The organism is Pseudomonas sp. URIL14HWK12:I12, from assembly GCF_003097135.1.
GTDB lineage: Bacteria > Pseudomonadota > Gammaproteobacteria > Pseudomonadales > Pseudomonadaceae > Aquipseudomonas.
Window position 1 is genome coordinate 450,441 of record NZ_QEQL01000004.1, and the last position, 57,671, is coordinate 508,111.

Genomic DNA, 57,671 nt, shown 5'->3' on the forward strand with positions numbered 1-57,671 from the left:
TAATGTTGGGCCTGGCGCTGTGGCTACTGTTCTGGGCTATCGGCAGTGGCCAGTACGATGACCTCGAGAGCCCGGGTAAACGCCTGCTGTTCGATGAACACGACCCGGCTCATCACGCTGCTCAGCCAACCCGGCAGCCGACCGATGAGCCTTGAGCTGCTGCCGATGCTGGCCAGCGCCGCCTTGCTGGGCCTGCTCGGCGGGGGGCACTGCATCGGCATGTGCGGCGGCTTGATGGGCGCACTCAACCTGGGCCTGGCCCCGCGCTCACCCCGCCACCGCCTGCTGCTGTTGCTCGCCAGCCAACTGGGCCGGGTGCTGAGCTATGCCCTGGCCGGCCTACTGATCGGCCTGTTGGGCATGGCCGCGGCCCATAGCCAGGCACAGGCCCTGAGCGGCATGCGCACGCTGGCAGCGCTGCTGCTGATCGCCATGGGCCTGTACCTGGCCGATTGGTGGCGCGGGCTCGTGCATCTGGAGCGGCTGGGCCAGGGGCTGTGGCGCCGGTTGCAGCCCTTGGTTCGTCGGCTGCTGCCAGTGCGTAGCGCCTGGGCGGCGCTGGCCCTGGGCGCCGTGTGGGGGTGGCTGCCGTGCGGGCTGGTCTACAGCAGCCTGATGTGGGCAGCCAGCCAGGGCGATGCGCTGACCAGCGCCGGCTTGATGATGGCGTTCGGCGTAGGTACCTGGCCTGCGTTGCTCATGGCGGCACTGGCAGGTCACGGTGCTCTTGGCTGGCTGCGCAGGCGCAAGGTACGCATGGGCGCCGGTATCTGGGTCATAGCTTTCGGGGTCTGGAGCCTGCCGTGGTGGCACGGCGCGGGGCATGCACTGGCGCACTAGCCAAGGCGGCCGGGTTCATAATTCGATACAAAATAGTAAATATTTATTTGGCGCCATTTAAATGGCATGCACGCTGCCGGCTAGAGCCTCTGCTCTATTTTCAGGCTTGGCCTGATTGCTTCTTGCTGACGCCCCCCCTGCTTGCACGCGGCGCCTACCGATCCAAAACTGATGCAGGCCTGTTCCCCACCCAGCAGGTTCGGCCAAGGCCCGAACCGCGACCGTGAAGCAAGGAGCCCGTCATGATCGATTGGAAGCACGCTGACGATTTCTATGCCAACGCTCACCGTGCCAGCGGCAAGCCAGTTCTGCTGCTGGTACACAACCCTGAGTTGCCCAGCAGCCAGGCGCTTGCCCAAACACTGGAGTCGCTGGCCCAGGAGGGCAACCTCATGAGCCAGTTCTTCGCCTTGAAAGTGTGTGCTCTGGACCCTTCTGCCAACGAGCGCCGCCTGATCGACCGTCACATCTTCGTCGCCTCCCCTGTGCTGCAGGTGCTCAACCCCGACGGCAGCCGTAGCCATGAATGCCGCTACGTGCCGCGCCATACCCGCCACAGCAAGGGCTACCGCTATACCCATGCAGAAAACGGCGGCAGCTTCGACTTGCAGCGGCTCGAAAGCCAGCTACGCATTGGCCTGGCCAAATATCACCATTTCAATGGCGCCACCGACCGTGCCCTGCACATCGCCCAGGCGCTGCTTCGCGAGAAGGGCGATGATCGCAATGCGCTGGAGCAGGCCTGGGTCATCGCGAACTGGGCGCCCGAGAGCCGCGCCAGCTTCCTCGACGCCCGCCTGAACTACAACGAACTGACAGAGGCCGTTACCCACCTGTTGGCTAGCCTGTGCCGCATCGAGGACTGCCGGGTGATGGCGCCGTGGCCGTTCTCCGACGGCGAAGGTGACTGGCGCTGGTACACCGACTGCGTGCGCGAGCTAGCATTCCAGGTGTACCAAGAGCTCGTCAGCGCGGCCCAGGCAATCGAGCTTGCGGTAGCGCCGCGCAGAGCCAACCCCCGCACCCACGCGATCCTCGCCAACTGGCATGCCAGCTACCGTAAGCTGCAGGCTGACTTCATCGGCGTACCGGATGCGATGCTCGATGCCACCCCACTCGAGCACGAGCGCAGCCTGCGGGAAAACCTGGTGCATTGCCTGTTGTGCGAAGGCAGTGCCCACGGTTTGCAGATTCTCAACACGCTGCAACCCGAGGCGGCAAAAAGCTTCGAGGCGCATCAGGCCGAGGTCGGCGAAGCCACCGCCGACATCGGCCCGGGCTCTGCCTTGTTCTCGCAATACGAACAGGTGCACCAACGGCTGCTGGCGCAACTGACCGGCATCACCGACGCTCAACTGGCCCTGCGCTCGCGTTGGTGGGAACCGGAGCCTGTCACCCTGAAGTTTCGCCTCGACCGGCTCGGCTGGCATCTGCAAGATCACCTCTGCACCCACCGCAAGCTGCTCGCCGAATTGGGTTTCAAACCCCGGCAGGTGCATACCTTCGCCCAGGTGATCTTCGAAGGCATGGCCCAGGTGGAATGCGCGGCACTGGGGTTCGAGCAATACCTGCAGCCGCAGCTCGCGGCCCTGGTGGCGATGCTCAACAAGCGCGCCACCGAATGCGTGGCGTTCGCCGGATGAACGAGCCACTTTTCTGGCAACGGTTGAGGCAGTACCGCGATGTCGAGCGTTCGGCGTTCCTGTGCGAGCGCTGGCAATTGCGCAATAGCCTGCGAAGCGCCGAGCGGCTTTACGACTTCATTCGCATGGAGGCGTCCCAGGCGCTGGCCGATGATTTTGCTGCCTCGCTTGCGCATAACCCGATGCAGGTCAGGTTGACGCCGTATGTGCTCGCACTGATCGATTGGCAGAACGCAGCCAGCGACCCCCTTCGCCGGCAGTTCATACCGTTAGCCAGCGAATACGTGCCCGATCACCCGGCGTTGGCCCTCGATAGCCTGAGCGAGCACCGGGACTCCCCTGTGCCTGGCGTGGTTCACCGCTACCCGGGCAAAGCACTGTTGCTGGCCACCCGCAGCTGCCCGGTGTATTGCCGGTTCTGTACCCGCAGCTACCTGGTGGGCGGCGACACCGCGGCGGTCACCAAGGCACATGAAGTGGCCACGCCGAACCGCTGGCAGCAGGCACTGACCTACATCCGCGACACCCCGGCCATAGAGGACGTGGTAGTCAGCGGTGGCGACGCCTACAACTTGCCGGCCCGGCACTTGTGGCCGTTGCTTGAGGCGTTGCTTAACATCAAGCACGTGCGCCGGGTGCGTGTGGCAAGCAAGGCGCTGGCGGTGCTGCCCTGCGCCTTGCTCGACGAGTGCGGCTGGAGCAGTGCGCTGATCGCGGCGCAACAACTGGCACGCGAGCAGCGCAAGCAGTTTTCACTGCAGACCCATTTCAATCATGCACGGGAGATCACCTGGATCACCCGCCTGGCCGCCGACGCCCTGTTCGACCGGGGCATCAGGGTACGCAACCAGACGGTGCTGCTGCGCGGCGTGAACGATGAGCCGCAGGGCCTCGGCGCGCTGCTGGAAGCGCTGGTGGCCATCAACGTCGAGCCTTATTACGTTTATCTGCACGACCTGGTGCCCGGCAGCGAAACCCTGCGCACGCCCTTGAGTACCGCCATCAGGCTGGAAGAGGCCCTGCGCGGGCGCACGTCAGGGTATGAGTTTCCCCGGTTCGTGGTTGACCTGCCCGGTGGCGGCGGCAAACGCCATGTGTGCTCGTTTCGGCATTACGACCCAGGCCTGGGGGTTTCACTGTTTCGCGCTCCGGCTATCGACCCCGAGCGGCGCTATTACCACTTCGATCCGCTGCCAGCGCAAGCCTCGCACCCTGCCGCCCTGAGCCGCCTGATCGAGGCCTTCGACAACGCCCACCCACAGGCACTGGCACGATGAAAAGTTACTTGCTGGTCGGCGCCATGCCGACCCCCAATGGCGGGCTGCACCTGGGGCACCTGGCGGCGCAGTTCCTGCCACTGGACATCTTCGCCCGCTACCAGCGCCGCCAGGGCCACCGCGTAGGGTTTTATGGCGGCTTCGATGTTTACGACAACGCCATCAGTGTGATCGCCCGTGCCCACGGGGTAACGCCCCAGGCCATGGCGCTTCGAATGCAGGCGCAGATCCAGCGCGAACTGGGCTATTTCCACATCGAGCTGGATGCGCTGATCAATTACCTGGCGCCGGAGCAGCGCCAGCAGAGCCTGCGTGCCCTCGGCCAAGCCACACAGCAGCTGGCACCCTGGCTGCAAACCCGGCAGGTCCGCTATCCGTTCACCGCCGGCGGCGCGCCCATCGCCGGTAACTGGATCGGCGGGCGTTGCAAGTACTGTGGCGAGCCGGCCAAGGGTTACAGCTGCGACACCTGCGGCATCTCTATCACGCCGGAGGACTTCGACGACATTCACATCACCGCGGCCCGCCAAGGCGAGCCCATCCAGTGGCAAGCCCGCGAGGTGCTTTACGTGGCGGTGCCCGAGGTGGACCTCAACGACTACCTGGCGGCCCAGCCGCTGCCAGCCGGGGTGAGGCAGCAGTGCCGCGTGCTGGCCGGCACGCGCCCTGGCAGGTATCAGTGGACCGGCATCGACGACTGGGGCTTGTTCCTGCCTGGGCAGGGGCCAGGCCAGGTATTTTTCAACCGCAACTTCACCCTGATCGAGCAGTTGTTGATCGGTGAGCGGTTCGAGCGCCAGCACGGCCAGGCGCCTTTCAGGCCGCACAGCCCGGTTCACAGTATTCTGGCCTACGGCAAAGACAACGCCGGGCTGCTGCTGATGGACCTGCCGCATATTGCACTGGCCACCGGGCTGGTGGCGCCCTATCGGCGGCACTGGGTGAGCCCGTTCTACCAGTTGGCCGGGCGCAAGATGTCGACCGGGCAGCAGCACGCGCTATGGCTGGCCGAGCTGATGGCCGAAAGTGCGCCGGCGGATGCCACGCGCCTTTACCTGAGCAGCCAGCACAGCGCCGAGCACGATGTCGAACTGAGCCTGAAGGGCCTGCACAGGCAAGCGCGGCTGTACCGCGACCTGCTAGGGCTGATTGCTCGCTTGCGTGCGATCGGGCCGGCGAGCGATGCCACCAGGCCGCTGTGCGCCCCCCTCGCAGCGCTGGCCGAACAGGTTCATGCCCTGTTCGAGCAACCTCTGCCTGCCTGGCAGCAGTACCACGCGCTGCTCGCCGACTGCTGCCGCCTGGGCGCCGGCATCGATGGCGCCCACGCGGCGCAGCAATGGCTGGCCACCTTCGCCCGCTGCTTCGGCGCCCTGGTGCCCGATGCCGCCACGCTGGCAGAGGCTCGCTGAACCATGGCGAACCGGCAACAACGCAGCTTCGTGATCAGCGCCGCTCTGGACAACCTCGGCGATGGGCTGATGACGGTGCTGTTTCCGTTGATGATGCTGGCCGTTACCCAGGACCCCCGGCTGTTCTCTTTGATCTATCTGACCAAGAGCGCCGCCTCGGCGGTGTTTTCCCTGCTGGCCGGGCACCTGCTGGATGTGGCGCCGCCACTGCGGGTTACACGGGCGGTGCGCTGGGTGAGGTTGATCGGCGTGGGCATGTTGATGATGGCCGAGCCGGCCCTGCCTGGGTTGCTGCTGTGCGCGTTCATCGTCGGCGCCAGCGAAGTGTTTCTTGAAAACGCCACGCAAACGCTCACCCTGGGGCTCTACCCCGCCCACGCCCTGGCCGGCATCAATCGCACATTGCAGTCGCTGGAGTATTTTCTGGTGTTCTTTGCCGGCCCCTTGGCCGGTGCGGCGCTGTATGACCAGCGCCCAGCCTGGGTGCTGTACCTGGCGGTGCTGGCCTATGGGTTGTCGATGTGGATGTTCCGCAACGTGGCCAGCCCACCGCCGTGCACTCACCGTGCAGCCGGCGGGCACCACTGGAGCGAGGGCGCTCGCTACCTGGCCGGCCACAGGCCGCTGCGCCTGCTGTGCACCTACGCTGCCGGCTTCTGCACCCTGCTCGCCAGCCTGATGGCGGTGCTGCCTTTGATCATTGCCAGCCAGGTCGAGCAACCTGCACTGCCAACGGGGCTGGTCTACGCAGCCAATGCGGCGGGCTTCGTGCTTGCGTCTTGCCTGGCGCCGGGGCTGGCTCGGCGATTGGCGGTGGGCGACCTGTTGCTCGGTTCACTGCTGATGGCCACAGCCGGCAGCGCGGTGATGGTTGCCAGCAGCAAGGTACCCGGCCTGCTGCTGGGCATGTTCCTGCTCGGCGCCGGCATGGGTGCCTGGGCCTGCATTGCGGTGACCTGGCGGCAACGGCTGATTCCCCGGCCGATTTTTTCGCGGGTCAATGCGCTTTACCGGCTCAGCTCATGGCTGGGCCTGTGCCTGGGCGGCTACCTGGGCGGGGCGGTGTATCGCCACCTCGGCTACCCGGCTTTGCTGATGGGGACACTGGCTGTGGGGGCGACCCTGGCGCTGGCGTTTTACCGGGTGCGGGCTGCCATGGTCGATCCTGAGCACGGAACCGCAGGCTGAATCCCGCCTCTGAGCTTGTGCCCGCGTGCACTTGCAAGGAATCCGCGCCCAATGATCAAACCGCTGCTGGCGACTGCTTGCCTGATACTGGCCACGCTGCTGGCCCTCGCACTGTGGCCGACCCGCACACCGCCGTTGCAAGCGCCCGCTGAGCTGTCGAGCAGCCACTGGCGCGCGCAGGGGCAGTATCTGGCTGTCGCCGGCAACTGCGGTGGCTGCCACACCGCGCACGGTGGCCAGCCCTTCGCCGGGGGCCTGGGGCTGCCCACCCCGATCGGTACGGTGTACAGCACCAACATCACCCCAAACCGGCAGCATGGGATCGGTGCCTACAGCCTGGAAGATTTCAACCGCGCGCTACGCCATGGCATCGCAGCCGACGGCCACAGCCTGTACCCGGCCATGCCCTACCCGTCTTATGCACACCTGAGCGATGAAGATGTGATCGCGCTGTATGCGTACTTCATGCAAGGGGTGGCGCCGGTGGAACAGGCGAACAGGGCCAATGACGTGCCGTGGCCGCTGTCGATGCGCTGGCCACTGGCAGTGTGGAGAAAGTGGTTCATGACGGCCGATTGAGCGCAGCAGCGCAGGTTGATGCATCGCGCGGCGTGGCCGCGCGCCTGCAGCTGCCCCTACCTAGCGTTTGCGCAGCGGGGCCATTCCATCAGCACTGGCCAGCGGCTTGCTGGCCGGCTTGCGCTTGGCTGCCGGCTTGGCTGCAGCGCCTTTTTTGTCGGTCTTTTTCTTCTTGGTGCTTGCCGCCTTGCCTGACGCCTTGACCTTCTTGGGGCCGGTGTAGCTGCCGGCCACTTCCTTGATCACCCGGCGCTCGAACTGCTGCTTGAGGTAGCGTTCGATGCTGGACATGCGGTTCCAGTCGGTGTGGCAGATCAGCGAGATCGCCAGGCCCTGCTCCCCGGCACGGCCCGTGCGGCCGACCCGGTGCACGTATTCGTCGCCGCTGTGGGGCAGGTCGAAGTTGATGACCAGGTCCAGCCCGTCGACGTCCAGGCCCCGTGCAGCCACGTCAGTGGCCACCAGCACCTTGGCACCGCCCTGCTTGAGGCGCTCGATGGCGTGCTTGCGATCTTTCTGGTCCTTGTCGCCGTGCAGCACGAAGACCTTGTAGTCCATCGCCACCAGGTGCCCGTAGATGCGGTCGGCCATGGCACGGGTGTTGGTGAACACGATCGCCTTGCGGTAGGTTTCGTTGCTCAGCAGCCACTGCACGATCTGCTCTTTGTGCGCCGGGTGGTCGGCGGTGATGATCTGCTGGCGGGTGTTTTCGCTGAGGTCGGCGACGCTATTGACCATCAGGTGCAGCGGGTCCTTGAGCACCTTGCCGATGATCTCGCGCAGCGCAGCGCCACCGGTGGTGGCAGAGAACAGCAGCGTCTGCTGGCGGCTAGCGCACTCGTTGCAGAGGCGCTCGACATCTTCGGCAAAGCCCATGTCGAGCATGCGGTCGGCTTCGTCGAGCGCCAGCACTTCGACCCGTTCCAATTCCAGGTTGCCGGCGTTGAGCTGCTCGAGCAGCCGGCCCGGGGTGCCGATCAGGATGTCGGGCACCTTGCGCAGCATGGCAGCCTGCACCTTGAAGTCTTCACCGCCGGTGACCAGCCCAGCCTTGACGTAGGTGTAGCGCGCGAAACGCTCCACTTCCTTGAGCGTTTGCTGGGCGAGCTCGCGGGTGGGCAGCAGGATGACGGCGCGGATATGGGTGCGGCGCTCGGTCAGGTCGACCAGGCGATTGAGGATCGGCAGGACGAACGCGGCGGTCTTGCCGCTGCCGGTTTGCGCGGTCACGCGCAGGTCGCGGCCCTTCAGTGCTGGCGGCAACGCCTCGACCTGCACGGGGGTGGGCTCGACAAAGTTGAGCTCGGCCACGGCTTTGAGCAGGCGTTCATGCAGGTCGAATTGGGCAAACACGGAAAAGCTACCTCGGTGCGGGGAGAAACGACCGCCAAGAATACCGTGTTTGCCCGCGCGCCGCGAAAGCTTTTACAGCGCCTTCACGCCGCCCGGCACAAAGGCCTCGGTGCTGTTACCCAAGGGGTTGCGCAGGGGCTCACCGAACTCGGCCAGGCTCACCTCGAAACTGTCGCCCTGCTCTACCTTGATGCCGTCTGCGAACGACAAGGTGGCGGTGCCGAAAAAGTGCACATGCACATCCCCCGGCCTAAGGAACTGGGCGTATTTGAAATGATGGAACTCCAGGTTCTCGAAGCTGTGGCACATGTTGGCCGCGCCACTGAGAAACGGCTTTTCCCAGATGACCTGGCCACCGCGCAGGATACGGCTGGTCCCTTCGAGGTGCTCGGGCAGTGCGCCCACCCGCAGCTCCGGCCCATAGGCGCAGGCGCGCAGTTTGGAGTGGGCCAGATACAGGTAATTGCGCCGCTCCATCACATGGTCGGAGAATTCGTTGCCCAGTGCGTAGCCGAGCCGGTAAGGCTTGCGGTCCGGGCCGATCAGGTAGAGGCCAGCCAGCTCCGGCTCCTCACCGCCGTCTTCGGCAAAAGGTGGCAGCGGCAGCGGCGCACCCGGGGCCACCACGATGCCGCCATCCCCCTTGTAGAACCATTCGGGCTGCACACCCGCCACGCCGGCTGCGGGCTTGCCGCCCTCCACGCCCCACTTGAAGATCTTCATGCTGTCGGTGAGGCCGCCTTCGTCGGCGCCCTGGTGCATCTTGTCGCGGGTGGCGGCACTGCCCAAATGAGTGAGCCCAGTGCCGGTCACCAGCAGGTGAGCCGGATCTGGGTGGTCCAGCGGCGGCAGCACGCGCTGCTGCTCCAGCAACCCGGCGTAGTCGCAGGCTTCGCCCAGGCCCAGGCGCTGCACCTGCTCCTGCAGGCCGGTGCCGCGCTCGATCGCCTGCAGCGCCAGCTCGCGGGTGCTCTGCACCCCTTCGACAGACCGTACCTGGCCGCCTTCGACCACACCCACGCGGCGCTCGCCAGCGGGGTTTGTAAACTGAATCAAACGCATCGAACTGCCTCCTTCAACTCAAACGGGAACGGGCGCTGGCGGCGAAACGCTCAGGCGGCAACGCATGGCGGCGCTCCAGCACACGGTAGACGAACACGGTCAGCAGCAGCCCCAGCAACATCACCCCGGCCAGCAGGAACAGGCCGCTGGCCAACGACCCGGTCCAGGCCTTGAGCGCACCGATCAGGAATGGGCCCAGGTAGCCACCGAGGTTGCCGACCGAGTTGATTAGCGCAATCCCGGCCGCGGCACTGGCCCCGGCGAAAAACCGCCCTGGCAGTGTCCAGAACACCGCCGTGCAGGAAAACAGCGCAAAGGCTGCGGCGCACAGGGCCGCCAGCTGTGCTACGGGGGCTGAGAACCAGGCCGCGCCCGCCAGGCCGATTGCCCCCAGCAGGTAGAGGCCGCCCAGGTGCCCGTAGCGGTCATTCAGGCGGTCGGAGCTGCGCGGCACGATCAGCAGGCCAAGGATGCCGAACACATAGGGCACCGAAGAAACGAAACCGGTGGTCAGGTCGGAGCCGCCAAATTGCTGGATCAAGGTCGGCAACCACAGCCCAAGGCCGTAGATGCTCAGGGTCACCGGCAGGTAGTAGAGCGCCAGCAGGAGCACTCGGCGGTCTTTCAGGGCATGCAGCGGGTTGCCATGGCGGGTCTGGCCGAAGGCGGCGAGGTCCTTGCGCAGTTCCTCGGCCAGCCAGTTTTTCTCCGCCTCGCTGAGCCAGGCCACCTGGCGCGGGCCGTCAGGCAGCCAGCGCAGGGTGGGCCAAGTCAGCAGCATCGCCGGCAGGCCAATGGCAATGAACAGCCATTGCCAGCCGTGCAGCCCGCCCAGCCCCTCAAGCCCAAGCAACGCACCGGCCACCGGCCCGGTGATCATCATCGCGATAGGCTGGGAAAGAATGAACAGGCCCATGATCTTGCCGCGGTGGCGCACTGGGTACCACTGGGTGATGTAGTAGAGCACGCCAGGGAAGAACCCGGCTTCGGCTGCGCCCAGCAGAAAGCGCAGGGTATAGAAGCTCCAGGGCCCCTGGATCAGGGCCATGGCGCAGGTGATTGCGCCCCAGGTGATGAGGATGCGGGCGAACCAGCGCCGCGCGCCGAAGTGCTCCAGCCACAGGTTGCTGGGCACCTCCAGCAGGAAGTAACCGATGAAGAACAGGCCGGCGCCCAGCCCGTAGGCGGCGTCGCCGATGCCCACGTCCGCGCTCATGTGCAGCTTGGCAAAACCCACCGCCGACCGGTCGACGTAAGCCACCAGGTACAGCAGCACCAGAAAGGGAATCAATTTAAGGGTGATACGGCGTATCAGCGCCAGTTCCTGGCTCATGGGGCGTCTCCGTGTTGTTGTTCTTGTGGGCACGGTTGCAAACGGTACGGCCTGTCGAGAGGCCGTTTTGAAAGACTATATAGTCTTACTATTTAAACCACAACAGCTTCCAAATTGGTTTTTCAGCGCCTATATTGGGCGTAGTTCGAATAATTAAGTCTTACAATAAGAGAGCCCGCCATGCCTGACAACAAACCCACCCTGCGCTCGGCCCAATGGTTCGGTACCAACGACAAGAACGGCTTCATGTACCGCAGTTGGATGAAGAACCAGGGCATCGCCGACCACCAGTTCCATGGCAAGCCGATCATCGGCATCTGCAACACGTGGTCCGAGCTCACCCCCTGTAATGCGCACTTTCGCCAGATCGCCGAGCACGTCAAACGGGGCGTGCTAGAAGCCGGCGGCTTCCCAGTGGAATTTCCGGTGTTCTCCAACGGTGAGTCGAACCTGCGCCCCACCGCCATGCTGACCCGCAACCTGGCCAGCATGGACGTTGAAGAGGCGATCCGCGGTAACCCCGTGGACGGCGTGGTATTGCTGACCGGCTGCGACAAGACCACCCCTGCCCTGTTGATGGGTGCCGCCAGCTGCGACGTGCCGGCCATCGTGGTCACCGGCGGGCCGATGCTCAACGGCAAGCACAAGGGCCGCGACATCGGGGCGGGCACTATCGTCTGGCAGATGCACGAGGCTTATAAGGCCGGGCAGATCAACCTCGATGAATTCCTCTCCGCCGAGGCCGGCATGTCGCGCTCGGCTGGCACCTGCAACACCATGGGCACCGCTTCGACCATGGCGTGCATGGCCGAAAGCCTTGGCGTTTCTTTGCCCCACAACGCCGCCATCCCGGCAGTGGACTCGCGCCGCTATGTGCTGGCGCACCTCTCTGGCATGCGCGCGGTAGAAATGGTCAACGAAGGCCTCACCCTCTCCAAGGTGCTCACCCGCGAAGCCTTCGAGAATGCCATCCGTGTGAACGCTGCCATCGGTGGCTCGACCAACGCAGTCATCCACCTCAAGGCCATCGCCGGCCGCATCGGCGTGCCGCTGGAGCTGGACGACTGGACCCGCGTCGGCCGCGGCACGCCGACGCTGGTGGACCTGCAGCCTTCCGGGCGTTTCCTGATGGAAGAGTTCTACTATTCAGGGGGCCTGCCCGCAGTGCTGCGCCGCCTGGGCGAGCACAACCTGCTGCCGCACCCTGAGGCGCTCACGGTCAATGGCAAGACACTGTGGGAAAACGTGCGCGAAGCGCCCATCTACGGCGACGACCAAGTGATCCGCGCCATCGACAACCCCTTGGTCGCCGACGGCGGGATCTGTGTGCTGCGCGGCAACCTCGCCCCCGGCGGCGCCGTGCTCAAGCCCTCGGCCGCTACACGTGCGTTGATGAAACACCGCGGCCAGGCGGTGGTGTTCGAGCACTTCGAAGACTACAAGGCCCGCATCAATGACCCGGACCTGGCTGTCACCGCCGATTCGATCCTGGTCATGAAGAACTGCGGCCCCAAAGGTTACCCCGGCATGGCTGAAGTCGGCAACATGGGCCTGCCGGCCAAGCTGCTGGCCCAGGGGGTAACCGACATGGTGCGCATCTCCGATGCCCGCATGAGCGGCACGGCCTACGGCACCGTAGTGCTGCACGTCGCCCCCGAAGCGGCGGCCGGCGGCCCGCTGGCTGCCGTGCGCGAAGGCGACTGGATCGAGCTCGATTGCAGCACCGGCCGGCTGCACCTGGACATCACCGACGAGGAGCTGGCCGCACGCCTGGCCGACTGGCAGGCGCCTCAGGGCGACGGAATGATCGGCGGGTACCGGCAGCTGTACATCGACCATGTGCTTCAGGCCGACCAAGGTTGCGACTTCGATTTTCTGGTGGGCTGCCGGGGGTCGAAGGTGGCGCGGCATTCCCATTGAGGGGTGGGCAGGCAGTTTTCATACAAAGCCTGGGCTATGATGGTCGCCCGTCCGCTGCCACAAGCCCCAGTCTCATGGATTACCGCAAGCCCCCCAAACGCAAAAGCCTGCACAGCCAGATCGTCCACGACATCGGCATGGGCATCGTCGCCGGGCGTTGGGAACCGGGGCAGAAGCTACCTGCCGAGGCGCTGCTGTGCGAGGAGTATGCCGTCAGCCGCCCCGTGCTGCGCGAAGCGACGCGGGTGTTGGTTGCCAAGGGGTTGGTGTATTCCAAGCCGCGGGTCGGTTCAGTGGTGCGCCCACGTGGCGAGTGGCACCTGCTCGACCCTGACGTGCTGCACTGGCTGATGCAGAGCAGCCCGCAGAACGACTTTTTCGCCATGCTGACCAATGTGCGCGCGGTGATCGAGCCAGCCGCGGCGGCAATGGCGGCGCAGTACGCCACCCCTGAGGAAGTGGCGGCGATCGCCGAGGCATACCAGCGCATGGAGGCGTCGGGCTCGGCCGACTCGCTGCTGCAACCGGACCTCGATTTTCACGCGCGCATTGCCGACGCCACCCACAACGACCTGCTCACCCACCTCTGCAACATGTTGTCGTCGGCGTTGCGAGAGGCACTGCGCTATTCGAACCAGCGGCCGAACCTGCACGAGTTGGCACTGCCCCGGCACAAGGCGATTCTCACCGCCATCGAGCATGGTGACGCCCTCGGCGCGCGGCAGGCGGCGCTGGTGCAACTGGACGACGCGCGCGATGCCTTGGGCGTGGTGCTGGGTGTTTGAACGTTACAGGCAGGTGGCCAGGGTCGCCTGGCGCTTCTGTGCCGCTTCGCCACGGCGGGTTTCGCCGTAGAAGCGCACCAGGCTGCCGCGGCCGTTGGGCTCGATGTCGGCAAAATAGGTAGAGGCGTGATTCGAGACCGTGAACCGGCCTTTGCCGTCGCGGTCGGTGAAGGCGTCGGCGTCGGTGCCGAACAGCGACTCCAATTGCCAGGTGGTTTCGACGCATTGGGCCATGTCGACCGGCAGGCGCGCTGATTCGAGGGTGGCGATCGGGCCGGCATCCCGGGCCTGGCCCATGCGGTAGGTGGCACAGCCGGCCAGGGCGAGGATGGCGAGGGCGACGACGCAGCGCTTCATGGGAGCTTCCCGTGCAAAAGGGCCGACTATAACGCAGTCATCAGCGGCCTTGATAGTTACCATCGCCACAGGCCACCTTCTGCTTTTTCGGGCGGGGCGTAACATGCTGCTCACTCACCCCCTACCCTCTTCAAGATGGAGCCCATTGCCATGGACCTGCCTACTCTGAGCCTGTTGGTCGCTGCCTTCGCAGCCATTGCCGCGTGCCCTTTCGCTTTGCCAGCGTTGAGCCTGTTCGATCAGCAAGACGACCAATAGCGCCAAAAGGCATAAGGCCCGAACCTTCGGAACTTTCGAAGGCGGCAAAGGGGCGGTTATAGTCGCCCGCACTGCCCTCCTGCCACATACAAGGACCTTCTGCACGTGAAACGACTGTTAAGTGCCTCCCTGCTCGCGGCAGGCCTGGCCTATGGTGCCCATGCCCTGGCTGCCGATGCCAAGCCGACCTTGCTGAACGTTTCATACGACGTGATGCGCGACTTCTACAAGGATTACAACGCCGCCTTCACCCAGCACCTGAAGGATGAAGCCAAGCCAGAGGCGAACCTGCAGTTGTCGTTCGGGGGTTCGAGCAAACAGGCACGCTCGGTGATCGACGGCCTGCAGGCCGACGTCATCACCATGAACATGGCCACCGACATCAATGCTTTGGCCGACAATGGAGGCCTGGTGCCGCAAGACTGGGCGGCCCGCTTGCCGAACAACAGCGCCCCGTTCACCTCGGCGACGGTGTTCATCGTGCGCAAGGGCAACCCCAAGGCACTCAAAGATTGGCCCGACCTGCTCAAGGAGGGCGTGGAAGTGGTGGTGCCCAACCCCAAGACCAGCGGCAACGGCCGCTACACCTATCTCTCGGCCTGGGCTTATGCCCAACGCCACGGTGCCGATGACGCCAAAGCCCGCGAGTTCGTCGGCAAGCTGTTCAAGCAGGTGCCGGTGCTCGACACCGGTGGCCGCGCCGCCACTACGACCTTCATGAAGAACCAGATCGGTGATGTACTGGTGACGTTCGAAAATGAGGCCGAGATGATTGCCCGCGAATTCGGCCGCGACCAGTTCGAGGTGGTGTACCCCAGTGTGTCGGCCGAAGCTGAACCGCCGGTGGCCGTGGTCGACAAGGTCGTGGACAAGAAAGGCACTCGCGCCCTGGCCGAGGATTACCTGAAGTACCTGTGGTCGCCCCAAGGCCAGGAAATCGCCGCTAAGAACTACCTGCGCCCTCGCGACCCCGCCGTGGCGGCCAAGTACACCGACCGCTTCCCCACAGTCGAGCTGATTTCCGTGGAAAAGACCTTCGGCGACTGGCGCACGGTGCAGAAAACTCACTTCGCCGACGGTGGCGTGTTCGACCAGATCTACCAGCAGTGACCTTCAAGGTGCCCGCCGAGCGCGGGCACCTCGACAAATACCGCGCGCCAAGGTAAAACGGCAACCTGTACTCCCCTCTCCCTGTCGCACCCCTGCCCGCCGCTGGCAGTGCGGTAGCGTGCCCGCTGACTTTTCCAGGTTCCTGACCCATGAAGAATGCCCCTCATTCTTCCGTGCCCTATCGCGCGGAAGTCGATGGCTTGCGCGCCATTGCCGTGCTCCCGGTGATTCTCTACCACGCAGGCATCAGCCTGTTCGGCGGAGGTTTCGTCGGGGTGGACGTGTTTTTCGTGATCTCCGGCTACCTGATCACCTCTATCTTGCTCAGCGAACATGAACGCGGCAGCTTCAGCGTGCTGCGCTTCTACGAGCGCCGTGCTCGGCGCATTCTGCCGCCGCTGTTCGTGATGATGGCGGTGTGCCTGCCACTGGCCTGGCTATGGCTGGACCCTATCGCCCTGCGCAGCTTCGCCAAAAGCCTGGTCACGGTGCCCCTGTTTTCGTCCAATGCGCTGTTCTGGATGGAAACCGGCTATTTCGGCGGTGATGTCGAGCTCAAGCCGCTGATCCACACCTGGACCCTGGCGGTTGAAGAGCAGTACTACCTGATTTTCCCGCTGCTATTGTGGCTGGGCTGGCGCATGCCGCGCCGGCTACTGGTAGCCGGCCTGGCGCTGCTGGGCTTGGCCAGCCTGACATGGGCTGAATATGGCGCCCAGCAGGCTTCCACCGCAGCTTTCTACCTGTTGCCTGCCCGGGGCTGGGAGTTGCTGCTCGGTTCACTGCTGGCATTCGCGCTGCAGCGCCGGCCACAGCCGGCCCACGGTGCCATGGCCGAAGTGGGCGGGTTGCTCGGGCTTGGGCTGATCGGCTATGCGGTGTTCGCCTTCGGGGTGGGCACGCCCTTTCCTGGCCTGCACGCGCTGTTCCCGACCCTCGGCGCAGCGCTGGTGATCGCCAGTTGCAGCCCCCGTACTTTCGCCGGGCGGCTACTGGCCAGCCGGCCACTGGTGGGCATAGGCTTGATTAGCTACAGCGCCTATCTGTGGCACCAGCCGCTGTTTGCCTTCGCTCGCAACGCCGACCTGATGCCACCCTCCACGGCAGCCCTGCTCGGCCTGGCGGCGCTGTCACTGGTGCTGGCGTGGTTGAGCTGGCGCTTTATCGAAGGGCCATTTCGCGACAAGCAGCGCATCAGTCGCCGGCAGATTTTCAACGCCAGTGCCCTGGCCTCCGTGGCGTTCATGGCCATCGGCCTGCTGGGCTACCAGCAGCAGGGCTTCCCAGGCCGCTACAACCTCGACCCTGCATTGGTCAACGCTTTCGTCGACCCGACCATCCGCCATGCTTGCGACCAAGGCTACAACGGCGACGGCAAAAGTATTTCGCTGTGCTACTTCGGCGCCGCCAGCCAGGCGAACGGCGCGAGCCTGGCGGTGTTTGGCGACAGCCATTCCGAAGCGCTCCTGCCGGCCTTCGCGCAGCTCGCCGACGGCCTGCCCCACGGCATCGCGCACCTGGGTGTTGGAGGCTGCCCGCCCTTGCTGGGGGTAGATGTGGCCGCGGGCAACTATGCCCCCACGGCCTGCGAGGCGCTGGCCCAGCGGCAACTGGCCTTCGTGCGCGAGCACAAGGTCCGCCATGTGGTGCTGATCGCACGCTGGTCGTTGTATACCGACGGGGGCTATCAAGGCGCGCGCAAGGTGCGCTATTTCCTCACCGATGCGCAGCACAGCCATCAGGACCAAGCCACCTCACGGCAGGTATTCGAAGCCGGCCTGGCGCGCACCGTGGCGCAGTACCGCGCGCTGGGTGCACAAGTGGATGTGGTGGCCCAAGCCCCGCAGCAATTGGCCAGCCCGCGCAACCTGTATTACCGCCTGGCGCATCAGCAACAGGACAGCCAGGCGAGCAAGCTCGCCGCCGTGCAGGCGCTGTCGGTGCCTTATCAGGAGCACAAGGCACTGCAGGCCTACACCCGCGGCTACCTGCAGCAATTAGCCGATGCTGGGCAGATACGGCTATTTAGCCTGGATGCAGCCTTCTGCGATGCCCAACGCTGCCTGATCGGCGACCTGCGCCCCTGGTACAAGGACAGCGACCACCTCAACGAACAAGGTGCCGAGCGCAGCCTGTCGGTGGTGCGCCAGATCGTCGAGCCGGCAACGGTTGCCGCCGTTCAGTAGCCGCGGTCGAAATCAACCGCGCCTTTGATCGGCTGGCCGGCCTGGAACGCCTTGAAATTCTTCATGAACAGCTCGGCCATCAGCTCAGGAGAGGTGGGCGCTGCACTGTGACCCGTCAGCAGCAGGCCCCAGGCCGTCCAGAATGGATGCTGCTGCGGCAGCGGCTCCTGCCGGCAGACGTCGATGACCGCGCCCGCCAAATGGCCCTGCTTGAGCGCGCTCACCAGGTCGGCGTCTACCACCGAGGTGCCGCGCCCTGCGTTGATGAACAAGGCATCAGGGTTGAAGCGGGAGAACAGCTCGGCATTGTAGATATCTTCAGTAGCCGGCGTGTTGGGCAACAGGTTGATCACGTAATCGGCCTCGGCCACCCGCTGGGGCAGTGCCTCCAGCCCGCTGACGCTGCTGAACGGCGCTTGTTTGCGTGGGCGGCTGGCAATGCCATGCAGCTTGACCCCGAACGGCTTGAGAAAGCGCGCCACGGCCACACCGATGTCGCCGATGCCGACGATCAGCACGCGTTTGCCCTGCAGGCTCGGCACAAGGCGGTTGTCCCAGCGGCGCTCGACCTGGCTGACCAGCCGCGAGAGCACCAGCCGTTCATGGCCGAGCAGGTAGGTAAGCACGTATTCGGCCATCACCTGGCCAAAGATGCCCACTGCCCGTGAAAGGGTGTAGTCGCGTGGCAACCCCTCTGCCAGCAACGGCGTAATGCCCGCCCAGGTCGACTGCACCCAGCGCGGGCGATGGCCTTGGCGCAGCAGGCTGGCCAGCAGGTCGGGCTGGCCTAGCCAGATATCGCACCGTGCCGCGTACTCTGCGAGCACGGCAGAATCGTCACTGGTGAGCACTTCGAGGTGGGGCGCTTGTTCGCCCAGCAGGCGAGCGTAGGTGGCGAAGCTGTGCTCCGCGATCAGGACGGGCATGTAGAAACCTTGCAGAAAAAGCGGGCACGCGCCGGCACCTGCGGTGCCGATCGGTTTTCGGGTACGCGTCGCCCGGCTGGCCGGCCCCCCATGGTTCACTGCAGAGCTGTGTGGGGGTCGGCTGGCCGCGCGAGGCGACTTGATGTTCGAAACAGGGCGCCACAGTAACGAAAAATCCGAAGCCTGACAGTGAAATCGTCAGACCGGGTCGTTACGCCGCAGCAGCTCTTCAGGCAGGTGTTCGATGTACTCTTCTTCTGGCGGCGGCATCTGCAGGTGGTAACCCTGGGTGTCGAGGTTTTCCAGCACTTTGGTGATGTCTTCGCGGGCCAGGGTGCGCTCCGGGGTGAGCACCAGGTCGAAGGCGTGTACCGGTGTGCCGAACAGCGGCAGCAAGCCCTCCGGCACCTTGGCAATGCCATCGGCCTTGAGGGTGTAGAGGTACATTTCTCGCTTACGCGGGCTCTTGTAGATCGAACAGATGCGTTTCATGCGGTTTCCTTTGGCCCAGCCGAGTGCGGCCCAGCCGGATGCGGCCCAGCCGGATGCGGCCCAGCCAGAGCGTCGAGCAGTTTTTGGCCCAGGCGCTCACGGCGCCAGCCGCGCAGAGACTCGGGCAGTTGATAGGGGCCATCTGGAAAGCCCGAGCGCAGCAGCGCTTCGAGGGTTTTCTTGCGGGTGGCCAGCTCCGGGGCGATGCCCAGCTCGGCGGCCTCGGCCTGGCCAACCGCGCGCAGGCGCTTGAGGATCCCGGAGGCTTCGATCGGCAATGGCTCGGGCAGCACCTGCGGCCACTGCTCACGAGGCAGGCTGGCGGCCGTGCGGATCAGCTCGATCAAGGCTTCACCGTCTTGGCGCAGGGTACGCGGGTGCATGTCCTCGATCTTGGCCATGGCAGTGAGGTTGTCGGGCTGATAGCGCGCCAGCGGCCACAGGCTGCTCTCCTTGAGAATCCGGTTGCGTGGCACATCGCGCAGCCTGGCCTGGGTTTCGCGCCAGGCGCACAGTTCGCGCAGCACCGCCAGTTGGGCCGGGGCCAGCTTCCAGGCAAGCTTGGCATCACGGTACAGCTCATGCGGGTCGGCTTCACGGGTGAGCTGGGTAACCAGCTCCTGGCCGTCGTCGAGCACCCAGGCGGTTTTTTCATCGGACAACCGCGGCTTGAGCGCGCTGTACAGCTCGGCCAGGTGCAAGGCGTCTTCGGCCGCATAGCGCACCTGGCTGTCGGCCAGCGGCCGTTGCAACCAGTCGGAGCGCGTTTCACCCTTGGGCAGCTCCAGGCCCAACACTTCCTGCACCAGGCGTGAGTAGCCCATGGAGAAGCCCAGGTTCAGGTAAGCAGCGGCCAATTGCGTGTCGAACAGCGGCAAGGGCGAGGCGCCGGTGAGCCGCAACAGCACCTCAAGATCTTCGCCGCAGGCGTGCAGCACCTTGAGCACGCCAGGGGCCTCGAGCACCTGGGCAAGGGGCGCCCATTGATCGATGCACAGCGGGTCGATCAGCCAGGCTGTATGGCCATCGCTGACCTGCACCAGCCCGGCTTGCGGGTAGAACGTGTCGACCCGCATGAACTCGGTATCGACCGCGATGAATGAAAGCGTGCGCCATTGCTGGCAACAGGCAGCAAGGCTTGCGTCGTCAAGAACCCATTCGATGTTGATTGGCACGCGGCACTCCTCAGGCAATGCCGCGCAGTATATCGCGCTTGGCGCCTGGCTGCAGGTCAGCCACGGCAGGCGGCGAACAGGTCAAGTGCCGGGTCGTAGGTTTGGGTCTGCACCTGCAGCAGGCCGAGCATCGAATGAAACAGGTTGTCCTGGCTCAGCGGCCGCTCGCGGCTGGCCTGCAGGCAAGTGGTGTTGACCTTCAACGCCTGCTGGTAGCCGTCGGAAAACCACGCCAGCATCGGCACATGCTTTTGCTGCTCTGGGGCCAGCATGTAGGGCGTGCCGTGCAGGAACAGGTTGTACTCGCCCAGCGACTCGCCGTGGTCGGAAAGGTAGAGCATGGCGCTGTCGACGCTGCCCTGGTGCGCGCGCAGCGTGTCGATCAGGCTTGCCAGCACCTGGTCGGTGTAGCGCAGGGTGTTGTCATAGGCGTTGACGATCTGCGCCTGGCTGCAGTTGTTCAACGCATTGCTCTGGCACACCGGGCTGAAGGGTTCGAAGCCTGCGGGCACGCGCTTGTAGTACTCCGGCCCATGGCTGCCCATCTGGTGCAGCACCAGCACGGTGTCGCGGGTCAGGTTGCCCAGCAGCCCCGGCAGGTCGCGCAGCAGGATGGCGTCATGGCATTCCCCGCCTGCGCAGTAGGCTGGGTCGGTTTCATTGCTCAGGTTGCGGTAGCTCACCCGCGAGCAGGTGCCTTTGCAGCCTGACTGGTTGTCCAGCCAGATCACATCGAGCCCGGCATGCTTGAGGACGTCCAGCAGGCCCTCCTGGTTGGCCGCGACGCCGGCCGAGTAATTCTTGCGGGTGAGGTTGGAGAACATGCACGGCACAGACACTGCCGTTTCGGTACCGCAGGAATGCACATCGGGAAAAGCGATCAGGCCCTGCTCGGCGGCCAGCTTCGGGTTGGTGTCGCGGCTGTAGCCCAGCAGGCTGAAGTTTTCCGCACGGGCGCTCTCCCCTACCACCAGTACGGTCAGGGTCTTGCGGGTGTGCTGCTGCCAGGCCGGGCCCAGGTGCGCGTCTTCACCGATCGCGCGAAACGGATGGCGGGCGCTGTCGACCTGCTCGCCGAGATAGCCCAGGGTGGCACCGATCAGGTTGCTCGGCACCACCAGCAGGCGCAGCTCGTGGTGGTTGCGAAACAGCGAGGCCAGGCCCTGGTAGTTGCTCAACGCCAGGGCGCTGATCAGGCAGGCGCTGCCCACCGCCACCAGCAACTTGCTCAGCAGCGCCCGCGACCAACGCCGATATTTGACCGGCCACAACCACAGCACCAGCGAAGGCAGCACGCCCAACAGCGTGAGGTAACCGAGCAGCTTGAGCGACAGCAGGCCGCCCACTTCGTTGACGTCAGTCTCGGCGACGTTTCGGAACATCCCGGCGTCGATCAGCACGCCGTATTCGTTCATGAAATACGCCACCCCGGCGCTGGCCATGAACAATACCGTCAGCAGGGGCTTGAGGGTCCAGCGCCCGGCCAGCAGGCTCAGCACCAGGTTGAACGCCAGCCCCACCATGGCGATGAACGCGGCGCGCAACACCCAGCCGCCGCTCTGTTGGGTCACTTCCAGCAATCGCTGCCACAACGGCACGTTGAACAGCGCCAACAGCAGCGCGCTGGCGGCCAGGGTCACGGCTTCGGGCCGCACGGCTTGGGGTTTGTACATAGGCGGTCGGGCTTCTTTTCTCGAACCAACGGGGCGGCGCTTGCCGGCGCCATGCTCATGGCGGCGGAATCTAGGCGCCGGCCGGGCAATTTTTCGTGAAAAAGACCGTGATGAATAGTCGCCCCCGCAGATCGTTCAGGGGCGATTCAGGCACAGCCGGTGGGTCACTTGCACACGAAAAAGCCTAGCAGCCGCCAAGCGGTCGAGAAGGCGCTCTTGATCTGGCTTCAGTGAATCTGGAGCCCGACGTTTTTCAACCGTTACAGCGCGGGGTCGGCGCGGTAGGAGACCGGCCAGAACATCAAGGGGTAGCCTACGCATTCGCCCATGCTGGCACTGAACAACGGCTGGAAGCGCTCGCCGTCGAAGCGCCAGCGGCCAATGCTGCCGCAGTCGCCCAGCCCCCGCGCCTTGCTGAAGGCCTCCAACACGCCGGTGGCCGGGTCGTAGCTCAGCGCCCCCCAGGTCCAGGCGTTCTGCTCGTCGGTGTTGGTGATGGGCTCGGCGGCCGGGAAGGGGGGAAGGTCCAGCGCCTGAAGTTGTGCGGGGGCCGCACGGGGCACAAGGTAGACGAGGTGGTCACAGTTGTAGGCCGCGCAGCCATAGCGGGCGATCACCAGCGCGGTGTCGGCGTTCAGCGCCCAAGCCTGAAGCTCTGCGGCAGGCTCATCGGCATCGGCGTCACCCTGCAGGTCACTCGCGGCAGCCTGGCGCACGGCGTCGAGCACACGTTGTGCCTCATCGGCAGGCAGTGCTGGCACCGCTGCGAAAGGCTGCAGTGCCAGCAACGGCGGCGCCGGCGCGGTCAGTGACGCGCCGTCCCCGGGCCGGATCAGTGCGCTGCGCGTGCCCAGCCGATGCTGCTGCTCATCCATGAACAGCAAGGTGGCGGTCAGGCCTTCGAGCGAGGCACTGGCGGCGCCGTCCGGCCCCGGCTGGCTGAGCACACGGCCGTTGCGCAGGGCCGAGAGAAACGCATTGGCGGTTTCGCCCTCCCCGTGCCAGCCAGCGGCCTGGCCATCGTTGACGGGCGCCAGGGCCGTCGCCAACGGCTTGCCGTCGAGCAATAACGGCCGGGGGCCTGCGCTGGTCCAGGCCATCGCATCGACCACCGGTGCGGCATCGAAAGGCGCCTGGCGGCTGATACGCAACAGCAGGTTGGCGCCCCCCTCCATCTCGTGCACGGCCACCGCCGTGCAGCGCAAGGTGTTGTCGCAGGCCACATACCAATCCTTGAAGGTCTTCTCCACGGGGATCGGTGCGGGCGCCGCACAGGCAGCGCCAACGAAGCAAAGCGGGAGTAACTGCAGATAACGCATGGAAAGCTTCCTTAGCGACGGTGCGCTTGGCCGGCAGTGAGCGACTGCAGTTCAGCTTGAGCCTGGGCAGCGTCGCAATAGGCCAAAAGCATACCCATCAGTTGCTCGGCATCAAGCACCTGCCCATCGAACTCGAAACCGTACGCCACCAGGCGCAGCTCGGTCGCACCGCTGCGCCGCTTGAGGGTGGCGCCCGGCATGATCGCACCTTTGCGATTGGTGATGCGTGGTAGCCCGGCACCTTCGCGCAAGGTCAGATGGATACGCATCATCTTGCCGTCGCGAATGTGGGCCTGAGTGATGTCGCGCAGCGCTACGGGTGCTTCAAGGCCGCAGAACCACAAGTGGGTGCGCGTCAGGCGCAGCAGCACCCGCTTGCCGGCATCGCGGTGCTGCCAGTAGCTCAACACGAAGGCCAGGCTCACCAACCACATCACCGGGCCCATGAACCGCGCCTTCTCGCCGGCCAATGACATCAGGCCGAAGGCAAAGAACATCACCGCCATCACCACCGCCAGCCTTCGCACGCGGGGGGTGAGCACAAGCTCGGTGACTTCAGGCACATGGGCAATACGTTGCTGGCAATGGGCGATGCCCGCCTGGTGTTGGTCATAGGCGTATTGGTTGTAATCCCCGGTCAAGGATTGCGCCAACTGCGCCAGCGGATCATTGGACGATGTCATGCGGGTAGTCCTTCAGGGCTGGAGGCAGGCCGGCTGATCAGGTCGTTGAACCAGCGCCGATCATGCTCGGTTGGTGGGCGAGTGGCCTGGGCCAACAGTTCGGCGTCCAGCGACACTTTCAGGTGGGCCAGGCGCTGCTCAGTAGGCGGATGCGTGTCAAAGGGGTGCGCCACGGCGCGGGCGAAGGCCTGCTTGTCCAGATCAAGGCGATGGGCACGCAAGTGCTCGCCCAGGGCGCGGATCAGGTCATCACCGCGGCTGGCCTGAAGCAACTGCTCGATCACCCCAGCCAGGGCAATCACTCGCAGCAGCGCCTGGCCGAATATCGCCTCGCCAGCCACAGCGGCGCCGGCGCGGTCGGCGACCAGCTCCTGCGCCCGGCTCCAATGATGCACCGCCACCTGGAAGTAATGCAGAAAGCGGCCCGCCATCCACAGCACGGGGCGTTCGATCCAGGTCGGTTGCTCGCCCTCATCGGTCAACGCCCAATAGTGCTCGCACATCAGTTGGAAACGCGCTGCCGTCTCGCTGCCCAATTCAGTGTCACGAGTACTGAAATGGCCCAATTCATGGCCGATCACCGCGGCCGCCTCTTCCTGGCTCATTGCAGAGAGATAGGTAAGCGGCAAATACAAAGTGCGGCCGCTCAGCACCTGGCCTGAGGGCTGCAACGTGACCTCTACGCTGGTGACGAAAAACGATTGGTCCACGCCCACTACCAGGTGGTCGGGTACCGGCGCTGCGGTACGGCGCGCCAGGTGCTCGACCCAGGCCCAGAGTGCAGGCGCAGTGTCACGGGCCAGTGGCATCCCAAGGAAAGCCGAGCCCGGTGCCTGTAGCGCGCGCCAGCGCGGCCCCAGTTGCACGGCCATCTTGCCGCCCAGGTAAAGCGTGCCCACCAGGGGCAGGCAAAGCATCAAGGCCAGCCAGTTGCCGTCATGCCGGTGGCTCCAGCCCCAGCTCAGTTCCGACAGCAACGCCAGCGACAGCGCTGCCAGCACCAGTGCCAGCCAGCCCCGCAGCCATTGACCGAGTACCTGCCAGCTATGGCTGAGGTGTTCATAGAGAAACACCCGAGACGCGCGGGCGCGCCAGGCATCGACACGCACGCGCAGCCAGATCGCTGGGCCGCCCAGCAGAGCGGCCAGTGCCAGCCACCAGGCAACGTGGGCCAGTACCGCACGCAGATGCAGTGGCCCGCTATCGGCCTCGATCGCTGCAATGCGCCGGTTGAAGAAGTCGCGGCGCGAGCTGTACTCCATCCTGACCTGTTTGCCCTCGTTGCCCTGCAGCCGCTCAAGCAGAGCGTCATCGGGGTGCTCGGTCCACTGGCGCATGATGCGCGCGTCGGCCAAGAGGCTTTCGGCCCGCCAGGCCTGCTGGGCGGCCCAGCCCATCAGAAACAGCGGCACCAGCAAGATGGCCAGTGCCTTCCACAGGGTCTTCAGGCGTGCCACTGCTCACTGCGCCTTGAGGTAATCGGTCAAGAACGCTTGAGCATCGCCTTGGCTGGAGAGCATCGGCGAATAACCGACCTGGATCGGCTTGGCCTCGCCCGGCAGGTACAGCTCGCCCCAGCCATCCTGAACGATGAGCACCACATACTTCTGGCCATCGACGATGGTGGAGTAGCGAGTGTCCTTGGCGGTCTTTTCCACGGTCATCTTCTGGATGCGCAGGTTCCAGTCGTGGTCGACGTCTTCGAGTTGCACCAACGCCTGGTTGTCGCTGCGCGCACCGATGCGCAGGGTCCAGACCTTGACGCCTTGCTCGCCGCCGTAGGCCACTACCTTCTCGGCCACTTCGGGCCGCTCTTGGGCGGTCGCGTTCAGTGTCAGCATCGCCAGGGCCATGCCCAAGACGGCAGCCCAGTTACGCAGGTTCAGCATGGAAAACTCACTTTTGGTTTTGGCAGGGGCGTTCATTGAATCAGCCCTGGGTCGCTTGCCAAGCAAAGCGGTCGCCGGCCACAACAAAGGCCGTGCCAATCACAAAAAGGCGAGCGATGCAGGGTGAATGAAGCTACCCTGTACGACCGTGCCAGACCCGTTGAAGGATGCAGTAACGATGGACAACTGGAACCCGTATCTGGATACCCATTTCAGCTTCGACCGCCCCGCGGCCCTCGCCCAGGCGGGGGTGCTCGACACCAGCGCCCGCCAAGTGCTGGGCAGTGCCATCGGCCACTACCGCGCCCGCACGGTGCGACCGCAGATGCAGTACTTCGACTGCGACCTGCAATTTCCAGAGCCGCTGCGCATCCACAAGGTGCTGCCAGGCAGCCTTTGCATCGTGCAGGTGCTCGGCGGGCAATGGCTGCACAAGGTCGATGGCCGGCTCAACCACTACACCCCCGGCACCCCTCACCTGCTGGGGCTGAGCGAAAGCATGGAAGCGGTGGATCAGCTGCCCGCCGGCAGCCACGCGCGCATGGCCGGTTTGCGGGTCGATGGCCAGTATCTGCGGGAGCTGGCCGAAGAAGACACCAGCCTGCAACCCTTGCTAAGCCTGCTCGAAGACGGCATCCACTTCGGCGAGTTGCGCGGTGCAGGCGTGATGGGCACGCTGCTCGAGCGGCTTTATCAATCGCCCTACCAGGGCGCGCTCGAACGGCTGAACCAGGAGAGCTTGAGCCTGGCGCTGCTGGTGGAGCTGGCCGTCAACCTTCGCGGCACCTCAGCGCCGCTGCCCAAGGTGGCGCGCGGGCAGCGTGACCTGGCGCACGAGGCCCGCCGGCTGCTGGATGCGAACCTGGCCGAGCCGCCGGGCAGCCTGACGCTGGCGCGGCAACTGCAGGTCGGTGAGACCACGTTGCGCCGCGCCTTCAACGAAGTGTTCGGCCAGTCGATGTTGCAGTACGTGCGCCAGCAGCGCATGGAACTGGCACGTACGCTACTGCGCCAACGCAAATGGCAGGTGGCGCAGATCGCCTATCGGCTGGGCTACGCAAACCCTGCCAATTTCAATCACGCCTATAAAGCTTATTTCGGCCACCCTCCGGGAGCGGAGTGTTAACGTTCGGGAACGCTTATGTGGCGGCGCTGCTCTGAAACAACACGCGCCCTCTTTCATCCCGAGCATTTCTTCGTGGCAAAACCCAATCCCCAACGCCAGGCCGACGGCGGTGAGCCGGCCCTGTTGAGCCGCCATGCTGGCGGCACCAGCCGCGCAAGCCTTGGCGAGCTCAATGCCAGCGTGCGATTGCCCGCCGGTGCCGGCTGGCTGCGCCGGCTGCTGGCCTTCACCGGGCCAGGCTACATGGTCGCGGTCGGCTACATGGACCCAGGCAACTGGGCCACCGACCTCGCTGGCGGCTCGCGCCTGGGCTATCTGCTGCTGTCGGTGATCCTGCTGTCGAGCCTGATGGCGGTCGTGCTGCAAGCGCTTTCAGCGCGGCTAGGCATCGCCACCGGGCTCGACCTGGCCCAGGCCTGCCGCGAGCGCTGCCCGATGCCGGTGAACATCTTTCTATGGCTGGCCTGCGAAATCGCGATCATCGCCTGCGACCTGGCCGAAGTGATCGGCACCGCCATCGCGCTGAAGCTACTGTTCGGCATTGAGCTGCTGTGGGGGGCAGTGCTCTGCGCGCTGGACGTCTTTCTGATCCTGCTGCTGATGCGCAAGGGGTTCCGTGCACTGGAAGCCTTCGTCGCCAGCCTGCTGGGGCTGATATTTCTCTGTTTTGTGGTGCAGATGGCGCTCACTCACCCGCCGATCGCGCAGGTGCTGGCCGGTTTCATCCCGCGCGCCCAGGTGATTACCGACCCTACCGCGCTGTACCTGGCCATTGGCATCCTCGGTGCGACGGTGATGCCGCACAACCTCTACCTGCACTCCTCCATCGTTCAGACCCGCGCCTACCCGCGTACCGATGCCGGCCGCCGCGAGGGGCTGCGCTGGGCAGTTACCGACAGCACCCTGGCCCTGACCCTGGCACTGTTCGTCAACGCCGCCATATTGATCACCGCTGCAGGGGTGTTCCACGCCGGCGGGCACACCGAAGTAGAGAGCATCGAGCAGGCTCATGAGCTGCTCTCGCCCATGCTGGGTGTGGGCATCGCTTCGGTGCTGTTCGCGGTCGCACTGCTCGCCTCCGGGGTCAACTCCACCGTCACCGCGACCCTGGCCGGGCAGATCGTGATGGAAGGCTTCTTGCACTTGCGCTTGCCGCACTGGCTACGGCGCCTGATCACTCGCTGCCTTGCGGTGATCCCGGTGGTGGTGATCACCGCGATCTACGGCGAGCGCGGCACCACAGAGCTGCTGGTGTTCAGCCAGGTGGTGCTGTCGATGCAACTGCCGCTGGCGGTGATCCCGCTGGTGTGGTTCGTGGGCGACCGCAGGCTGATGGGGCCGTTGGTCGTTGGCCCCGCAACGAAGGTGCTGGCCTGGGCGATCGCCGCGGTGATCGTGGGGCTCAACACCTGGCTGTTGCTGGGCACCTTGCAAGGGTGGGGAACTTGAGCGGCCAGTGCGGTTCTAGACGCCCCGGTGGCTGATTCGTTAGCATCCCCGCCCTTTTTCTTCCGGAGCTTTCATGACTGCTCAGCAAACGCACGCCCCTGCGCTGCCCGCCCGTAGCGCCCTGAAAATGGAAGCAGCCATGGCCGTAGGCAGTTTCGCCATCGGCACGGGTGAGTTTTCCATCATGGGGCTGATGCCCGACATCGCTCACAACCTCGGCCTGTCAGAACCGCAGGTTGGGCACGCCATCAGTGCCTATGCACTGGGGGTGATGGTCGGTGCGCCCTTGCTGGCCATCCTAGGCGCCCGGCTCAAGCGCAAGCACATGCTGCTATGGCTGATGGCGCTGTATGCCTTGGGGAACCTGGCAACAGCCTTCGCCCCTACGTTTGGTTCGCTGATCGCCTGCCGCTTTATCGCAGGCCTGCCCCATGGCGCCTATTTCGGCATCGCGGCGGTGGTCGCCTCGAGCATGGTGGCCGCCGGCAAGCGCGCCGGTGCCGTGGCGCGGGTGATGTCGGGGCTAACCTTGGCCATGCTGCTGGGCAACCCCATTGCGACCTTTCTAGGCCAATTGGCCGGGTGGCAATCGGCGTTCGTACTGGTGGGGGGCATCGCGCTGGTGACCATCGGCCTGGTCAACCATTGGGTGCCCAGCCCGGAGGATGAACAGCGCAGCGACCCGCGCAAGGAGCTACAGGCATTCAGCCAGCCCCAGGTGTGGATGGCCCTGCTGATCGGCGCTATCGGCTTTGCCGGGATGTTCTGCGTGTTCAGCTACCTGGCGCCGACGATGCTCGAGGTCACCCGCGTTACGCCGCAGTGGATTCCCTTCGGCCTGGCGGCGTTCGGTGTGGGTGGCATCCTGGGCAACATTGCCGGGGGCAAGCTGTTCGATCGCCTGGGCTTTCGTGCCGTGGGCGTGCTGCTGGTGTGGGCGATGCTGGTGCTGCTGTTGTTTCCGTTCGCGGCCAGCTCCCTGTGGGGCGTGCTGCTCGGCATCGGGCTGGTAGGCACGATGGTTTCGCTGGCCGCGCCGCTGCAGATCCGCCTGATGGACATCGCCGCCAACGCCCCAAGCCTGGCCGCGGCATCGAACCATGCGGCCTTCAACCTGGCCAATGCCCTGGGGCCGTGGTTGGGTGGCATGGCGATCACCGCGGGCCTGGGCTGGACCAGCACCGGCTTCATCGGTGCCGCTACTGCACTGGCCGGCCTTGGCCTGTTCATTCTCGCGCGGCGCCTGCCCGGAGGAGACTGACGGGGGTGTTGTCCGACAGGTCAGGCACCCACGCCTAGCGCTGAAAATAGCGCGACACTTGATGGTGTTCCCTACTCCCCCCCTGAAGGCTAACGTTTTCAGGGGTTTTTAATAGGTTCTGAATTGACACCCACGCAGCTGCTCGCTATAAAAGCCAGGTGATATGACGACATACCTCGTCACAATTTCGCGTCCAACAAAAACAAATCGAGCGCACACCCATGAAGATCAAAGGCATCCGCTGGTGGATGGTCGGGTTGATGATCGCAGGCCTGGTCATCAACTATCTGGCTCGCAACACCCTCTCCGTCGCCGCCCCGACCATGATGTCGGAACTGAGTATATCCACCGAGCAATACGCCCACATCGTGGTGGCGTGGCAGATGGGCTACGCCTTCATGCAGCCGGTGGCTGGCTACATCGTCGACGCCATCGGCACCAAGATGGGCTTTGCCTGTTTCGCCGTGGCCTGGTCAGTGGTGTGCGCTATGGCGGCAATGGCGACCGGCTGGCAAAGCCTTGCCTTCCTTCGCGGCATGCTTGGGATAACCGAGGCAGCAGGCTTTCCCGCCGGGGTGAAAGCGACCACCGAGTGGTTCCCAGCGCGCGAGCGCTCGGTGGCGCTGGGCTGGTTCAACGTTGGCTCTTCGCTCGGTGCGCTGATCGCACCGCCACTGGTGGTGTGGGCCATCCTCAACAGTGGCTGGCAACTGGCATTCATCCTGGTCGGTGCGATGGGGCTGGTCTGGAGCGCACTGTGGATGTGGCTGTACAAGCACCCACGCCAGCAAGCGCGGTTGTCCGATGAAGAGCGCGACTACATTCTCGCCGGCCAGGAAGCCCACCTCAAAGACGCCAAGCCCGCCCGCGCGCAATGGCGCAAGGTGTTCGGCCGGCGCAACTTCTACGCCATCGCGTTGGCCCGGTTCATGTCCGAGCCCGCCTGGCAGACCTTCAACGCGTGGATCCCGCTGTACCTGATGACCGAGCGGCACATGAACATCAAGGAAGTGGCGATGTTTGCGTGGCTTCCGTTCCTGGCCGCAGACCTGGGTTGCGTGCTGGGCGGCTATCTGTCGCCGCTGTTTCACAAGTATTTCAAAGTATCGCTGTTCACCTCGCGCAAGCTGGTGATGCTCAGCGGTTGCCTGTGCATGATCGGCCCAGGCTGCATCGGCTTGGCCAGCAGCGCCTACACCGCCATCGCGTTGCTCTGCGTCGGCGGGTTCGCGCACCAGATGCTCTCAGGCGCACTGTACTCGATTACCTCCGACTCCTTTGGCAAGAATGAAGTGGCGACTGCTACGGGCCTTGGCGGGATGTTCGGTTTCCTGGGGGCGGCGCTGTTCACGATGGTGCTGGGCGTGCTGGTGACCCAGGTCGGCTACAGCCCGCTGTTCGTGGCACTGACGGTACTGGACCTGGGCGCTGCTGCGCTGATCCTGATCTTGGCTCGGCAGGTGGTCGAACCGGCTCAGCCCGAGCCCCGGATGGCACCGGCCGCAGCCTGAAGATAGGCCGCTCTCTGGGCGGGTTCCGAGCATCGGCGCATCATGCGCCGGTGCCCTGAAAATCTCTGCAACAACAAGAAACCTATGGGCAGCGGCCGGGTCTAGTGAACCAGTCCCTTCAACGCCATGCAGCCCGAGGTTTTCCATGGCCGTAGAACACGCTTTGCGCTTCGTCGAGCCTTGCCCACCGCCGCCGGTGCCGCTGCTCGAACCTTCGGCCACTCTGCGCCGTGGCCCCCGGTTTTTCGAGGCATGCCAGAGCCGCACGCTCGAAGCGCTGTGCAATCGCGTATTACCCCAACCCTCCGCCCACCACGCCGTGCCCTTGGCGGCCCTGCTCGACGCCCGTTGCTTCGCTGGGGTAGATGCAGCCGACCCCGAGCTGGGCACGCCGCGTGAATGCTGGCGCACCGCCCTGGCAGCGATCGATGCCGAAGCGCTGGCTCGTTACGGCCGCAACTTCTGCAACCTGCGCGGCGGTGAGCAGGATGCGCTGCTGGGTGCAATGCGCCAGGGGCTGCTCACCCACCCCGCCTGGCAAGGGCTCAGCTGCCAGCGTTTCTTCGCCGTGAGGTTGCTGCGCGACATTTCTACGGCCTACTACAGCCACCCCGCCGCCTGGCCCTCTTCGGGGCTGATCGGCTCATTTGCATTCACCGCGCAACCGCGCCAAGAATAGCCACGGGCGCCAGCGACTGGCCGGCGCCGTTGGGTAGCCGTAGCCTGCGCCTGCCCGCTGACAAGGATTCGAGCATGTCTGAACGCAATGTGATCAATGCACAGGTCAGCCCCAAGGGTAGCCTGGAGGTGCTCTCGCACCGTGAAGTGCAGCAACTGAGCGAAGCCGGCTCAGGCCGCATGTATCAACTGTTCCGCCAGTGCGCCCTGGCCATTCTCAACACCGGCGCCCATGTCGATAATGCCAAGACCATTCTGGATGCGTACCGGGACTTCGAGGTCCGTATCCACCAGCAAGACCGCGGTGTGCGCCTGGAGCTGCTCAACGCCCCGGCCGACGCTTTCGTCGACGGCGAGATGATCGCCTCCACCCGCGAAATGCTGTTCAGTGCCCTGCGTGACATCGTCTACACCGAGAACGAGCTGGGTAATACTGCCTTCGACCTGGAGAGCTCCAGCGGCATCACCGATTACGTGTTCCACCTGCTGCGCAACGCCCGCACCCTGCGCGCAGGCGTGGAGCCCAAGCTGGTGGTGTGCTGGGGTGGCCATTCGATCAATACCGAGGAATACAAGTACACCAAAAAGGTCGGCCACGAGCTGGGCCTGCGCAAGCTGGATATCTGCACCGGCTGCGGCCCAGGTGTCATGAAAGGCCCGATGAAAGGCGCGACCATCGCCCACGCCAAGCAACGCAGCAGCGGCGGGCGCTACCTGGGCCTGACCGAGCCTGGCATCATCGCCGCCGAGGCGCCGAACCCGATCGTCAACGAGCTGGTGATCCTGCCCGACATCGAAAAACGCCTGGAAGCCTTCGTGCGCGTCGGCCATGGCATCATCATCTTCCCCGGCGGCGCCGGCACGGCCGAGGAATTCCTCTACCTGCTGGGCATCCTGATGCACCCGGAAAACCACGAGCTGCCCTTCCCGGTGATCCTCACCGGCCCGGCTAACGCAGCAGCTTACCTGGAACAGCTGGATGCCTTCGTCGCCGCCACCCTCGGCGAAGCGGCGCGCAAGCATTACCAAATCATCATCGACAACCCTTCCGAAGTCGCGCGGCAGATGGCTGAGGGGTTGCAGGCAGTCAAACGCTTCCGCAGGGAAAAAGCCGATGCGTTTCACTTCAACTGGCTGCTCAAGATCGACGAACCCTTCCAGCACCCGTTCGACCCCACCCATGCCAATATGAAGGCGCTGGCGCTGCACAAGGGCCTGCCGCCCCACGAGTTGGCGGCCAATCTGCGCCGGGCGTTTTCCGGAATCGTCGCCGGCAACGTGAAGGACAAAGGCATCCGCATGATCGAAGAGCACGGGCCGTATGAGATTCACGGGGACCGCGAGATCATGGAGCCATTGGACAAGCTGCTGCAGGCCTTCGTGGATCAGCACCGGATGAAGTTGCCGGGTGGGGCGGCGTACGAGCCCTGCTACCGCGTGATCTGAAGGTAGCGCAGCGCCGGCGGTGCCGGCCTTCCAGGGGGTGATGAACCTCAGCCCGTGGGAGGCTGGCTCGCCGGGCGACGCGCGACGGGCGACGCACAGCTCAGATGCTCGACCAGAAAGTCGACGAACACCCGCACCCGCGCCGGCATGGCCGCGCCCCCTACGAACACCACGTTGATCGGCTCGCGGTCACCGGGGTTGAAGGCCTCCAGCAGCGGCACCAGTTCCCCTCTCGCGATTTCTTCCACCACTGAAAATGCGCCCACGCGCGCGATACCTGCGCCCATGCGCGCCAGATGTGCCAAGGCCTCGCCATTGCTGCACTCGATGCTGCCGTTGACCTTCAGCGAAACCACCTCACCTGCGCGGCGAAACGGCCAGTCGGGGTTCGCGCGGCGGAAGTTGAAGCGCAGGCAATTGTGCCTGGCCAGGTCTTCTGGCACCTGCGGCGTGCCATGGCGGGCCAGGTAGGCCGGTGACGCCACCACCACCTGGCCGGTTTCCCCCACGCAGCGGGCGGTCAGTGGGCTGTCGGGCAGGTCGCCGAAGCGCACTGCGACATCGGCCTGGCCGGCAAGGATGTCCACCACCTCATCGCTTAGGGTCACGTCGACCCGCACCTGGGGGTAGCGCTCGCTGAAGGCGGCCACCAGCGGCAGCAAGGTAATGCGCCCGTGCGCGAGGGACGCGCTGACGCGCAGGCGGCCGCTGGGCACACCCTTGTCGGTGATGGCCTGCTCCACCTCAGCGAGGTCGGCCAGAATGCGCCGGGCACCGCGCAGGTAGGCCTGGCCTTCGCTGGTGAGCGTCAGCGCCCGGGTGGTGCGCAGCAGCAGGCGTGTACCCATGCGCTGCTCGCAGCGGCTGATCACCCGGCTCACCGCCGAGGGCGTCAGGCCCAGCGCACGAGCGGCAGCCGACAAGCTGCCCTGCTCCACCACGCACACGAACACTTCCATTTCACCCGATCGCCCTGCCACATCCATCATTGCCTCCAGCGCAAAGGTGCTTGCCAAAATCGCGGGCTACCGCCCTGGACCGGCCGATCGTAACCTTTTGCGCACAGATCAGGAGCTTTATTTCTTATGCGTATCAACCTTCCCCTCGTTGCCCTGGCCATCGGCGCCTTCGGCATCGGTGTCACCGAATTCGCCCCGATGGGCATGCTGCCCGGCATCGCCGAAGACCTGGGCGTGTCGATTCCCACCGCCGGGCTGTTGATCAGTGCCTACGCATTGGGCGTGCTGATCGGTGCCCCGTTGATGACACTGGCCACTACCCGGGTGCCCCGGCGCTACCTGCTGATCGGGCTGATGGGCATTTTCACGCTCGGCAACCTGCTGGCCGCCCTGGCCAGCGACTACCAAAGCCTGTTGCTGGCACGGGTGGTCACCTCGCTGAACCACGGCGCGTTCTTCGGCGTAGGCTCGGTGGTGGCAGCCAACGTGGTGGCTCCGGAGAAGCGCGCAGGGGCGGTGGCTGCAATGTTCATGGGGCTGACCATCGCCACCATTGGCGGGGTGCCGCTGGCGACGTGGTTCGGCGAGCTGTTCGGTTGGCGCACGGCGTTCTGGGGCATCGCCGGGTTGGGTATGGTCGCCATGCTGGCGCTGTGGCTCGCGCTGCCGCAGGTGCCGTTGCCGAAAAACGACGGCGTGCTGGCCGAAATCCGGGTGCTTGGCCGTGGCCCGGTATTGGCGGCGCTGGCGCTGACGGTGGTGGGCTCCAGCGCGATGTTTACCGTGTTCACTTACATCGCCCCGATCCTGCGCGGCGAAACCCAGGCTTCTACCGCGTTCGTGACAGCGATGCTGGTGCTGTTCGGGGTGGGGCTGACACTGGGCAACCTCTGGGGTGGCAAGGCCGCCGACCGTTCTGTGGACCGTACGCTGATCGTGTCGCTGAGCGTGCTGATTGCCACCCTGCTGGCGTTCACCGTCCTGATGCGCTGGCCGCTGCCGGCGGCGCTCGCCATCCTGGCTTGGGGCGTGGCCAGTTTCGCCCTGGTACCGCCGCTGCAAATGCGCGTGATGGAAGCGGCCCACGACGCGCCAAACCTGGCCTCTGCGGTCAATATTGGGGCCTTCAACCTGGGCAATGCCATCGGTGCGGCACTGGGGGGCTGGGTGATCGACGCCGGCTTGGGGTACCCCGCCGTATCGCTGGCAGGCGCCGCCATGGCCGGGCTGGGGCTGCTGATGGTGCTGGCGTTCGCCTGGCGCGGCCGCACCCAGGCACGCCGCCCCGTGGCTGCGCAATGCCTGTAAAAACGCCGGCGGTCTGCCTTCCAGACCGCTTGGCAGGCCAGGCGGCATCCTGAACCTGGCCTAAGCTCTACTCATGGCACCGCTGTTGGAGTGATCATGGGCGCACAGTGGAATACCTCGCCAGGCAACCCTGCCACGGCCGAACAGGCCGCAGAGGCGGAGCCCTCGGCGCCCCGCCCCCGCCGCCGGCGTGGTCGCAATCGAAGGCTGCTGGGGTTGGCCCTGGTGCTTGGCCTGCTGGCGGCGGCAGGATTCGCAGCCCGTGAAGAAATGCGCACTTCGCGCTGGCAAGCCTGGGCGCTGGCGGACCTTGCGACGAAGCTGACCTGGACAGTGCAGCCTGGCCCCAGCGATTCGATGGTCTACCCTGGCAACGGCCCGTTCGATGAGCGCCTTGGCTACAGCCACCTAGGTGAATACCTAGCCCGCTTGCGCTCGCACCACTTCCTGATCACCGAACAGGCACGCTTCTCGCCGGCGCTCAAACGTTACGCCGAGCACGACTTGTTCGTTCCCTACCCTGAAAAACCACAGGCCGGCTTGCACATCACAGACTGCCGCGCCGGTACGGTGTACCGCTTTGAGTACCCACTGCAGTTGTACAAGCGCTTTGAAGATATCCCGCCGCTGGTGGTGGGCAGCCTGTTGTTCATCGAAGACCGCCACCTGCTCGATGCACAGCACCCCACCCTCAACCCGGCTGTCGACTGGCCGCGCTTTGCCCGGGCCGCCTGGTCGCAGGTTGCCCGCCTGCTGGGCCTGCCAGGCCAGTCTGCTGGCGGCAGCACCCTGGCGACACAGCTGGAGAAGTATCGCCATTCGGCCGGCGGGCTCACCGACTCAGGCCCGGAAAAACTTCGGCAAATGTTCTCGGCCAGCGTGCGCGCCTACCAAGGTGGCGAGCAGACCCTGCTGGCACGGCAGAACATTCTGCGCGATTACTTGAACAGTGTGCCGCTCTCGGCCGTGCCAGGCCACGGCGAGGTGCACGGCCTGGCCGAGGGCCTGCGGGTGTGGTACGGCGCCGATTTCGAACAAGCCAACCGCCTGCTGGCGAGCACTGGCAGCGATGCCCAAACAATGGCGGCAAGGGGCCTGGCGCTGCGCCAGGTACTCTCACTGATGATCGCCCAGCGCCGGCCCTCGCACTTTCTGAGCCGTGGCCATGAGGAGCTTGACCGCCTCACCGACGCGCATATCCGCCTGCTCGCCAGCCACGGCATTCTCACCAGTGCCCAGGCCAGCGCTGCGTTGCAGAGCCTACTGCAATGGCGCGACTGGGCCAGGGAGCCCACCTGGGAGCCCTATGCCAACGACAAGGGCGGTATCGTCACCCGCAGCCGCCTTGCCGGCCTGCTGGGCACTTCGCTGTACGACCTGGACCGGCTTGACCTGGCCGCCACCACCACGCTGGACAACCGCCTGCAGAATCAGGTCACCCAGTACCTCAAGCACCTGGCGGACCCAGCCTATGCCAAACAAACCGGGCTGATCGGTGACAGCCTGCTGACCCCAACCAGCACCGGTGAGGTGAAGTACAGCTTCACCCTCTTCGAAAACCACGATGGCGCCGCACGAGTAAGGGTGCAGACCGACAACACCGACCAACCCTTCGACATCAACGAAGGCAGCAAGCTGGAGCTGGGCTCGACAGCCAAGCTGCGCGTGCTGGCCAGTTACCTTCAGATCATCGCCGAGCTGCACCAGCGTTACGGCGGTAAGCCACCGGCAGAACTGCGCCGCATCGACCGAGGTATCGACCCGCAGGATCGGCTCAGCCACTGGGCGCTGGACTACCTTACCCGCAACCCCGGCGCGCCCCTGGCACCGATGGTGGACGCGGCGCTTGAGCGCAGCTATTCGGCCAACCCCGGCGAGCGCTTTTTCACCGGCGGCGGCATCCACGTGTTCGGCAACTTCCGCCGCCAGGACAACGACCGCACCCCCACACTCAAGGAGGCACTGCGCGAATCGATCAACCTGCCGTTCATCCGCCTGATGCGCGACATCGTGCGCTACACCCTTTACCAGGCGCCGGGCGATCGCGCCGCCCTGCTCAAGGACGACGACGACCCCCGCCGGCAGCAATACCTGGCGCAATTCGCTGACCGTGAAGGCACTGAGTACCTGCGCAGGTTCTGGCGCAAGTACGAGGGCAAGCCCAGCGACCAGCGGCTGGACACCTTCCTCGATGGCTTGAACCCCACGCCGGTACGGCTGGCGGCGGTGTACCGCTACCTGTTCCCGCAGGCGCCCCGGGCGCAGTTCGATGCTTTCGTTCGCCAACACTGGCAAGGCAACCCGCTGAGCGACAAGCGCCTGGGGCAAATGTATGGGCAATACGGCCCAGGCGCCTACAACCTGCCCGACCAGGGCTATATCGCCCGCGTTCACCCGCTGGACCTGTGGTTGCTTGGCTACCTGCTGCAGTACCCGGACGCAAGCCTGGGCCAGGCCATCGACGCCAGTGAGCACGAACGCCAGGAAGTCTACGGCTGGCTGTTCAACAGCAAGCACCGTAGCGCCCGCGACACGCGCATTCGTACGATGCTCGAGATCGAAGCCTTCACGGACATCCACCAGCGGTGGCAGCAGCTGGGGTACCCGTTCGACCACCTGGTGCCGTCACTGGCGACCGCGATCGGCAGCTCAGGCGACCGCCCGGCCGCACTGGCCGAGCTGATCGGCATCATACTCAATGACGGCGTGCGCTTGCCCACAGTGCGTATCGACCAACTGCATTTTGCCCAAGGCACCCCCTATGAGGCCGTGGCACAAGCCGACACCGGCCGCGGTGAACGGGTGATGCCGGTGGAAGTGGCCCGTGCCTTGCGCCTGGCCTTGGGCGCCGTGGTGGCCGACGGTACGGCGCGGCGGGTGTCCCAGGTTTTCACCCAGGCCGATGGCGCCCCCATGGCCATGGGCGGCAAGACAGGCACCGGCGACAACCGTATCGAAAGCTTCGGCAGCGGCGGGCGGCTGGTCGGCTCGCGGGCGGTCAACCGCACCGGCACGTTCGTGTTCTACCTGGGCGAGCGCTACTTCGGCACCCTGACTGCGTATGTACCGGGCAAAGCCTCGGCGAACTTCCGTTTCACCTCGGCGCTGCCGGTGCAAGTGCTCAAGGGCATGGCGCCGATTCTACAACCCTGGCTGGACGACCAAGGCTGCAGAGCACCCGCAGGCAACCGACCAGCGGACTTGCAGCCTTTTTAAGATATATCTTAAGGTATATCTTAAATAACCAAGCAGAGACCCCAATGAAACATCATCATCCCCCAGACCGCGAGCGTGGCGGCCGCGGCCATCGCGTGTTTGCCCCAGGCGATCTCAAAGTGCTCCTGCTGGACCTGCTCAGCGACGAGCCCTGCCACGGCTACGACCTGATCCGCAAGATCGAAGCAATGTTCGATGGCCGCTATAGCCCTAGCCCCGGCGTGATCTACCCCACCCTGACCTTTCTCGAAGAAAGCGACCTGATTGCCCCGGGAAGCGATGGCGCTAAAAAGCGCTACCAGCTCACCGAGATTGGCCGCGCTTACCTGGCTGACCAGCATGTAGCGCTGCAAGGCGCCCGCGAGCGGATCGAGGTTAGCCGGCACGCATTGCGTGGCCATGATCGCCCCGAGGAAATCCATGAGGCGGTGCATAACCTGCGGCACGCCTTGAAAATGCACCACGGCCGCTGGACGCCCGAGGAAATCGTGCGCGTTCGCGACCTGCTCAACGCCACTGCCCGGGCCGTCGCCGGCGGCGCTGCCTTAGAGGAGTAACGCTATGACACAAGCCATTCACCGGGTCATGCATGAAATCAAGCGCCGCCGCCTGCGAGTGTTGCGCGTGACCGAATTGACCCCTCGCATGCGCCGTATCACCCTGGGCGGCGAACAGTTGTCCGGCTTCTATAGCCCGGGCGCCGATGACCACATCAAACTGTTCTTCGCCTCCAACGCAGCTGAAGAGGCCGCATTGGCACAACTGCTGGCCGGGGGTGACGGCGGCCCGCACAAACCGGCCATGCGCGACTACACCCCGCGGCGCATCGACCTGGAACGCGGCGAGCTGGACATCGACTTCGTGATCCATGGCGACGGCCCTGCTTCCACCTGGGCCGAGCGCGCGCAGCCCGGCGATCACCTGCACATCGCCGGCCCGCGCGGCTCGCTGATCGTGCCGGACATCTTCGACAGTTACCTGCTGATCGGTGACGAAACCGCGCTGCCGGCCATCGCCCGGCGCCTCGAGGAACTGCCCGCGCATCGCCAAGCACTGGTGGTGGTACAAATCGAAGACGACGCCGAGCGCCAGCCACTGCACAGCGCCGCCGGCCTGCAGGTGATATGGGCCCTGCGGCATCAGGCTGACCTTTTGCAGACGGTGCGCGAGCTAACATTGCCAGCAGGGCAATTGTGGGCGTGGGTAGCCACCGAAAAAGGCCTGGCCCGCCAGATCAAGGCAGCGTTGCTCGACCACCATCAGGTGCCCGAGGCGAACGTCAAAGCGGCCGGCTACTGGCGCGCCGAAGGCACGCCTGAGCAAGAATGACGGTCGACGGCCCACAGCATTGCACCGATGCCGAGAAAGCCCGCGAGAATCATCAGTGCGTTGAGCAGCACTCGCGGGTAACCCAAAGCGCCGACGTCCAGAAACGGATAGGGCCACGTGCCGATGACCTGCCCGCGCAGGAGGGTAAACCCGAAATACGCCACTGGGTATAGCGCCCACAGCGGCAGGTGCCAACCGCGCAGATGGCCGCGTGGCACCGCCCACCACCAGAACCCAAGGCATAGCAGCGGCATGACATCATGCAGTAATTCGTTGACCAGCCATTGCCAACCCTGAGGTTGCCAAAGGCTTCGCAGCAACAGGCTATAGGCGATACCCACCAGCAACAGGCTGCAGGTGATCCCGCCGACCACCCCCGGCCGTTGGAAAAACCGCGCGGTGGCAGTAGCCGGCACACTGGCGGCGGCAGTGAATGCCGCAGCTGCGAGGGTATTGGACAGCACCGTGAAATAACTGAAGAAATTCACCAACCCGCCCAGCAGGCTAGCCTGCACCTCATACCGCATTGCTAACACCAGGTACAGCTGCAGCGCCAGCGCGAACCACCCCACCACCGCTACCGCCGCGATCCAGGATCGCCCTTTCATGCTCATTCCATGCCCGCTTCAAGTGCGCGCAGGTTACCTGCTGCACGCTCAAAAAGCTTCTGCGGCGCCTCTTGCGGCCCGATTCGAGGTGTGAAAAATCTTTCAAAAGAGCGTAAACGTTATGTTATAACAATTGGCTCTTTCATTGTTTTCACTTTCAAGGACGCATCAATGTTCGCCCCACCCTCCCCTTGGCGCTTAGCCCCGCTGCCTCTGGCCTTGTTGCTGGCACACCCCGCTCACGCTGCCGACGCTGCGTTGGCCCTACCGACCCAGGTGATCACCGCCAACCCCCTGGGCAGCCAGCAGATCGCCGCGCCTAGCAGCGTGCTCGAAGGCGATGAGCTGACCCTGCAGCAAAAGGGCAGCTTGGGTGAAACCTTGAGAAGCCAGCCCGGCGTGTCATCCAGCTATTTCGGACCTGGCGCCAGCCGGCCGATCATTCGCGGGTTGGACGGCGACCGCATCCGCTTGCTGCAAAACGGCATCGGCGCACTGGATGCATCCAGCCTGTCATACGATCATGCGGTGCCGCAGGACCCAGTCACTGTCGACCGCGTCGAAATCGTCCGCGGCCCGGCAGCATTGCTGTATGGCGGCAGCGCCATCGGCGGAGTGATCAACACCTTCGACAACCGCATTCCAACAGAGCCTGTAGACGGCGTACACGGTGCCGGCGAGCTGCGCTACGGCGGCGCCGACACCACCCGTAGCAGCGCCGGCAAGCTCGAAGCCGGCGATGGCACCTTCGCCCTGCATCTGGACGCCAACAGCCGCCAGTTCAATGACTTGCGCATACCGGGCTACGCCCACAGCGCCAACCAGCGCGCCAGTGAAAGCGACGACGACAATGGCGGCAAGCACCGCCTGCAAAACAGTAACGGGCGCCAGGACGGTGGTGCAGTAGGCGGCGCTTACACCTGGGACGACGGCTACGCAGGGGTGTCGTACAGCAACTACGACAGCAACTATGGCTCCCCTGCCGAAAGCGACGTGCGGATCCGCATGCAACAGGAGCATTACGCATTCGCCTCGGAAATACGCAACCTGCAAGGCCCGTTCAGCGAGCTGAAACTCGACGCCGGCTACACCGACTACAACCATCGCGAGATCGAGGGGGGCGAAACCGGCACCACGTTCAAGAACAAGGGCTACGAGGCTCGCCTGCAGGCCCGCCACCAGCCTATCGGCCCGCTTGAAGGCGTGGTGGGGCTGCAGCTCAACCGCAGTGAGTTCCAGGCGCTGGGCGAAGAGGCGTTCGTGCCGCAGACCGACACCGACGCTGCCGCGCTGTTCTTCCTCGAGCAGTTGCAGGTGACCGACCGCCTGGAACTGAGCCTGGGCGGCCGCCTTGAGCACACCAGCGTCGACCCCGACGCTGGCGGCAACACGCGCTTCGAGGCCGCGGCCCGTTCGGCCAGCTTCACCGCAGGCAGCCTCTCCACTGGCGCCGTATACACGCTGACACCGGTCTGGAAACTTGCCGCTAACCTCAGTTACACCGAGCGAGCGCCGACGTTCTACGAGCTGTATGCCAACGGCGCGCACGTAGCCACCGGCACGTATGAGGTCGGGGATGCGGGCCTTTCGAAAGAGAAAGCGACCTCTGCCGACCTGGCACTGCGTTTTGACAACGGCGACCACAAAGGCAGTGTGGGCGTGTTCTACAGCCACTTTTCGAACTACATCGGCCTGCTCGGTACCGGCCGGCTGCTCGACGAAGACGGTGTAGAAGACCCCACAGGCATTCCCGAGTACACCTACTCTGGAGTGCGGGCCCGCTTCGCCGGTATCGAAGCCCAAGAGCGCTGGACCTTCCTGCGCAACCCCTACGGCACCTGGGCGCTGGAGGTTTCGGGCGACTACACCCGGGCCAAGAACCTGGACACCGGCGAGCCACTGCCACGTATCGCCCCCCTGCGCCTGAACACCGCCCTGGCCTGGAACCGCGGCCCTTGGCAAGCACGCCTGGAGGCCGAGCACGCCACTGCGCAACACCGAGTGCCCGACAACGAAAACCGCACCGCCAGCTACACCACGCTGGGCGCCAGCGTTGGCTACCATTTCGACATCGGCAAGAGCCAATGGCTGGCATTCGTCAACGGCGAAAACCTCACCAACCAGACTGTCCGCTACGCCAGCTCCATCTTGCGAGACATCGCCCCGGCGCCGGGGCGCAGCGTCGAAGTGGGCTTGAGCACCCGTTTTTGAGCCTCGCCAGGCCCGCCAAGGCGGCGGGCCGCGGCCTTGCAGTACCCGGCATTATTGCGGCCTCAGATAAATACCCTTTCCCATCAACGGGTTGGTTCAACGCGTTATCGGCGTTATCCTTAGTCGGTTATTAAGCTGAAACATTTCAGCTAGAAAAGAACGGCTTCAGTAACATTCTGCGACGAACTATTCGGCTGCGTAGCAACCTCAGCAATGGGTTGCCAGACTTTCTGAATTCCAAGTTCATATCCTGATACCGACTCAACGGAGAACTCTATGAGCACTGCAAGTGCCCCAGCCCGCCGGCGCCTAATGCCGGCCGTGCTCGGCGTGCTGTTCCTGCTGATGGGCCTGATTTTGGTGGTCGGCGGCGTCACGCTGCTGAAAACCGATGGCTCTCTTTATTACCTGATCGCGGGCCTGGGCGTCATGCTCACGGGCATCCTGCTGATCGCCGGCAAGCGTTCGGCCCTGGCCGTCTATGCGCTGGTCCTGTTCGGCAGCACGCTGTGGGCGCTGTGGGAAGTGGGCCTGGCCTGGTGGCCGCTGGTGCCACGCCTGGCCCTGTGGTTTGCACTGGGCATCGTGCTGCTGCTGCCGTGGTTCCGCCTGCCACTGACGCGAGGCCTGCCTTACCGCCTGGGTACCGGCGGCCTGAGCTTTGCCGTCGTGCTGGCCGGCCTGTGCGCACTGGGCAGCCAGTTCACCGCCGACCCCAACGAGGTCACAGGCCAGCTCGACCGCCAGAGTGCCGGCACCGCCAGCGCCGCGCCCGCGCAGCCTGATGGCGACTGGCAGTCCTACGGTCGCACCGCCTTCGGTGACCGTTACTCGCCGCTGAATCAGATCAATACCAGCAACGTCAGCGAACTCAAGCCTGCCTGGACCTTCCGCACCGGCGACATCCCTGGCCCGAATGACCCCGGTGAGACCACTGCGGAAAACACCCCGCTCAAGGTCAATGGCATGCTCTATGTGTGCACGCCGCACAGCCAGGTGATTGCCCTGGACCCAGACACCGGAAAGGAAATCTGGCGCTTCGACCCGAAAATCAGCACCCAGGGTGCCGATAACTTCAAAGGTTGGGCACACATGACCTGCCGCGGCGTGGCTTACCACGACGACGCCGCTTATGCACAGGCCAGCAGCACCGAACAAGCCAGCCCAGCGCCGGCCTCGGCCTGCCCCAAGCGCATCTTCGTTCCCACCGCCGACACCCGCCTGATCGCCTTGAACGCCGACACTGGCAAAGAGTGTGAAGACTTCGGCGACAAAGGCTCGGTGAACCTGAGTGCCAACATCGGCACCTTCGCCCCGGGCGGTTACTACTCTACCTCCCCACCGGCGGTCACCCAGAACCTGGTGATCATCGGCGGCCACGTCACCGACAACGTCTCTACCGATGAGCCCTCTGGTGTAGTGCGCGCCTTCGATGTGCACGATGGCCACCTGGTGTGGAATTGGGACAGCGGCAACCCCGAGAAAACCACTCCCATCGAGCCGGGCGAGCACTACACCCGCAACTCGCCCAACATGTGGTCGATGATGGCCGTGGACGAGAAGACCGGCATGGTCTACCTGCCCATGGGCAACCAGATGCCTGACCAATGGGGCGGCAACCGTACCCCTGAGTCGGAAAAATACAGCGCCGGTGTGACCGCGCTGGACATCGCCACCGGCCAGGTGCGCTGGACTTACCAATTCACCCATCATGACCTGTGGGACATGGATGTAGGTGGCCAACCAAGCCTGATCGACATCAAGACCGCCGACGGCATCAAGCCGGCGCTGATGGCTTCGACCAAGCAAGGCAGCATCTACGTGCTGGACCGCACCACCGGCCAGCCGATCGTGCCGATCACCGAAACTCCGGTACCTCAAGGTGCAGTGGAGGGTGATCACACCTCGCCGACTCAGCCGATGTCTGCGCTGAACTTCATGCCCAAGACGCTTCAAGAAAAAGACATGTGGGGCGTCACGCCCTTCGACCAGATGCTGTGCCGCATCGACTTCCGCTCCATGCGCTACGAAGGCATCTACACTCCGCCTTCGCTGCAAGGCTCGCTGGTGTATCCAGGCAACTTCGGCGTGTTCGACTGGGGCGGCATCTCGGTCGACCCGGTTCGCCAGATTGCGTTCGTGAACCCCGATTACATGGCGTTCAAGTCCAAGCTGGTGCCGCGTGAAGCCGTTGAAGGCGGCCCTGCGCGCAAGAGCGAAACCGAAGGCGTGCAGCCGAACAAGGGTGCGCCATACGGCGTGATCCTGGAGCCGTTCCTGTCGAAGGTCGGCCTGCCCTGCCAGGCACCGGCATGGGGCTACGTGGCAGCGGTCGACCTGACCACCCACAAAACCCTGTGGAAGCACAAGAACGGCACCGTGCGTGACAGCTCGCCGGTACCGATCCCGCTGAAAATGGGCGTGCCCAGCCTGGGCGGCACCTTCGTCACCGCCGGCGGCGTGGGCTTCCTGAGCGGTACGCTCGACCAGTACCTGCGCGCCTACGACATGAGCAACGGCAAGCAACTGTGGGAAGGCCGCCTGCCGGCCGGGGCACAAACCACGCCCATGACCTACACCGGCAAGGACGGCCGCCAGTACGTACTGGTGGTCGCCGGTGGGCATGGCTCGCTGGGCACTCGCCAGGGCGACTACGTGATGGCATTCGCGCTGCCACAGTAAGCTGCTTGTGAGAAAAGCAAAAGCCACCCCTAGGGGTGGCTTTTGTGTATCTGGATCAATAGCTCGGCTGTCGAACAAGGCCCTGGCCGATCAGGAAAGCGATGCCACCACCTCGCGCAGAGCTTGCGCCGGGTCTGCCGCCTGGCTGATCGGGCGACCGATCACCAGATAGTCGGAGCCTGCATCCAGAGCCTGGCGCGGGGTCAGAATGCGCCGCTGATCATCCTGTGCGCTGCCGGCCGGGCGAATACCTGGCGTTACCAGTTGCAGCGAGGGCTGCGCCGCCTTGAGCGCTGGCGCCTCGAGCGCCGAGCACACCAAACCGTCCATGCCGGCTTTTTGGGCCAATGCCGCCAGGCGCAGCACCTGCTCCTGAGGGTCGACATCCAGGCCGATACCGGCCAGGTCCTCGCGCTCCATGCTGGTCAGCACAGTCACACCGATCAGCAACGGGTTAGGCCCGCTCCGTTGCTCCAACACCTCGCGGCAAGCAGCCATCATGCGCAGGCCACCGGAGCAGTGCACGTTGACCATCCACACGCCCATCTCGGCAGCGGCTCGCACGGCCATGGCCGTGGTATTGGGAATGTCGTGGAATTTCAGGTCGAGGAACACCTCGAACCCGCGCGCATTGAGGGTTTCGACAATGCCTGCAGCGCTGCTGGTGAACAGCTCCTTGCCTACCTTCACTCGGCACAGCGCCGGGTCGAGGCGATCAGCCAGCGCCAGGGCGGCTTCACGGGTGGAAAAGTCCAGGGCGACGATCACGGGCGTCGGGCAGGTGGGCATGGCAACAACTCTCTTGAAAGGGCGGGCTCTGAAACGGCGGGCATTGTAGCGGAATTGGTGCCACCCTGTGTGAGGGAACCGGCCTTGCCGCGCCGTGTTCCAACAATCATCACTCTGGAGAATTCCCCATGCCCTGGTATGCCTGGTTAATCCTGATCCTCGCCCTGGGTTCGATCGTAGGCGGCCTATTGCTGCTGCGCGAAAGCGCCAGCAAGCTGCCGTTGACCGAAGAGCAGCTCAAGCGTGTCCATGAGCGCAACGCCGAAATGGACGCAAAAGAAGCGCGAGACCGCTGATACTTATCCCGAAAAAACCTGTTCCAGCATGTGGATAAGCTGGGGGGATTCTCATGCAGGCCGCGGCGCACGGGGCCTGCAAGGATCTGGTTGTTATTTGACCAAATAGTAGCCGAAATCACCGTACGCACAGGCCGGCCAGTGTAGCCGCCTGATTTTGCAGAACTTTATCCCGTCTTTCGCTGCATGAGCCTGTGCATAACCTGGGGGTTTGCCTCTACAGCCCACGCCCCCTGCGGCCTGTAGCCAACTGTTCAAATAATGACCTACCCATTTAGGCTTACACACAGTTCACCTGCACCTGCCTGTGGAAAACCTTGGGAAGACCTTCTGTAGCCCTCAGGAATCAAGGCCTGCAGAGTTTTGCTCGTTTTTTAACCACCAGCGTTCACCGCCTTGGGCTGCCAGGATGTCCACGCGCTCGCCCATGCATGGCGTGGCGAGCGGTACCTGTGCAGCGGCAGCCAGGGCGTGAATCCTTTCGAAGGGCTCCTGCCAAGGGTGATTGGACAGGTCAAAGGTGCCATTGTGAATCGGCAACAGGCAGCGCCCACGCACATCCAGGTGTGCCTGCAGGCTTTGCTCAGGGTGCATGTGCACCGCAGGCCACGCATGGTTGTAAGCGCCGGTTTCCATCAGCGTCAGATCAAACGGCCCGTAGCGCTCGCCGATGCGCCTGAACCCGTCGAAGTAGCCTGAGTCACCACTGAAGAACAGGCGCCATTGCTGGGTAATCATCACCCAGGATGCCCATAACGTGGCGTTGCTGTCGGACAAACCCCGGCCTGAGAAATGCTGGCCGGGCGTTGCCGCGAAGCGGATACCGTCGATTTCGGTTTCCTGCCACCAATCCAGCTGGCGCACTTTGGCGGCTGGCACGCCCCAGCGCACGAGGGTATCGCCCACACCGAGGGGCGCCAGGAACCACTGTGCCCGCTGGGCGAGGTAGCCAATGGTGGCGTCATCAAGGTGGTCGTAGTGGTTGTGCGAGAGGATCACCGCCTTGATCGCCGGCAATGCCTGAAGCGTGATGGGGGGCTGGTGAAACCGTTGTGGCCCGGCCCACTGCACCGGCGACGCTCGCTCACTGAACACAGGGTCGGTCAGGTAGAACTCGCCACGCACCTTGATCAGCACCGTGGAGTGCCCCAGGCGCCACAGGCTGTCGTCTGGAGCCTGCAACAACTGCTCGGCAGTCAGCGCCTGCAGCGGAACAGGTGCCGCTGGCCGAGTATGAGGGGGCTTGCGCAATAGCAGGTACTTCACGCCAATACGAAGTTTCTTCAGCACGCCGTCTTTGGGCTGCACAGCCAGGTTGCGGTAGCGCCCTTGCTGGTAAGGGGCTGGGGAGAACGGTGTGCTTGCAACAGGCTCGTCGGGCTTTGGCTTGGGCGTCATGGGCAGCGGTGCTCGTGCGTTAGGGGAAGGGGCTGATCAGACATGGCCGCACGGGTGCAGATTTTCAAGCCCCGCAGCGCAAGCAGAATGCTCGGTGCGGGTGGGTTTGATGCTTCTGTTTTCATTTTTGCTATACATTTTGCTACAAAGAACACTCATGGCGGGTCATCGCTCCCTGGGCAGCCGACGCCCGACGTTTTCCAGCAGGGACTGGTGCACCCATGCAGAGCTTCTCCCCCACACCGGCAGCGTTCGAACAGCTGGCCCGCACTCGACGCTTCCTGGCGTTGATCGGCGCGCTATTCGCCGCTGCCTTTCTGGTTGCGGGCTTCGCGCTCTGGAGTATTGCCCAGGGGCTCGACCGCGAGCAGGCTCGGCAGAGCCGCCAGACTGCACGCCAGGCACTGGAGTCGCGTGCCGCCGCGCACCGTGATATCGCGTTGAGCTACGCGGCTCGGGCAGACCTGTACCCGCAATGGATCGGCCAGCCCGCCGACGCCGACCATAAAGCCAGCGACCCCAGCCAGGCGCTGTGGGCCCAGCAAGGCTTCGATGCCGTGCTGGTGCTCGCCGACCATCGCCAGCTTTACAGCCTTTATCAAGGCGAAATGGGCAGCCAGCGCCTGGAAGACCTTACCGATATCGCCGCCTCCGACGTTCTCGAGGCTGCGCGCCAGGCCGGGCATTACCAGGCCGCCATCAGCCGCTACACCTTGCTGTACGGTGTGCCCGCGCTCTTGACTGCCGCGGCGATCCAGCCCCTGAGTGAGCGAGACGACAGCCCCGTACCGGTCTTGGTGCTGATCGATACGCTAAGCCCGGAGCGATTGCTTGAGCTGGGCAACCAGGCCGGGTTGGGCCAGATGCGTATCAGCACAGACCCTGGTATCACGCCCCGCATCAGCTTGCCTGGCACCGGGCTGCAGGTGACGTGGCGACCGCCCCGACCGGGCGCTCACCTGCTCTGGGCGCTGCTGCCCGGCATGCTGGCAATTGCCGTGGTGCTGGCATTGCTGCTGCTCTACTGCCTGCGTTTCTCGCTACGCGCCTTGCGCCAGATCGACAATAGCCTGCGCTCCTTGCGCAAGAGCTCGGACGCACTGGAAGCGAGCGAAGAGCGTTTTCGAGCGGTCGCCGAGGCCACTTCCGACTGGATCTGGGAAACCGACGATCGCAGCCGCGTGACCTATCTGTCTGGTCGCTTCGCCGCCGTCACCGGTTTCACCGGCCAGGAGTGGCTGGGCCACCCGCTGGAGCAGCTGCTTACATGCGATACCACGCCCATCGGCCCTTGGCTGGCGACCCTGCCAGAGATTCAGGCCAGTGCGCCGTGCCTGCGCTGCAGCTACCGCGACCACCGCGGCGAGCTTCGCTACTGCCGGGTGTCGGCCCGGCCGATCATGGAAAAAGGCCGGCTTAGCGGCTTTCGCGGGACGGCCACCGACATCACCGAAGAAGTCGCCGCCCATGCGCATATCCAGCACCTATCGTTGCACGACGCCCTCACCGGCCTGCCCAATCGCCATCTGCTCGCGCGGTACCTCGATGACACCCTGGCGACAGTCCAGCCGGCGCTGCCACTGACCCTGCTGGTCATCAACCTGCGCGGCTTCAAGGCCATCAACGACGCCTTCGGCCACGGCGCCGGCGACAGCGTCCTGCTGGAAACCGCACACCGTTTGCGCGACAGCACGCGCGAGCTCGACCTGGTCGCGCGCCTTGGCGGTGACGAGTTCGCCCTGGTGCTCAACCACTTGCATGGCCTAGCCGAAGTGGATCGTTTCTGCCAGCGATTGATCGAGCGGCTGCAGCTGCCGGTGCATCACCAGGCTCAACTGCTGGAGGTCAGTGCCTGTATCGGCATTGCCCAAGGCAGCGGCACGCAGGGCTGCGACGGCCAACAACTGCTGCGCTGCGCCGACATTGCGCTCTACCAGGCCCGCACTGAAGGCTCCGACCCCTGGCGCCATTACGCAGAACAGATGGGCGAGCAGATCCAGCACCGCCGCCAGTTGGAGCAGGAGTTGCGCCTGGCGCTGCGGCAAGAGGAGTTCGTGCTGCATTATCAGCCGCGTTATCAGATCGAGCCGCTGCACATCGCCTCGGTCGAAGCGCTGGTACGCTGGAACCACCCGGTCGAGGGGTTACTAGGCCCGGACCTGTTCATCGGGCTGGCCGAGCAGACCGACCTGATCGTGCCAATGGGGCGCTGGGTGCTGCGTCAGGCCTGCGAGACCGCGTGCCTTTGGCCGGCCTCGGTGATGGTGTCGGTGAACCTGTCACCGGCCCAGTTCCTGCGCAGTGATGTGGTGGCCGACATTCAAGAAATTTTGCTGCAGACAGGCCTGCCCGCCTCCCGCCTTGAGCTTGAAATCACCGAGAACGTGATGCTGGGCGACATTGACAACGCGCTAGCGACGCTTCAAGCGCTCAAGGAGCTGGGCGTGCAGCTGAACATGGACGACTTCGGCACAGGCTATTCGTCGCTGGGCTACCTGCGCACTTACCCGTTCGACAGTATCAAGATCGACAAGCGCTTTATTGCCGCACTGGGCCATCAAGGCTCCAGCAGCGACCGAGCGGTCGTTCAGGCGATCATCAACCTGGCCCGGGCCATGGGCCTTAAGGTGACCGCCGAAGGGGTCGAAACCGAGCAGCAGCTGGCCACCTTGGCCAAGGACCAGTGCCACGAGGTGCAAGGCTTCTACCTGAGCCGGCCGATCGACGCTGTGGCACTTGCGGCGCTGTTGGAGCGGCCGCAGGCCGATATTCCTTGCCTGCGCCCTGCCAACTCGAATGAGCCTGCCGCATAATCGGGTGCCGGTATCCAAAAATATTTGAGCCTCACTGCTCAAGCGCTGGCGTGGCGTGACGATGAAGTGGATAACTCCCTTGCACGCAACCAGGTGCCTTTAGATGTTCTTCAATAAGCGCAATAAACAAGAACTGGCCGCCCTGCGTGCAGAAGTCGCCAGCATTCGCCAGATCCGTGAAGGGTTGGATGCCGAGATGATACATGTCCGCCTGGACCCTCAAGGGCGGATACTCACCGTCAACGCCAATTTTGAAAAGGAAATGCACTACCGCAGCCAGGATGTAGTGGGCAAAGCACTGGACGATCTGGTGCCGGCGCATGTGAAAAACACCGACTTTCATCGGCGCATCCGCGATGCCATCAGCCGCGGCGAACACTTCAGCGGCGCCATGCGCCTGGAGCGCAAAAGTGGCGCTGAAGCGTGGCTGCGCATGATCATGCACCCGGTGCGCGATGCCCAAGGCAAGATCATCAAGTTCTCCCTGTATGGGGCAGACCTGACCCGCACCATCGAAAAATCCCGCGAACACGAAAGTTTCATCAACGCTCTGTTGCGGTCTACTGCGGTGATCGAGTTCGACCTGGACGGCAAGGTGCTGATGGCCAACGACCGCTTTCTCAACGCCATGGGCTACCGCTTCGAACAGATCAAGGGCCGCCACCACAGCCAGTTCTGCACCCCCCAGGATGCAGCCTCGCCCGCGTACGAAGCGTTTTGGGAGCGCTTGCGCCGCGGCGAATTCGTTGCCGAGCGCTTCAAGCGCGTCGACAGCATGGGCCGGATCGTCTGGCTCGAAGCCTCTTACAACCCCGTGATCGATGCCAACGACCGGCTTTGCAAGGTGGTCAAGTTCGCCACTGTCATCACCGACCAGGTCAACCAGGAGCAGGCGGTAGCGGAGGCAGCGAATATCGCCTACAGCACGTCAGTACACACTGACAACAGCGCCCAGCGCGGCGCAGAAGTGGTGAAGCAGACGGTATCGGTAATGCGCGAACTGGCGCGGCACATGCAGGAAGCAGCCGAAGGCATCGAGGCGCTCGACCAGCAGAGCCAAGTGATCAGCAGCATCATCAAGACCATCAGCGGCATCGCTGAGCAGACCAACCTGCTGGCCCTCAATGCCGCCATCGAAGCCGCGCGCGCCGGCGAACAGGGCCGCGGTTTTGCTGTGGTGGCCGACGAAGTGCGCCAGCTTGCCTCACGCACCACTCAGGCCACTGCCGAGATCGCCGGGGTGGTGCAGCAAAACCAGAAGCTGGCCGGCGATGCGGTGTCGGTAATCGGCACCGGCAAGGAGCAGGCCGAATCAGGGCTTGAGCTGGCGAGCCAGGCGGGGGTCGTCATTGTCGAGATCCAAGACGGCGCCAGGAAGGTGGTCGGGGCGGTGGAGCAATTTGCTACGCAGCTTAATAACTGAGTGAGGTCTGCAATGCGTCAGGTAGCAGGGGCGCGCTCCTTGCTACCCAACAAATTCGCGATACCCCGACACGATGACATACACCGCGAAATAGCTGAAGATCACCGCCGAGACTCCATAGCAGGCCCGCAGCAGGCCTGCCCCCAGCCATCGCCCCCCTTGCGCTGCCGCCAGGCACAAACCTGCCGACCACACCAGGCCCGCGCAGAAGAACCCGCCTAAAAACAACCCAGTGCTCAGGGCACCATGGCCGCCCGCCCGCGAAATCAGCGCACCGCCCACGGCTGCAAACCATAGAATCGCACTGGGTGACGACACCGCCAGAAAAAAACCTCTCACAAAAGCACGCGAGCCGCCGCTGGCGCTGGCTGGCCCGTCCGCCTCAAGGCTCGCCCCGCCGCGCCAGGCGCTGCGCAGCATGTTGATAGCAAACAGCACCAGCAGCGCCGAGCCGCCCAGCCACAGGACCCAGCGCACAGCCTCGAAACGCAGCAGCACTGCCATCCCGGCCACGGCCAGAATGGCGTAGAACAGGTCGCCGAAACAGGTACCCAGCCCCAGCCAGAAGCCTTGCAGCGCGCCGCGCTGCATCGCCAATGTGATCATTGCGATATTGGCCACACCGATGTCCAGGCACAGGGATAAACTCAGCAAAAAACCGTTGGAAAACTCCACCCCGAACCTCGCCTACCTGCGCGCCAAAACCGTGATTACACCACGCCGTGGCCCAGGGGAACCACTGCCAGCGATGGCAGAAGCCTGTGCACCTGAAAAAAGCTCGACCAAGGTCGCCGCTGACGAACGCCGCGCCCCGTGCCAGACTGCGCCCTGCCCCACTTCCGCCTGCCCGGAGCTCTCGCATGACGCTGTCCAGCGGCTTGATCGCCGTCGTCGCCCTCGCCTACATGGCAATCATGTTCGCCATCGCCACCTGGGGCGACCGGCGCAGCGCGCCGTTGCCCCCCCGGCTGCGCGCGTGGGTCTACAGCCTTTCGCTGGCTGTCTACTGCACCAGCTGGACTTTCTTCGGTGCAGTGGGCCAGGCCGCCGAGCAATTATGGGCCTTCCTGCCGATCTACCTGGGGCCGATCCTGTTGATGCTGTTCGCCCCTTGGGTGCTGCAGAAGATGGTGTTGATCAGCAAACAGGAAAACATCACCTCCATCGCCGACTTCATCGCCGCGCGCTATGGCAAATCCCAGAGCCTGGCGGTGGTGGTTACATTGATCTGCCTGGTCGGGGTGCTTCCCTACATCGCCCTGCAGTTAAAAGGCATCGTACTGGGGGTGAACCTGTTGATCGGCGCCGGGGCCGACGCCACCGGCAGCCGCGTGCAAGACACCGCCATGGTGATTTCCCTCGCGCTGGCACTGTTCACCATCGTTTTCGGCACGCGCAGCCTGGATGTGACCGAGCACCACCGCGGCATGGTGCTAGCGATCGCCTTCGAGGCGGTGGTCAAGCTGCTGGCGTTTCTGGCCGTAGGGGCGTTCGTCACCTGGAAGCTGTACGACGGCTTCGATGACCTGCTGGAGCAAGCCAGGCTGGCGCCGCAATTGCAGAACTACTGGCAGGAAACGGTCAACTGGCCATCCATGATCGTGCAAAGCGCAGTGGCCATGATGGCGATCATCTGCCTGCCGAGGCAATTTCACGTGATTGTGGTGGAAAACACCCAACCTGCCGACCTGCGCCTGGCGCGCTGGGTGTTTCCGGCGTACCTGGCGCTGGCAGGGCTGTTCGTGATCCCCATCGCACTGGCCGGCCAGATGCACTTGCCCGCGTCGGTGCTGCCGGATTCGTTCGTGATCAGCCTACCCCTGGCCGAGGCGCATCCGGCGCTGGCGCTGCTGGCATTTCTGGGGGGCGCCTCGGCCGCCACCGGCATGGTGATCGTCGCCACCGTGGCGCTGTCGACTATGGTCTCCAACGATATCCTGCTGCCGACCTTATTGCGCCGGCAGAACGCCGAGCGCCCCTTCGAGGCCTTCCGCCACTGGATGCTCACCGTGCGCCGGGTAAGCATCGTGGTGATCCTGCTATTGGCCTACGTGAGCTACCGGCTGCTCGGCTCCACCGCAAGCCTGGCGACCATCGGCCAGATTGCCTTTGCCGCCATTACCCAACTGACGCCGGCGATGCTCGGCGCCCTGTACTGGAAGCAAGCCAACCGTCGCGGCGTTTTCGCCGGGCTCGCGGCAGGTATCTTCATCTGGTTCTACACCCTGGTGCTGCCGGTGGCTGCCCATAGCCTGGGTTTGCCGCTATCGACGTTCCCCGGGCTTGCCTGGCTGCGCGGAAATCCGCTGCATCTGCCGATATCCCCGTTCACTCAAGGGGTGGCGCTATCATTTGCCGGCAACTTCGCGCTATTCGTGTGGGTGTCGCTGCTGTCACGCACCCGCGTTTCGGAACACTGGCAGGCCGGGCGTTTTGTTGGCCAAGACGCCACCCTGCGCACCCGAGGCCGCGGCCTGTTGGCCGTTCAGCTCGACGACCTGCTGCAACTGGCCAGCCGCTTCGTTGGCCAGGACCGCGCCCGTGCCAGCTTCAACCGCTTCGCCTATCGCCAGGGCAAGGGTTTCAACCCCAACCAACCCGCCGACCGCGAGTGGATCGCTCACACCGAGCGGCTTCTGGCTGGGGTGCTGGGCACTTCATCCACCCGCGCAGTGGTGCGTGCCGCGATCGAAGGCCGCGAGATGCAGCTCGATGACCTGGTGCGCATCGCCGATGAAACGAGCGAAGTGCTCCAATTCAATCGGGCGCTGCTGCAGGGGGCGATCGAAAACATCAACCAGGGTATCAGCGTGGTTGACCAGAACCTGCAGCTGGTGGCCTGGAACCGCCGCTATCTGGAGCTGTTCAATTATCCCGAGGGCCTGATCGCAGTGGGCAGGCCGATCGCCGACATCATCCGCTTCAACGCCGAGCGCGGTTTCTGCGGCCCTGGGGAGGCCCAGGTGCATGTGGCGCGGCGCCTGCACTGGATGCGCCAGGGCCGGGCGCACACCTCCGAACGGGTGTTTCCCAACGGTCAGGTGATCGAACTGATCGGCAACCCCATGCCCGGTGGGGGGTTCGTGATGAGCTTCACAGACATCACCGCTTTTCGTGAAGCCGAGCGCGCGTTGAAAAACGCCAATGAAAGCCTGGAGATGCGCGTGGCCGAGCGTACGGCCGAGCTGTCTGCGCTCAACCTGGCACTGACCGAGGCCAAGGCGCGCGCCGAAAGCGCCAGCCGTTCCAAGGGTCGCTTTCTGACCGCAGTGGGCCACGACCTGATGCAACCGATGAACGCCGCGCGGCTGTTTTGCTCCGCCCTGTTGCATCAGGCCGACAGCCTGGGCGGGGAGGCGCGCCGGCTCGTGGAGCACCTGGATAGCGCGCTGCATTCTTCCGAAGAGTTGATCGGCGACCTGCTGGACCTGTCCCGGTTGGAAAACGGCCGCGTGGTGCCCGAGCCGAAGGTATTTGCGCTTTCCGAGCTGTTCGAGCCGTTGGCAGCCGAATTCGGCGCCCTGGCCCACGCGCAGGGGATCGACGTGCGTGTCAGGGGCAGCCGGCTGCACGTGCACAGTGACCTGAAGCTGCTGCGCCGGGTGCTGCAGAACTTTCTGACCAACGCCCTGCGCTATGGCAGCAGCCCGATACTGCTGGGCGCACGGCGCCGCGGCCAGTACCTGGAGTTGCAGGTATGGGACTGCGGCGCGGGTATCGCCGCCGACAAGCTGCAAGTGATTTTCGAGGAGTTCCAGCGCTTGGATAGCCACCAGACCCGCGCCGAAAAAGGCCTGGGGCTGGGCTTGGCGATTGCCGACGGGCTGTGCCGTTTGCTTGGCCACCGCTTACAGGTGCAATCCTGGCCGGGGCGAGGCAGTTTGTTCAGCGTTCAGGTGCCATTGGCCACGGCGCTTGCAGCCCCACCCGCCCCATCGCCCCATCCGGGGCAGCTTCTGGCAGGCCTTCGGGTACTGTGCATCGACAACGAACAGAGCATCCTGGCCGGCATGCAAAGCCTGCTCAGCCGGTGGGGGTGTGAGGTATTCACCGCCCGTGACCGCGACAGTTGCATCGGCCTGCTCGCACAAGGCATGCGGCCTCACATAGTGCTGGTGGACTACCACCTGGACGGCGGTGACACGGGCACCGAACTGATGATATGGCTGCGAACCCGCCTGAATGCCCCTGTACCAGGCGTAGTGATCAGTGCCGATGGACGGCAGGAGACGGTGACCTCGGTGCATGCCGCCGGGCTCGACTATCTACCCAAGCCTATCAAGCCCGCAGCGCTCAGGGCCTTGCTGGGCCAACGCCGGCAGGCTGCAGAGCAGGTTCGCGCTTGAAACCGTCCCCCGGCCAGCTGGGCGCTACTGAACCAGAGGGTACTTCACGCGCGAGAAACAAATCTTCATACAGATGAGACCCGCAAGTGCCCGAGCTAGAAGGCCTGCACGGCACAATCCACAGAACCTGTGGATAACCTAGTGGACAACCCGCTGCAATATCTCGCAAAGGCTTATGGGATGGGGCTTCCAGACAAACTGTCGATTTTTTCACCAGTCGAAAAAAGCGTTTTTTTTCATTGACTTAAAAAGGCACGGCGGGCTAGTGAGGTCTTGAGCCCGCCTGCCTCAGGCAATGTGACAATCTGGTGCTGCATGTGCACAACGCCCCAAACCAAGGCAAGGGGTTGCACCACTTTGTTTTGTCATTTTTGTGATCTTTTTCGCATAACCAGAGCGGGGCACCGTTCTATGAGTGCCAATTAAGTGCTGATAGCGCTTGCTTTATCCCGCCGAACGGCGTAGGGTTTGCCGCCTGTCAGTACCAGGCTGCACATCGATCCTGGCCGCGCAAGTCCCCCCTCCAGCTTTTCAAGTATCTGCCGATACCCTCCATAGCTGCCCTGAACGGACCCTCACGGCCCAAGCCGGCTTCGCCCTCGTGGGCCCAGCCGCCCGGCAGATTGACCATTTCCTTACCCGCCGCGCGGACCTGCGCCGGGAAAAAGGCTCGCTTGTTCGTACGGCTTACGGCTCGTTTCGCATTCACACAGGCGTCACAAGTCGCATTTATTGTTCCAGCAGGTTCTCCGTGCGGCCCATCGTCGGCCGGCGTGACTGGAACGTTTTGATTTCTCACGGCTCTGATCCGTGACCCATGCAGGAACACACATAATGAATCACAACATCCAGGCCTTCGAGGCCATGAATACCCTGACCCACGCTTTCGCGCCTTTGAAGTGCGTGATCCTGGCCCCACGCAACGGCAGCTTCAGCTTCACCGTCGTCAATGAGCACGGTGTGGCTCGTCGTAGCGAGCGCCTGTACCCGGATCAATACGCCACGCCTGCGCCCCTGCAGGCAGTGATCGAACGTACCCGCCAGGCCCTATTGGCCTGACGAGCCTGCCACCTGATCGACAAACGGTGGCAAATCAGGCTTTTATCGCGCCTTACTCACACTACACTTGAAATCGAGCTCATTTATTGGAGCTCGACGGCGGGCCCTATTCGATTCCCTGCTGCCAGCGCCAGGGCCCGCCGCCCGTTTCAAGGAGGAAAGCGCGATGCCCTACCCGCCTCTGCCCATTCGGGCCGATATCGAAAAACACAGACACATTTTTGTTGAGCCTCGCCGCCTGCTAATTCATCCGGGATGAAATTCGCCCGATGCGCCTGCGTTGCGGCTGACCAATCGGTCATG

Annotated in this window: 43 protein-coding genes and 3 pseudogenes (1 of these 46 only partly in view); 29 read left to right on the plus strand and 17 right to left on the minus strand. The window is 64.3% G+C overall.

Annotation, left to right across the window (positions count from 1 at the left end; genetic code table 11):
• From ccoS to F474_RS14885, 7 genes and pseudogenes are all read left to right on the plus strand, one after another.
• On the plus strand, positions 1-155 hold the 3' portion of the coding sequence (ccoS, locus tag F474_RS14855; protein WP_097084852.1) for a cbb3-type cytochrome oxidase assembly protein CcoS. The gene continues 37 nt to the left of window position 1, outside the view; only the last 155 of its 192 coding nucleotides appear in the window; its start codon lies beyond the left edge, outside the window; the stop codon is at positions 153-155.
• Positions 145-840: a sulfite exporter TauE/SafE family protein gene (locus F474_RS14860; protein ID WP_097084851.1), complete on the plus strand. Its 696-nt coding sequence runs from the start codon at positions 145-147 to the stop codon at positions 838-840. Before ccoS ends, F474_RS14860 begins: the two co-directional genes overlap by 11 nt.
• 242 nt (positions 841-1,082) lie before the next feature.
• Positions 1,083-2,483, plus strand: coding sequence for a DinB family protein (locus tag F474_RS14865; protein ID WP_097084850.1), 1,401 nt, complete (start codon positions 1,083-1,085; stop codon positions 2,481-2,483).
• Entirely contained in the window at positions 2,480-3,760 is a 1,281-nt protein-coding gene (locus F474_RS14870) for a KamA family radical SAM protein (protein WP_165830322.1), read from the plus strand. The genes F474_RS14865 and F474_RS14870 overlap by 4 nt, the downstream gene beginning before the upstream one ends.
• Positions 3,757-5,172: a class I tRNA ligase family protein gene (locus tag F474_RS14875; protein ID WP_097084848.1), complete on the plus strand. Its 1,416-nt coding sequence runs from the start codon at positions 3,757-3,759 to the stop codon at positions 5,170-5,172. The genes F474_RS14870 and F474_RS14875 overlap by 4 nt, the downstream gene beginning before the upstream one ends.
• 3 nt (positions 5,173-5,175) lie before the next feature.
• Positions 5,176-6,360, plus strand: coding sequence for an MFS transporter (locus F474_RS14880; RefSeq protein WP_097084847.1), 1,185 nt, complete (start codon positions 5,176-5,178; stop codon positions 6,358-6,360).
• A 54-nt stretch (positions 6,361-6,414) separates the two neighbouring features.
• Positions 6,415-6,924: pseudogene (locus F474_RS14885) on the plus strand (cytochrome c); the annotation flags it as partial.
• Positions 6,925-6,999: 75 nt separating this feature from the next.
• Here the strand turns inward: F474_RS14885 and F474_RS14890 are convergent.
• The 3 genes from F474_RS14890 to F474_RS14900 form a co-directional block, all read right to left on the minus strand.
• Positions 7,000-8,292, minus strand: a complete 1,293-nt coding sequence (locus F474_RS14890) for a DEAD/DEAH box helicase (protein WP_097084845.1) — start codon at positions 8,290-8,292, stop codon at positions 7,000-7,002.
• Positions 8,293-8,364: 72 nt separating this feature from the next.
• A complete protein-coding gene (gene araD1 / locus F474_RS14895) occupies positions 8,365-9,354 on the minus strand; it encodes an AraD1 family protein (protein ID WP_097084844.1) in 990 nt (329 codons plus the stop codon).
• A 13-nt stretch (positions 9,355-9,367) separates the two neighbouring features.
• Entirely contained in the window at positions 9,368-10,687 is a 1,320-nt protein-coding gene (locus F474_RS14900; protein WP_097084843.1) for an MFS transporter, read from the minus strand.
• Positions 10,688-10,867: 180 nt separating this feature from the next.
• Between F474_RS14900 and F474_RS14905 the strand changes: the two genes are divergently transcribed.
• Together F474_RS14905 and F474_RS14910 are read left to right on the plus strand one after the other, a co-directional pair.
• Positions 10,868-12,607, plus strand: coding sequence for an IlvD/Edd family dehydratase (locus F474_RS14905; RefSeq protein WP_097084842.1), 1,740 nt, complete (start codon positions 10,868-10,870; stop codon positions 12,605-12,607).
• Positions 12,608-12,681: 74 nt separating this feature from the next.
• A complete protein-coding gene (locus F474_RS14910) occupies positions 12,682-13,392 on the plus strand; it encodes a FadR/GntR family transcriptional regulator (RefSeq protein ID WP_097084841.1) in 711 nt (236 codons plus the stop codon).
• 3 nt (positions 13,393-13,395) lie between these two features.
• Here F474_RS14910 and F474_RS14915 read toward each other — a convergent pair whose 3' ends face one another.
• A complete protein-coding gene (locus tag F474_RS14915; RefSeq protein WP_097084840.1) occupies positions 13,396-13,749 on the minus strand; it encodes a hypothetical protein in 354 nt (117 codons plus the stop codon).
• Between the two features lie 363 nt (positions 13,750-14,112).
• Between F474_RS14915 and F474_RS14920 the strand changes: the two genes are divergently transcribed.
• The gene (locus tag F474_RS14920) at positions 14,113-15,117 is read left to right on the plus strand and encodes a sulfate ABC transporter substrate-binding protein (RefSeq protein ID WP_097084839.1); all 1,005 of its coding nucleotides are present in this window, start codon (positions 14,113-14,115) and stop codon (positions 15,115-15,117) included.
• Positions 15,118-15,266: 149 nt separating this feature from the next.
• On the plus strand, positions 15,267-17,303 hold the full coding sequence (locus F474_RS14925; protein WP_097084838.1) for an acyltransferase family protein: 2,037 nt from the start codon (positions 15,267-15,269) through the stop codon (positions 17,301-17,303).
• On the opposite strand, the gene F474_RS14930 is transcribed toward F474_RS14925, so the two are convergent.
• From F474_RS14930 to F474_RS14965, 8 genes are all read right to left on the minus strand, one after another.
• Entirely contained in the window at positions 17,297-18,229 is a 933-nt protein-coding gene (locus F474_RS14930; RefSeq protein WP_097084837.1) for a D-2-hydroxyacid dehydrogenase, read from the minus strand. The two genes, F474_RS14925 and F474_RS14930, sit on opposite strands and share 7 nt — an antisense overlap.
• A 198-nt stretch (positions 18,230-18,427) precedes the next feature.
• On the minus strand, positions 18,428-18,721 hold the full coding sequence (locus tag F474_RS14935; RefSeq protein WP_097084836.1) for a YcgL domain-containing protein: 294 nt from the start codon (positions 18,719-18,721) through the stop codon (positions 18,428-18,430).
• Complete coding sequence (gene rnd / locus F474_RS14940) at positions 18,718-19,896, minus strand: ribonuclease D (protein ID WP_097084835.1); 1,179 nt, start codon at positions 19,894-19,896, stop codon at positions 18,718-18,720. The genes F474_RS14935 and rnd overlap by 4 nt, the downstream gene beginning before the upstream one ends.
• A 56-nt stretch (positions 19,897-19,952) precedes the next feature.
• A complete protein-coding gene (locus tag F474_RS14945; RefSeq protein ID WP_097084834.1) occupies positions 19,953-21,569 on the minus strand; it encodes a phosphoethanolamine transferase in 1,617 nt (538 codons plus the stop codon).
• 260 nt (positions 21,570-21,829) lie between these two features.
• Positions 21,830-22,888, minus strand: a complete 1,059-nt coding sequence (locus F474_RS14950) for a DUF1176 domain-containing protein (protein WP_097084833.1) — start codon at positions 22,886-22,888, stop codon at positions 21,830-21,832.
• Positions 22,889-22,899: 11 nt separating this feature from the next.
• Positions 22,900-23,571: a hypothetical protein gene (locus F474_RS14955; RefSeq protein ID WP_097084832.1), complete on the minus strand. Its 672-nt coding sequence runs from the start codon at positions 23,569-23,571 to the stop codon at positions 22,900-22,902.
• Complete coding sequence (locus F474_RS14960) at positions 23,568-25,028, minus strand: M48 family metallopeptidase (RefSeq protein WP_256577726.1); 1,461 nt, start codon at positions 25,026-25,028, stop codon at positions 23,568-23,570. Before F474_RS14960 ends, F474_RS14955 begins: the two co-directional genes overlap by 4 nt.
• A 3-nt stretch (positions 25,029-25,031) precedes the next feature.
• A complete protein-coding gene (locus tag F474_RS14965) occupies positions 25,032-25,460 on the minus strand; it encodes a hypothetical protein (RefSeq protein WP_097084831.1) in 429 nt (142 codons plus the stop codon).
• Between the two features lie 178 nt (positions 25,461-25,638).
• Between F474_RS14965 and F474_RS14970 the strand changes: the two genes are divergently transcribed.
• The 6 genes from F474_RS14970 to ppnN all read left to right on the plus strand — a co-directional run bounded on the left by F474_RS14970 (position 25,639) and on the right by ppnN (position 32,931).
• Complete coding sequence (locus tag F474_RS14970) at positions 25,639-26,586, plus strand: AraC family transcriptional regulator (protein WP_097084830.1); 948 nt, start codon at positions 25,639-25,641, stop codon at positions 26,584-26,586.
• A 123-nt stretch (positions 26,587-26,709) separates the two neighbouring features.
• Positions 26,710-28,035: an Nramp family divalent metal transporter gene (locus tag F474_RS14975; protein ID WP_256577742.1), complete on the plus strand. Its 1,326-nt coding sequence runs from the start codon at positions 26,710-26,712 to the stop codon at positions 28,033-28,035.
• Between the two features lie 73 nt (positions 28,036-28,108).
• The gene (locus F474_RS14980) at positions 28,109-29,296 is read left to right on the plus strand and encodes an MFS transporter (RefSeq protein WP_097084828.1); all 1,188 of its coding nucleotides are present in this window, start codon (positions 28,109-28,111) and stop codon (positions 29,294-29,296) included.
• Positions 29,297-29,517: 221 nt separating this feature from the next.
• Complete coding sequence (locus tag F474_RS14985) at positions 29,518-30,807, plus strand: MFS transporter (RefSeq protein ID WP_097084827.1); 1,290 nt, start codon at positions 29,518-29,520, stop codon at positions 30,805-30,807.
• A gap of 145 nt (positions 30,808-30,952) precedes the next feature.
• On the plus strand, positions 30,953-31,486 hold the full coding sequence (locus F474_RS14990; protein ID WP_097084826.1) for a gluconate 2-dehydrogenase subunit 3 family protein: 534 nt from the start codon (positions 30,953-30,955) through the stop codon (positions 31,484-31,486).
• Positions 31,487-31,560: 74 nt separating this feature from the next.
• Entirely contained in the window at positions 31,561-32,931 is a 1,371-nt protein-coding gene (gene ppnN, locus F474_RS14995; RefSeq protein WP_097084825.1) for a nucleotide 5'-monophosphate nucleosidase PpnN, read from the plus strand.
• A gap of 47 nt (positions 32,932-32,978) precedes the next feature.
• On the opposite strand, the gene F474_RS15000 is transcribed toward ppnN, so the two are convergent.
• Positions 32,979-33,917 carry a LysR family transcriptional regulator gene (locus tag F474_RS15000; protein ID WP_097084824.1) on the minus strand — a complete coding sequence of 313 codons (939 nt, stop codon included), beginning with the start codon at positions 33,915-33,917 and terminating at the stop codon, positions 32,979-32,981.
• A gap of 99 nt (positions 33,918-34,016) precedes the next feature.
• Here F474_RS15000 and F474_RS15005 point away from each other — a divergent pair, with 99 nt between their 5' ends.
• From F474_RS15005 to F474_RS15020, 4 genes are all read left to right on the plus strand, one after another.
• On the plus strand, positions 34,017-35,198 hold the full coding sequence (locus F474_RS15005) for an MFS transporter (protein WP_097084823.1): 1,182 nt from the start codon (positions 34,017-34,019) through the stop codon (positions 35,196-35,198).
• 96 nt (positions 35,199-35,294) lie between these two features.
• Positions 35,295-38,414, plus strand: coding sequence for a transglycosylase domain-containing protein (locus F474_RS15010; RefSeq protein WP_097084822.1), 3,120 nt, complete (start codon positions 35,295-35,297; stop codon positions 38,412-38,414).
• 44 nt (positions 38,415-38,458) lie between these two features.
• Positions 38,459-38,971, plus strand: coding sequence for a PadR family transcriptional regulator (locus F474_RS15015; RefSeq protein ID WP_097084821.1), 513 nt, complete (start codon positions 38,459-38,461; stop codon positions 38,969-38,971).
• Between the two features lie 4 nt (positions 38,972-38,975).
• A complete protein-coding gene (locus F474_RS15020; protein ID WP_097084820.1) occupies positions 38,976-39,743 on the plus strand; it encodes a siderophore-interacting protein in 768 nt (255 codons plus the stop codon).
• Here F474_RS15020 and F474_RS15025 read toward each other — a convergent pair.
• Positions 39,707-40,351, minus strand: a complete 645-nt coding sequence (locus F474_RS15025; RefSeq protein WP_097084819.1) for a Pr6Pr family membrane protein — start codon at positions 40,349-40,351, stop codon at positions 39,707-39,709. The two genes, F474_RS15020 and F474_RS15025, sit on opposite strands and share 37 nt — an antisense overlap.
• A gap of 171 nt (positions 40,352-40,522) precedes the next feature.
• Between F474_RS15025 and F474_RS15030 the strand changes: the two genes are divergently transcribed.
• Both F474_RS15030 and F474_RS15035 read left to right on the plus strand, forming a co-directional pair.
• A complete protein-coding gene (locus F474_RS15030) occupies positions 40,523-42,562 on the plus strand; it encodes a TonB-dependent receptor (protein ID WP_097084818.1) in 2,040 nt (679 codons plus the stop codon).
• 276 nt (positions 42,563-42,838) lie between these two features.
• Complete coding sequence (locus tag F474_RS15035; protein WP_097084817.1) at positions 42,839-45,244, plus strand: glucose/quinate/shikimate family membrane-bound PQQ-dependent dehydrogenase; 2,406 nt, start codon at positions 42,839-42,841, stop codon at positions 45,242-45,244.
• Positions 45,245-45,334: 90 nt separating this feature from the next.
• Here the strand turns inward: F474_RS15035 and pyrF are convergent, their stop codons facing one another.
• Positions 45,335-46,033: an orotidine-5'-phosphate decarboxylase gene (pyrF, locus tag F474_RS15040; RefSeq protein WP_097084816.1), complete on the minus strand. Its 699-nt coding sequence runs from the start codon at positions 46,031-46,033 to the stop codon at positions 45,335-45,337.
• Positions 46,034-46,161: 128 nt separating this feature from the next.
• Between pyrF and F474_RS15045 the strand changes: the two genes are divergently transcribed.
• Positions 46,162-46,329: a DUF2897 family protein gene (locus tag F474_RS15045; protein ID WP_097084815.1), complete on the plus strand. Its 168-nt coding sequence runs from the start codon at positions 46,162-46,164 to the stop codon at positions 46,327-46,329.
• A gap of 339 nt (positions 46,330-46,668) precedes the next feature.
• Here the strand turns inward: F474_RS15045 and F474_RS15050 are convergent, their stop codons facing one another.
• Positions 46,669-47,727 carry an MBL fold metallo-hydrolase gene (locus F474_RS15050; protein WP_097084814.1) on the minus strand — a complete coding sequence of 353 codons (1,059 nt, stop codon included), beginning with the start codon at positions 47,725-47,727 and terminating at the stop codon, positions 46,669-46,671.
• A gap of 221 nt (positions 47,728-47,948) precedes the next feature.
• Here F474_RS15050 and F474_RS15055 point away from each other — a divergent pair, with 221 nt between their 5' ends.
• From F474_RS15055 to F474_RS23290, 3 genes and pseudogenes are all read left to right on the plus strand, one after another.
• The gene (locus F474_RS15055) at positions 47,949-50,540 is read left to right on the plus strand and encodes a bifunctional diguanylate cyclase/phosphodiesterase (RefSeq protein WP_097084813.1); all 2,592 of its coding nucleotides are present in this window, start codon (positions 47,949-47,951) and stop codon (positions 50,538-50,540) included.
• 196 nt (positions 50,541-50,736) lie between these two features.
• A pseudogene (locus tag F474_RS23285) lies at positions 50,737-51,423 on the plus strand (PAS domain-containing protein); the annotation flags it as partial.
• A 108-nt stretch (positions 51,424-51,531) separates the two neighbouring features.
• Positions 51,532-51,963, plus strand: a pseudogene (locus F474_RS23290) (methyl-accepting chemotaxis protein); the annotation flags it as partial.
• Between the two features lie 42 nt (positions 51,964-52,005).
• On the opposite strand, the gene F474_RS15065 reads toward F474_RS23290, so the two are convergent.
• Entirely contained in the window at positions 52,006-52,638 is a 633-nt protein-coding gene (locus F474_RS15065; RefSeq protein WP_097084811.1) for a LysE family translocator, read from the minus strand.
• Between the two features lie 185 nt (positions 52,639-52,823).
• On the opposite strand from F474_RS15065, the gene F474_RS15070 reads away from it, so the two are divergent.
• Together F474_RS15070 and F474_RS15075 are read left to right on the plus strand one after the other, a co-directional pair.
• Complete coding sequence (locus tag F474_RS15070; protein WP_097084810.1) at positions 52,824-56,309, plus strand: PAS domain-containing hybrid sensor histidine kinase/response regulator; 3,486 nt, start codon at positions 52,824-52,826, stop codon at positions 56,307-56,309.
• Positions 56,310-57,143: 834 nt separating this feature from the next.
• Entirely contained in the window at positions 57,144-57,368 is a 225-nt protein-coding gene (locus F474_RS15075) for a hypothetical protein (RefSeq protein ID WP_097084809.1), read from the plus strand.
• Positions 57,369-57,671 lie beyond the last annotated feature (303 nt).

Excerpts from the sequence above, each read along its gene's own strand:
- F474_RS14880 (WP_097084847.1), top strand. The coding sequence starts at position 5,176 with ATGGCGAACCGGCAACAACGCAGCTTCGTGATCAGCGCCGCTCTGGAC.
- F474_RS15070 (WP_097084810.1), top strand. The coding sequence starts at position 52,824 with ATGACGCTGTCCAGCGGCTTGATCGCCGTCGTCGCCCTCGCCTACATG.
- F474_RS14950 (WP_097084833.1), bottom strand. The coding sequence starts at position 22,888 with ATGCGTTATCTGCAGTTACTCCCGCTTTGCTTCGTTGGCGCTGCCTGT.
- araD1 (WP_097084844.1), bottom strand. The coding sequence starts at position 9,354 with ATGCGTTTGATTCAGTTTACAAACCCCGCTGGCGAGCGCCGCGTGGGT.
- F474_RS15000 (WP_097084824.1), bottom strand. The coding sequence starts at position 33,917 with ATGGATGTGGCAGGGCGATCGGGTGAAATGGAAGTGTTCGTGTGCGTG.
- F474_RS15025 (WP_097084819.1), bottom strand. The coding sequence starts at position 40,351 with ATGAAAGGGCGATCCTGGATCGCGGCGGTAGCGGTGGTGGGGTGGTTC.
- F474_RS15035 (WP_097084817.1), top strand. The coding sequence starts at position 42,839 with ATGAGCACTGCAAGTGCCCCAGCCCGCCGGCGCCTAATGCCGGCCGTG.
- F474_RS15015 (WP_097084821.1), top strand. The coding sequence starts at position 38,459 with ATGAAACATCATCATCCCCCAGACCGCGAGCGTGGCGGCCGCGGCCAT.
- F474_RS14925 (WP_097084838.1), top strand. The coding sequence starts at position 15,267 with ATGAAGAATGCCCCTCATTCTTCCGTGCCCTATCGCGCGGAAGTCGAT.
- F474_RS14860 (WP_097084851.1), top strand. The coding sequence starts at position 145 with ATGAGCCTTGAGCTGCTGCCGATGCTGGCCAGCGCCGCCTTGCTGGGC.
- F474_RS14905 (WP_097084842.1), top strand. The coding sequence starts at position 10,868 with ATGCCTGACAACAAACCCACCCTGCGCTCGGCCCAATGGTTCGGTACC.
- F474_RS14955 (WP_097084832.1), bottom strand. The coding sequence starts at position 23,571 with ATGACATCGTCCAATGATCCGCTGGCGCAGTTGGCGCAATCCTTGACC.
- F474_RS15075 (WP_097084809.1), top strand. The coding sequence starts at position 57,144 with ATGAATCACAACATCCAGGCCTTCGAGGCCATGAATACCCTGACCCAC.
- F474_RS14915 (WP_097084840.1), bottom strand. The coding sequence starts at position 13,749 with ATGAAGCGCTGCGTCGTCGCCCTCGCCATCCTCGCCCTGGCCGGCTGT.
- F474_RS15020 (WP_097084820.1), top strand. The coding sequence starts at position 38,976 with ATGACACAAGCCATTCACCGGGTCATGCATGAAATCAAGCGCCGCCGC.
- F474_RS15005 (WP_097084823.1), top strand. The coding sequence starts at position 34,017 with ATGCGTATCAACCTTCCCCTCGTTGCCCTGGCCATCGGCGCCTTCGGC.
- F474_RS15030 (WP_097084818.1), top strand. The coding sequence starts at position 40,523 with ATGTTCGCCCCACCCTCCCCTTGGCGCTTAGCCCCGCTGCCTCTGGCC.
- F474_RS14965 (WP_097084831.1), bottom strand. The coding sequence starts at position 25,460 with ATGCTGAACCTGCGTAACTGGGCTGCCGTCTTGGGCATGGCCCTGGCG.
- F474_RS14865 (WP_097084850.1), top strand. The coding sequence starts at position 1,083 with ATGATCGATTGGAAGCACGCTGACGATTTCTATGCCAACGCTCACCGT.
- ppnN (WP_097084825.1), top strand. The coding sequence starts at position 31,561 with ATGTCTGAACGCAATGTGATCAATGCACAGGTCAGCCCCAAGGGTAGC.
- F474_RS14910 (WP_097084841.1), top strand. The coding sequence starts at position 12,682 with ATGGATTACCGCAAGCCCCCCAAACGCAAAAGCCTGCACAGCCAGATC.
- F474_RS14870 (WP_165830322.1), top strand. The coding sequence starts at position 2,480 with ATGAACGAGCCACTTTTCTGGCAACGGTTGAGGCAGTACCGCGATGTC.
- F474_RS15045 (WP_097084815.1), top strand. The coding sequence starts at position 46,162 with ATGCCCTGGTATGCCTGGTTAATCCTGATCCTCGCCCTGGGTTCGATC.
- F474_RS14985 (WP_097084827.1), top strand. The coding sequence starts at position 29,518 with ATGAAGATCAAAGGCATCCGCTGGTGGATGGTCGGGTTGATGATCGCA.
- F474_RS14970 (WP_097084830.1), top strand. The coding sequence starts at position 25,639 with ATGGACAACTGGAACCCGTATCTGGATACCCATTTCAGCTTCGACCGC.
- F474_RS14875 (WP_097084848.1), top strand. The coding sequence starts at position 3,757 with ATGAAAAGTTACTTGCTGGTCGGCGCCATGCCGACCCCCAATGGCGGG.
- F474_RS15010 (WP_097084822.1), top strand. The coding sequence starts at position 35,295 with ATGGGCGCACAGTGGAATACCTCGCCAGGCAACCCTGCCACGGCCGAA.
- F474_RS15050 (WP_097084814.1), bottom strand. The coding sequence starts at position 47,727 with ATGACGCCCAAGCCAAAGCCCGACGAGCCTGTTGCAAGCACACCGTTC.
- F474_RS15055 (WP_097084813.1), top strand. The coding sequence starts at position 47,949 with ATGCAGAGCTTCTCCCCCACACCGGCAGCGTTCGAACAGCTGGCCCGC.
- pyrF (WP_097084816.1), bottom strand. The coding sequence starts at position 46,033 with ATGCCCACCTGCCCGACGCCCGTGATCGTCGCCCTGGACTTTTCCACC.
- F474_RS14980 (WP_097084828.1), top strand. The coding sequence starts at position 28,109 with ATGACTGCTCAGCAAACGCACGCCCCTGCGCTGCCCGCCCGTAGCGCC.
- F474_RS14935 (WP_097084836.1), bottom strand. The coding sequence starts at position 18,721 with ATGAAACGCATCTGTTCGATCTACAAGAGCCCGCGTAAGCGAGAAATG.
- F474_RS14945 (WP_097084834.1), bottom strand. The coding sequence starts at position 21,569 with ATGTACAAACCCCAAGCCGTGCGGCCCGAAGCCGTGACCCTGGCCGCC.
- F474_RS14900 (WP_097084843.1), bottom strand. The coding sequence starts at position 10,687 with ATGAGCCAGGAACTGGCGCTGATACGCCGTATCACCCTTAAATTGATT.
- F474_RS14930 (WP_097084837.1), bottom strand. The coding sequence starts at position 18,229 with ATGCCCGTCCTGATCGCGGAGCACAGCTTCGCCACCTACGCTCGCCTG.
- F474_RS14990 (WP_097084826.1), top strand. The coding sequence starts at position 30,953 with ATGGCCGTAGAACACGCTTTGCGCTTCGTCGAGCCTTGCCCACCGCCG.